The following is a 53,585-nucleotide window of genomic DNA, read 5'->3' on the forward strand; positions in this document are numbered from 1 at the left end:
CCCAGCGCGGCGTTCGATCTCGCTCCACAAACGACAAGTCGATCCACGTGATACGTTCGCTGAGGCGTTCGATTTCGGCCATAAGCACTCTGAAGTCGAGCGCCTCATCCTCTAAGTTAACGCGACCTTTCTAACCTCATTGAAGCCCACATTGCGGCATTACTATTAGAGGGGTATTTTGTCATTTGAGTGATGACTGAAATGTCCGGACGTGGATCCAATTATAAGTAGAGTAGTATATAGTGGCGAGGATGAACCAGTTAGTAGGCGGGCTCAAAGACGTAAATAGTCAGACGAACCTGCGTTCGCTACTCCCCACCATCCGTGTACGCCCAGTCGTCGAGCACACGTTCGGCGACGGCGTTCGCCTCCGCCGGCGACGGACAGGAGCCGGCGACGACCTCCTCGGAGAGCTCACCCGCGAGGTCGTACACCGCGCTCCCGTCCGCGCGCTCGGCCACGCGCTCGAAGGTGGGTCGGTAGCCGGCGGCGGCGCGCTGACCGATCTCGTCGAGCGAGGCGTCGATGGTGTACTCGAGCTGACGGACCGCTTCCTCTGGTTCCATATGCGATCCACCGGCCGCGACCTAGTTAAAGGTACTCGGATTCGGAACTGAGTTAATTCTGCGGCGTCGCCCGCGCCGAACCGACGTTTATACGCCGCCGGAGGGTCGACCGGGGCCATGACCGACGCAGACGAGCACGACGCCGACGCGACCGGACGCGGCGACGAGTCCGTCCCCCCCGTCGCGGAGCGCGCGGACGACGTCGCCGAGCGCGCGGCCGTCGCGAAGCGCGCCGCGGAGGCGGGCGCCGCGGTCGCGCACGAGCACTTCCGGAGCGACATCGCGGTGGAGACGAAAGGCGAGGACGACGTGGTGACGGAGGCCGACCGCGCCGCCCAGCGCGCCGTCATCGCGTCGATCCGCGAGTCGTACCCCGACGACGCGGTCGTCGGCGAGGAGGAGGACGAGCGCAAGACCGTGCCCGACGAGGGTCCCGCGTGGGTGATCGACCCCATCGACGGGACGAACAACTACGTCCGCGGCGTGCGCGTGTGGGCCACCGCGGTCGCCGCCGTCGTCGACGGCGAGCCGGTGGCGGCGGCGATCGTCGCGCCCGCGCTCGGCGACACCTACACCGCCGACGCCACGGGCGCGTACCGCAACGGCGAGCCGATCGCGGTGAGCGACGTGGCCGACCCCCGCGGCGCCGCCGTCGACCCGACTATCTGGTGGGACTACGACGCCCGCGACGAGTACGCGGCCGCCTGCGAGGCGATCGTCACCCGCTTCGGCGACATGCGCCGGTTCGGCGCCGCGCAGGTGGTGCTCCCGACCGTCGCCGCCGGCGGGCTTGAGGGGACGATCACGAACGTCGCCGCGAACCCCTGGGACACGGTGGCCGGGGTGTTCGTGATCCGGCAGGCCGGGGGGCGCGTGACGGACCTGAACGGAGAGCGGTGGCGCCACGACTCGACGGGCCTCGTCGCCTCGAACGGCGCCCTTCACGACGAGGTCCTCGCGGCCGCGAACGAGATCGAATCGGACTGATACGTGGGTTTCGAGGTGGTTTCCGACCGATTCTCGGGCGGCCGTCAATGAGGCGAGACCACAGATCACTCTGGGTGGAACACCGTCAAAGCCCCAGCTGCTCGGTTCTGCGTCGTCGCTGACGGATCGCCGGAGAACACCGTCAAAGCCCCAGCCGCGAGGACTCGATGGGCTCGCTGCGGTCCTCGTCGCTCGCTTCGCTCACTCCTGCGGTCCTTACGTCGCCCGTCTTCGCCCTCGCGGCTGCCCCTTTGAGTCCCGCCCCGCACCGTCCCGCACCTCACGCCTCCCCAGCCTCGTCAGTCGCCTCCGCTTCGCTCCGGCGACTGACTCTCTCGCGCGTGCTCCTCGCGGCCGCCTTCGGCGGCCACTCGGAGGCACGCGCCACGGCAGTGATGGTGTAGTCGACGACGGCGTCGTATTCTGGGACCGAGGGTTCAACTTCGGGGCCGTCGAATCCGGGGACATGTACGCGGTCGTCGGCTGCAACGAGTGCGCCAACATGTGGCTGGTCACGGACCCCGAGACGAGCGAGACCGCGCAGTGCTCGCGGTGCGGCAAGACCCACCGTACCGCCAAGCTCAAGCGCTTCTTCGAGTCCGAGGACCGCGCGGCCGCGCGGGAGGCGCGGTCGGCACTGCTCGCGAAGAAGCGCGGCGACAGCGCGGCGTTCGCGGAGGTCGACCACGTCTCGGAGCTGGAGGCCGCGGTCGAGGACGCGGGGATCGATGACCGCGAGTACCTCGAAGCGTCGGGGCTCGACGCCGACGCGGTCGACGCGGCCGGCGAGCGAGCCGAGGGCGGCGGGGGCGGGTCGCGGAACCGAACCGAGGTCGTCCGCGACGCGGTCGACGCCGTCGACGATCCCACCGAGGCGGCGGTCGTGGAGCGCGCCGAGCGGGACGGCGTCCCCGCCGACGCGGCCCGCGAGGTCCTGACCCGTCTCACGCGCCGCGGCGAGGTCACCGAGTCGAACGGGCGGTATCGCGTCCTCTGACCCCGGTTTCGCCCGGCGGCCGTCGGCGGCTGGACAAAGCACTTATATCAGGCTCGTAACCGGTCGCACATGGACACCCGCACGGCCCTCCTGGCGGCGGCCGCCGCGCTCCTCGTCGCGGGCGCGGTCGGCGCGGTCGCCGCGCCCGACGCCCTCACCGACCCCCGAGCGACGGACGAGCCGCCCGGGCGGATCGACGTCGCCGGCGCGACGGTCGCCCCCGGCGAGGTGCGCGGCGAGACCGCTGAGCTCCGGCTCGGCACCGACCTCCGCCACCGCGGCGGGCCCGTCGAGAACGTCACCGTCCGCCACCGCGCGATCGGTTCCGAGTCCGGCCTCCTCGTCGACGAGACGACCGTCGAGGTCGGCGACGTCGACGCCGAGGGGGAACGCACCGTCAACGGCACCGTCACCGTCGAGCGCGAGGGCGGTTACCGCATCGAGACGGTCGTCTTCGCGGACGGGCAGCGCCGCGAGCAGCAGACCACGCGCGTCGCCGGCGTCGCGGCGCTCACGCCCGACTACGCCGACACGCAGGTCGGGTTCACCGACGGGAGCGTCTGGCCGACCGTCGCCGTGAGCGTGGCCGAGGCCGGCGACGGGACCGCGACGCTGTCGGCGTCGGTGTCGGTGACGAACCGCGGCGACGAGGCGAGCGATGACGTCGACCTCCGGCTGTACCTCCGGCAGGCGGAGTCGAACGTCATCGCCGCGGAGGCGACGGAGACGGTCGGCACCGTCCGCCCCGGCCGCACCGACACCGTGACGGCGACCGTCGAGGTGCCCGACGGCTACAACTACTACATCGACGCCGCGCTGTTCGACGACGACGTCCTCGTCGACGAGACGCAGGGCGTCGCGAACCTGAACCCGCGGGAGACCATCACCGCGAACGAGACGGTCCGCGACGTGGCGTTCTCCGTCGAGGACTTCGAGCGCGACGACGTCGGCGGCGACGGCGCCGACGGCGCCCGCCGAGAGGGCGGCGACGGTGCCAGCGCCGACGCGACGCCCGGCTTCGGTCCGCTCGCGGCGCTCGTCGCGCTCGTCGTCGCGGCGCTGGCGGCGCGGAGGCGACGATGACGGACGACCCGCCGCGCGGGGAGCCGAGCGACGAGGAGGCGGCCAGCGACCGCGACCACACGAGCGACCCACCACAGCCCATGACCGACGACACCGACGCGACCGAGCGCACGGCGACGGACGCCGACCGCACCGACCGCGAGGAACCGGACCCCGACCGCGACGAGGGGAGCTACTGGACGGACCCGGTCGACTCCCCGGGAGGCGGCGGTCTCTCGACGGGCGGCCTCCGCGGCCTGCTAGACCGGGTCGGGCTGGCGGCGCTGTCGCTGCTCGCGGTCGTCGCCGGCTGGGGGTTCTACACCCAGTCCGGGGACGCGATCCGCACGTGGCTGGACCCGGCCTACGAGCCGATCGCGCTCGCCGTGTTCAACCTCGCGGTCCTGTTCGTCGCGCTCGCCGGCGTCGCTCACCAGCTCCGCCGGATCCGCGCGACCGAGTCCTGACTCGACCCGCGGCCGGCGTCACTCGTCGGGGAGCTGATCGGTGCTGGCCGGGATCTGCTCCACCTGCCCCGCGAGCGTCGCGGCGTCGCCGGCGACGGTGGAGGGCTCGACGCCGGCCTCGCCCGCGACCAGCCTGACGTGCGCGGCGAGCAGCGCGAGCGCGCGGAGGCCGGCGCCGTCGGGGTCGTCGTCGGTGCGCTGGGCGAACGTGGTGTCGACCTCGCCGTCGCGGACGACGCCGACGTGGACCGCGTCGATGTCGTCGCCGTCGAGGAGGTCGCGGGCGCGGGCGATCTCCGTCTCGAAGTCGTCGCCGTCGGCCGCGTCGGAAGCCGCGGATCGGTCGTCGCGGGCAGCCTCGTCGGAAGCGGAGTCGTCGGAAGCGGGGTCGTCGCTCATGTCGTCCTCTCGGGCGAGCGACGTGAAAAGCGCGGCGGGACTCTCGGTCGCGGAGCGGGAGACGGAAGGAAGGCTGGAACGCGGAGACGGCGTTACTCCTCGGGGCGAGGCCGGGCGATGAACAGCGCCTCCTCGATGGTGAACGGGTCGTACGTCGACTGGTGGCAGACGCAGTAGGTCCCGTCGGCGGCGTCGTAGCGGGCGGACTCCTCCAGCACCTTGTACCCCGGGATACAGCAGAAGTGGGTACAGACGTTGAGGTACGCCATGAACCCCTGGTCGGTGGAGGCCTGGAGCCACTCGTCGTTCTGGGCCGCCTCCTCGATCTCGGGCGATCGGAGCACGATCGCGTTGAGGTTCGTGTCGGCGTCCTCGGAGCGCCACGTGACCGACGCGGGCTTGCCGACGCCCGCGCTGCCGATCCCGTTGCCCCACTCCTCGTAGTCGGAGAAGTCGTCGACGTGGATCCGGTCGCCGCCCGAGTAGGTGTTCGACTGCCAGTCGTACGGCGGGCCGCTCGCCGCGCGGAACAGGTTGTCCGACTCGAAGTTCGGCTGGACGTTCTCCTGCGACTCGACGCCGCAGTACTGGAACCACGCGCCGGAGTAGGTCACGCCGCCGAGCTCTTCCTGGGCGACCTCGATCTCCTGTCCCTCCTGGGTGACGGTAGTCGTCTCGGGCCAGATGCCCTCGATGTACCCCTCGTCGGTGACCCGAACGGGGATCTGCGGGAGCCCCCGGGGCGCCGGGCCGCCGGTGTGCGCGATGGTCCTCGCGACCGTCGACCCGCCGCCGACCCCCCCGGCGGTCGTCAGGGTGTTCACGGTCGCCGACCCCATCGCACCGACCCCCGCGAGGGCCGCGCCGCCGACGACGCCCTTCACGAAGCGTCGCCGCCCGGACTCGGACGGATACTTGTCGGACGCACTCATACCCGCACCTGAGGTTGGATCGGTAAAAAGGGTGACGAACCCTCCACCGGCGCGAGAATCGCCGCCGTCGCCGGTCGTCGCCGGCGCTCCGGACGTGGACTCCGCCGACCACGCCCCCGCGACCGCCGTCGAACAGGAACGTTCGTGATCGAATTAACTCGGAACCGAGGCAAGCATTCGTCCAGACCGCGGTTTTAACCGACCGCGACCGCAGTATGTGTGGTATGAAGTTGCACAATCGGGACGTGCGGACGGACGTTCGGGAACTCGGGGCGCTGGTGGGAGACGTCCTGGCCGCGCAGGCGTCGACGGAGGCGTACGAGACGGTCGAGACGCTTCGGAACGCGGCGATCGACTACCGGCGCGGCGACGCCGAGGACCGGGCGGCCCTCCACGAGGCGGTCGGCGACCTCTCGACGACGCGGGAGGAGGTGGTCGCCCGCGCGTTCACGACCTACTTCGAACTGATCAACCTCGCCGAGGAGCGCGAGCGGGTCCGCGCGGTCCGGAACGCCGACGACGGGAGCGCCCTCCACGACTCCTTCGACGCGACGATCGCCGAGTTCGCCGAGGCCGGCGTCGACGCCGACGAGCTGGAGGAGCTGCTCGCCGACGTGCTCATCGAGCCGACGTTCACCGCCCACCCGACGGAGGCCCGGCGCTCGACGGTGAAGTCCAAGCTCCGCTCGATCGCGAACCACCTCGGCGAGCTCGACGAGCGCAACCTCACCGAGCGCGAGCGCCGCGCCGTCTGGCGCGACGTCACCGCCGAGGTGACCAGCCTGTGGGGCACGCGACAGGTCCGCCAGCGCGCGCCCGAGCCGGAAGACGAGGCGCGAAACGTCCAGTGGTACCTCGAGAACACCCTCTTCGACGTGGTCGGCGACGCATACGAGGAGTTCGAGGAAACCATCTCGAAGGAGTACGACGACGTCGACTGCCCGAAGCTCTTCGAGTTCCGCTCGTGGGCCGGCTCCGACCGCGACGGCAACCCGTTCGTCACGCCGGAGGTGACCGACGAGACGCTCGAACGCCAGCGCGAGGTCGCCGTCGAGAAGTACCGCGACCGGTGTAAGCGGCTCTCCGCCGTGCTGAGCCAGGACGGCGAGCGCTACGCCGCGGGCGACGCGCTGGCGCGGTCGCTCGCCGCCGACGCCGAGCGGTTCCCCACCGTCGTCAAGGAGGCGCGCGAGCGCTACCCCGACGAGCCGTACCGGCAGAAGCTCAGGCTGATGCGCGAGCGGCTGGACCGCGTCAACGACGTGCGCCCGGGCGAGTACCCCGACGGCGACGCGTTCCTGGACGACCTCGACGTCATCGCCGAGTCGCTGCGCGAGGACGGCCAGGAGTCGGTCCTGGAGTCCTTCGTCGAGCCGTTCCGCAGGCAGGTGGACACGTTTGGGCTCACGCTGGCGTCGCTCGACCTCCGCGACCACCGCGAGAACCACACCGAGGCCGTCGCCGAGGCGGTCGCGGTCGAGGGCGTCGACTACGAGGGGATGAGCGAGGACGAGCGCGTCGACTTCCTCACCGAGGCGATCCTTCAAGGCGAGCCGGTCGTCGACGTCGACGAGCCCGGCGACGTCTCCGAGACGACGGAGCGCGTCCTGCGGCGCTTCGCGTCGTTCGCGGAGTGGCAGGAGGAGTACGGCCAGCAGGCGATCGACACCTACTGCATCTCGATGACCGAGGAGCCGAGCCACGTGCTGGAGGTGCTCTTCTTAGCCGACCAAGTCGGCGTCGTCTCCCTGCCCGACCACTGCGCGGTCGACGTGGTCCCGCTCCTGGAGACCGAGTCCGCGCTCAACGGCGCCGAGCGCATCCTCGGCACCCTCTTCGAGAACGAGGCGTACGCGGCCGCGCTCGAAGCGCGCGGCGAGGTCCAGGAGGTCATGCTCGGCTACTCCGACTCCAACAAGGAGAACGGGTTCCTCGCGGCGAACTGGGACCTCTACGAGAACCAGCGCCGGATCGCCCGGTTCTGCCGCGAGGAGGACGTGACGCTCCGGCTGTTCCACGGCCGCGGCGGCTCCATCTCGCGCGGCGGCGGCCCGATGAACGAGGCGCTGCTCGCGCTCCCGAACGAGACCGTCACCGGGCAGGTGAAGTTCACCGAGCAGGGCGAGGCCATCGCCGAAAAGTACGCCAACCCGCGGATCGCCGAGCGCGAGCTGGAGCAGATGCTCGACGCGCAGATCCGCGCCCGGAAGGAGGCGAACGAGGAGCCGGTCGAGGACGTGCCCGACCGCTGGGTCGAGGCGATGGAGACCATGGCGCCCGCGGCGCGGGAGACGTACCGCGACCTGCTGAACACGGACGGGTTCGTCTCCTACTTCGAACAGGCGACGCCCATCAGCGTCGTCGAGGACCTCAACCTCGGCTCCCGGCCCGCCTCGCGGTCGGGCGAGCGCAGCGTCGAGGACCTGCGCGCCATCCCGTGGGTGTTCTCGTGGACCCAGACCCGGCTCATCCTCCCCGGCTGGTACGCGATCGCCTCCGGCATCGACGCCTACCTCGACGAGGTCGGCGAGGAGGAGGGGATGGAGACGCTCCGCGAGATGTTCGACGAGTGGCCGTTCTTCCGGACGACGCTCGACAACGCCTCGCTGGCGCTCGCGCGCACCGAGCCGGAGATCGCGGCCGAGTACGCCGACCTGGCCGACGACGAGCTCCGCGAGCGCTTCTTCCCCGACCTGGTCGCCGAGTACGAGCGCGGGCGCGAACTGGTCTTGGCGATCAGCGGCCGCGACCAGCTGCTCCGCCGCGAGTGGCTCGAAGAGAGCCTCGACCGGCGGAACCCCTACGTCGACCCGCTGAACCTCCTCCAGGCGAACCTCCTCGGGCGCACCCACCGCACCGACGAGGAGGAGCGCACCCTGCGGCTCACGGTCAACGGCATCGCCGCCGGGATGAAGAACACGGGATAGCTCGGGTCGCGACGCCGCACCGCCCTCGTTTCTTTCCCGCCGCTGTCGAGTGCCTATCGGACGATCTCGTCGCCGACCGCGATCGTCCCCGACTCGACGATCCGGGCGTCGAGCCCGCCGCGGCCGTCGAGGGCGGTCGCCGCGTCCGCTTGCTCCGCGAGGTCCGCCATGTAGCCGCACGGCTCGCAGTGGCCCGTCCCCTCGACGACCGCCTCGCCGACCCGGAACCGCTCGCCGATCAGTTCGTCGAGGGCGACGCCGCGCGTCGTGACGTTGCGCCGGTGGGCGCCCGCGTCGAGGTCGACGCCGTACTCCTCGGCCGCGGCCGCGAGCGTCTCCGCCGCGATGAACGTCACGTCGCTCGGCTCCAGGTCCGCCTGCTCGTTGTAGATCCCGTCGCCGTCGAAGTAGCGGTCGCCCCTGAGGCCGCGGTCCGCGACCGCCTCGACCGCCTCCCGCGACTCCGGCTCGCCGCCCGTCCCCGAGGCGACGTGAATCCGTTCGACCGTGCCGACGCCTGATCCCGTCATTCGCGACTCACAAACGGACTCTGACGCGCGGGATCAAGAAGGCAGCGGCGGGATGAGAGTTAGAAAGAGCGGCGGAGTGATAGTCGGCGAGAGCGATGGGATGAGAGTCGCGAACGCGTCGGCGGATGGCGCCCGCCCGCGACGACGCGACCGGCGCGACTGCGCGTCGGGTGTGGGCCCGCCCGATCGCAATTCGATATAGCGGTATCGAGTGTATGGCGCGTATCGGGGGCGAACCGGACGGTCGGAGCGATCGCTCGCGGGGTCGGCGCAGCGTACCCGAAATTGAGCGAAAAGCGGTGGCTAAGGGAGTTACGCGGGCGGAAACGAGAAAAACTGCTTACGCGTAGCGTTCGAGTTCCGGCCGGTCGAGGTCCTCGAAGACGTCGGTCGCGACCTCCGAGAGGAACGCCTCACCCTCGTCGGAGAGGCGGCGGCCCTCGCCGGAAGCGGTGGTGACGAGCCCCTCCTCTTCGAGCGCCTGCAGGGCCGTTCGGATGAGGTTCCGGGAGCCGCCCTCGTGTTCCGGGGGGCGGACGACGTAGCGGTTCGAACCGCGCTTCTTCGAGCCGTACTCGGTCGCGAGCCGCTCGATGCCGATCGGTTCGTTCTGGGCGACCTTCCGCAGGAGGCTCGCGGAGCGGACGTACCAGAAGTCGTCCTGCTCCGGCGGGAGCTCCTTGCCGGCGCCGGTCTTGGCGAACTCCACCCAGTCGGGCTCGTCGATGCGGTCCTCGAGTCGCGCGGCGACGGCCTCGATGAGGTCGTCGGCCGGCACGTCGTAGATGGTTACCATTGGGTCTCGATTCACGCCAGTGTCGTTTAAAACCATCGTATCGCGTACGGCCCGTGTGAGCCGTTTTCACGGTGCTGCGGGCCGCTGCGGAGGACTCGCGGATCGGAACGAGGCCGAGTGCGGAGCCGCGCGCCGCTACTCGACGTACTCGTACTGCCGCTCGTTCATCCGACCCCAGCCGGTGAAGACGAACTCCCCGTCGGGCTGGGTGAACTCCTCGATCTCGCGGCCGAGGTCGGCGTCGTACTCGTGGACGTCGTGGACGTCCTCGTACTCGTCCCACGTCAGGTCGTAGCGGGCGTCGAGCTGGGCGTCGATGTCGAGCGCCTCGACCTCCGCGCGCCACCCCTCGCGGATCGTCTCGGCGTGGATCTCGGCCTGCGCGCCGGAGCCGTAGGAGGCGACGAGCAGCGTCTCGTCGACGAACTCGCGGTCGCGGCTCAGGGCGTCCCGCAGGGCGCTCACGCGGGCGATGTGGACGGAGCTGGTGTACCAGTTGCCGACCTCCCGAGAGAGCCCGAGCGTCGGCTCGACGGCCGCGTCGTACCACGACTGGTACTGCTCGGTCGTCTTCAGGTCGTCCATGTAGCCGCGGATCGCCTCCTCGTAGGCCTCGCGGTCGTCGTACTCGTCCTCGCGCGGCTGACGGCCGATCTCGGCGGCCAGCGCGTCCTCGTGGTCGGTGTCGCGGATGACGTGCCGGTAGGCTAACAGCGCCGCCTTCCGGACCATCCCGGGGAACGGCGTGTGGAACGGGGCGTACGCGAAGTCCTCCAGTTCGATGTCGTCGGTGACGGACTCGTAGTCCTCTAGGGCCTCGCGCATCCGGGAGAGGTACACCTGGACCGAGCGCTTCCCGTCGACGCTGGGGAACTGCTGGTTCGGCTTGAGGAAGTCCGTCTCGTCTTTCGACCCGTACCCCTGGTCGGCCGAGAGTTCGACGATCGAGGGGTCCTCGTCGATCAGCATCGCGACGGCGCCCGCGCCCTGCGTCGCCTCGCCGGGGTCGCCGCGGGCGTACAGCGCCGTGTCGGTCGTGATGACGATCGCCGGTCGGTCGCGGTTCCGACCCGCTCGGATCCAGTTGTACGCGTCGTCTATCGCCTGCGTGCCGGCGAGGCAGGCGAACTTGCGCTCGCCCTTGTTGGCGTGGGTGAAGTCGCCGTCGTACACCTGTTCGAGACAGCCCGCGATGTACGTCGACACCGGCTTCGAGTGGTCGAACGCCGACTCCGTGGCGACGTCGATCCGGCCGACGTCCTCGGGTTCGAGCCCCTTCCGGTCCATCAGCCCCTTGGCGGCGTTCGCGCCCATCGTGACGATGTCCTCGTACACGTCGGGGAACGAGGAGTTGTTGAGCCCGAGCCCCTTCGTGTACTTCTCGGGGTCGTCGCCCTGCTCCGGCGCGAACGTCCCCGGCAGGTCGAGCTTGAGCTTCCCGGTCCAGATCTCGACGCCGTCGATCCCGACTGCGGTCATACACGGTCGTTCACGGGACTGGCATATGGCTTTGTCGATGGGAAATACGTCGATCGTGGAAATAATAAAATCTGTTTCCAGAGCAGAATAATAGATACTGTCCAACTAATATAACCTAAGATTATATATTTACGTACAGGTAAAGTCCCCATCTTCGGTATCTAGAGGGGAGTTTGAGATGGTTAGTTGGCTATTGCTCTCACAGTTCTCTACCACGTTTCCATTATCGTCTATAAGATCAACAGTCACATTGACTTGATTTGGGTTGCCTGGGGAGTCTACCGTTATAGAGAAGGGGTCAGTCATTTGTATTGAGTTTGTATTTGTATTTCTACCGTTGCCTTTTATTTCGACCTGGATCTGGTAGTTGGGATCGACGTTTAATGTCGTTCCATCAATAGTAATATCCTCAATCTTATTATTATTCGATTCGGCAGCAGACGCAGAAAACTCGCCGAATGCCGGCTGACTCGGTGTGGGATCAGTGCTATCACCGTCCTCATTGCTACTGGGTCCGACGTTATCTTTCGCCGTTTCTCCAGTTGGTTCTTGCTGAATACCAACAGAGTTCACGCTGATGTTGTCAGGGCTATCGACGCGAAGCAGCAACGCCGAGACCTCGCTTGAATTATACGCGGTGTCGTTCATCCCCTGATACGTGACCGAACCGTTCTCGATCGACTCGTTCCAGTAGCCGTCTTCGCTGCCGAGCCGGGTCGGTATCCGGACGTCGAGTCCCCCTGACAGGCTCGACAGATTGGTCGCGTCACTCGTCGGGTACAGTTCCACGGCGACCTTCCGAGTTCCGGACGCGCTAAAGTCGTTCTGGACGGCGGTCAGCCTGAGCGTGTCGTTGTCGACCAAGATGTTCTGGTCTTCGACGATCACCGCGGGACGGTTCGAATCCGTCTCTTCAACGTAGAGAACGGAGTTATCGTACCACGTCGATCCCGATTCAATCTCGTTGTATCCCGGCCGATACTCGATGAACCGCGTCGAGACATTCACTGTGGTGCCAGAGTCGTCACTAATCGTAATGTTGTACGCGTCGCTCGTCCGTAGCGTTCCTGCCGGGTCAGGTGGGTTAATTGTGAACGTCCTAGTCCGGTAGCTTGTCCCGAGTTTCACGTCAACGAACTGCGGACGCTCGGAGCTCCCTGCCGATAAGATTCCGTTCCTGAGTTCAACGAGGTCGTTTTGTACCTCCTCGAAGTGTTCGAACTCCGTCTGTCCGTTCTGTTGCGGAACGACTTGGACCTGATACAGCGACAGTGCGACGATCAGGAACCCGAACAGGATCACCGTCCCGACCACGACCGACTGGCCCCGACGGTCGCGACTGAATCGCATTGTGAGAGGTCGACGCCGAGCGGGTATAAAATCCTCCGTCCGACCTCTCAGTCGCGATACTCGGGCGGGTGCGGCCGAGCGCCGGCGACGAAGGCGGCTAGTCGTCTCCCGCGCGCCGAGCCGTCAGCCACGCCGACGCGACGGCCACGGCGCCGGCGAACCCGCCGAGCAGCACCGCCTGCGTCCAGTTGAAGCCGAGGAGCGTCCCGGCGACGAGCGTGACGAGGACGAACGCGACCGCCAGCGCGCCGAGCGTCGAGCCGAGGTCCGCCGAGGCGTCGGGCATACGCGAACGTCGAGCCGTCGAGCGATAAAGCGGGCGGTTCGACCGGACCCGCCGCGCTCGTTCGGGGGCGAGCGGCGCCGGGATCGCGCACTGATAAATCACATAGCGCGATATCAAATCCGCACCGCGGCGCGATCCGGGGCCGCCGACCGGTCCGTTTTTGCGCGCGGCGGCTGTTGGCGCGCGTATGGCGAAACAGCCGCATCTGCTGGTCGAGGAGGGCGACGTACACGAGGTCGCGGTCATCCCGGGCGACCCGGGGCGCGTTGACCGGATCGCGGACCTCTGTGACGACAGCGAGGTCGTCGCGCAGAACCGCGAGTACAAGGTCGTCAACGCGACCTACGAGGGCGTCGACCTCACGATCTGCTCGACCGGGATCGGCTGTCCCTCCGCCGCCATCGCCGTCGAGGAGCTCTCGCGGGTCGGCGTCGAGACGTTCGTCCGCTGTGGCACCTGCGGGGCGCTCCAGCCCGACATGGAGGTCGGCGACATGGTCGTCGCGACCGGCGCGGCGAAGGAGGAGGGGACGAGCAAGCGCTACGAGTCGGCGAACTACCCGGCGGTCCCGGACTACGACGTGCTCACGGGGCTCGTCGGGGCGGCCGAGGAGAACGGCGAGGAGATCCACGTCGGCCCGATCGTCTCCGACGACGCGTTCTACAACGAGGACGACGAGTACGTGGCCGACTGGAACGACGCCAACCTGCTCGCGATCGAGATGGAGGCGGCGACCGTCTTCTCGCTCGCGCGGCGCAAGGGGCTCGCCGCCGGCGCCATCTGCACCGTCGACGGGAACCTCGTCGCGGGGTCACAGAAGGGCGCTGACTCCGACGACGAGCTGCCGGCGAAGGCGAAGGACAACGTCGAGCGCGCGATCCGGATCACGCTGAACGCGATCACGTCGCTGTAACGCTCCGGGCGGTCGGCCCGCCCCGGCTCCTCACTCCTCCGCGCGGAACTCCACGAGCGTCAGGTCGCGGTCGAGCGCGCACGTCTCGTGAGGCGGGTCGCCGAGCACCTGGTCGATGACGCGCTCCTCGTCGAAGTCGGCGCCGTCGGGGACGCAGTAGCCGTGGCTCGGGCACTCGGTGTGCGGGCAGGGGCCGGCGAGCGACGCCTTGCTCCCGGCGTACGCGCGCTTCGCGGGGACGTTCGCGGGGACGGAGGCGGGCTCGACCTCGACCGCGCGGACGCCCGCGTCGTGGACGGCGCAGTCGAGCGTCTGGGCGTTCTCGCGGATCCCGGTCACCCGGTAGCGGGTGCCCTCGGAGAGGTTGAGACACTGGCCGCGGTAGGGACACCCCTCGCAGTCGGCCGATTCCCCCTCGTAGACGAACTCGCGGCCCACGTCCGCGAGCCGGGTCCCGATGAGCGTGACCGTGGTCATGTCCGGAGCGACGCGCCGAGCGTCCGTAAGCCTCCCGCCTTCGCGGCCGTCGGCGGGTCGCCGGGTAGTCGGGGCGACGGCGGCGCGGAGAGTAAGACACATCCCCGCGCCTCGGCAACGACGAGCGGAGATGATCGCGGGAGTCGCGCGCGACCTGCGCGCCGAGGCCGAGCGGGCGAACGAGCGGCGCGTCCTCGTGCTCGCGGGCGACCGGGACCGCGGGGTCGACGCGGCCTACGACGCGGTCGAGTCGCTCGGGGTCGACGACGGGGCGGTGACGATGGTCTCGACGCGCGAGGGGTTCCGGTTCGAGGAGACGCGCCCGCGGAACGCCGACGAGCTCCTCGGCCGCACCCGCGAGGCGGTCGTGCTCGACTGCCACGAGCGGTTCGTCCCGAACGCGCTCGGCCGGGCGGTCGGCGCGGTCGACGGCGGCGGCCTCCTCGTCCTCCTGACGCCTCCGCTCGACGACTGGCCCGGGATCCGCGACCGGTTCGACGACTCGCTGGCGGTGCCCCCGTTCGGGATCGGCGACGTGACGGGGCGGTTCCGCGAGCGCCTCGTCGCGACGCTCCGCGCGCACCCCGGGGTCGCGGTCGTCGCGCTCGGCGACTCCGCGGCCGACGACGCGGTGGAGCGCGACGGGCTGACGGGCGCCGACGGGAGCGGGGACGACGACGCGCCCGACGGCCCCGACGCCGTCGGCGGACCCGACGAGCGAAGCGCACCGCCGGGCGCGAGGTTTCCCGCGGCCGCGTACGAGGCGTGCCTCACGGCCGACCAGGCGCGGGCGCTGCGCGCGTTCGAGTCCCTCGCCGACCCAGGGGCCGCGGTCGTGGTCGAGTCGGACCGGGGGCGCGGGAAGTCGAGCGCGGCCGGGCTCGCGGCCGGCGCGCTCGCCACCGCGGGCCGCGACGTGCTCGTCACCGCGCCCGCGTTCCGGAACGCAGCCGAGGTGTTCGCGCGAGCCCGGGATCTGATCGGGGGCGAGGCCGACGGCGACGGCGACGAGGCCGACCCGGGGAGCCGCGAGGGCGGCGCGAACGAGCGCGAGATCCGAACGCCGGCCGGCGGTCGCGTCCGGTTCCTCCCGCCCGCGACCGCGGCAGACGTCGCCGGCGAGGCGGACGCGGCGGTCGTCGACGAGGCGGCCGCGCTCCCGGTGCGGCTGCTGGAAGGGCTCCTCGACGCGCCGGCGGTCGCGTTCTGTACGACGGTCCACGGGTACGAGGGCGCTGGCCGCGGGTTCGCGGTCCGGTTCCGCGAGCGGCTGCTCGACTCTCGGTTCGCGGTCCGCGACGTGCGGCTCGACGAGCCGATCCGGTACGCGCGGGACGACCCCGTCGAGGCGTGGGCGTCGCGCGCGCTCCTGCTCGACGCCCGGCCCGCGGTCGACGCGGCGGTCGGCGATGCGGCGGTCGGAGACGCGACCTATCGCGCGCTGGACCCGGACGACCTCTGCGCCGACGAGACGCTGCTCGGCGAGGCGTTCGGCCTGCTCGTCGCCGCCCACTACCGGACGGAGCCGAACGACCTCGCGCGGCTGCTCGACGCGCCGAACCTCGTCGCCCGGGCGCTCGTCGCGGACGGGCGCGTGGTCGCCGTCGCGCTGCTCGCGCGCGAGGGCGGGCTCGACGCCGCGACGCGCCGCGGGATGTACGAGGGCGAGCGCGTCCGCGGCAACATGGTGCCGGACGTGCTCACGAGCCAGCTACGCGACGAGGGCGCGGCCGCGCCGCGGGGCCTGCGGACGGTCCGGATCGCGACCCACCACGCGCTCCGGGACGCGGGGTTCGGGGCGCGGCTGCTCGACGAGGTCCACGCGGAGTTCGCGGGCGACCTCGACTACTTCTCGGTCGGCTACGGCGCGACGCCGCGGCTGCTCCGCTTCTGGCGCCGGGCGGGCTACCGGACCGTCCACCTCTCGACGAGCCGCAACGACGCATCGGGCGAGTACTCTGCGTTCATGCTGCGTCCGGAGACCGCGGCCGGCCGCGACCTGCTGGACCGGCACGCGGTCGCCTTCCGGGACCGGGAGCGCGACGGGCTCTCGGACGCGCACCGCGACGTGGACCCGGACGTGGTCCGCGGGGCGCTGCGGGCGTGTCCGGCCGCCGCGCCCGTCGATCTCACCGAAACCGAGTGGCGCTCCGTCGTCGGCGCCTCGGTCGGCCCGGGGATGTACGACACCGCGCCCGGCGCGTTCCGGGACCTCGCGCTCGCGGCGCTGATCGACGGGGAACCGGCGCTGGACGACCGAGAGGAGCGCCTGCTCGTCCGGAAGGTGCTTCAGGGCCGACCGTGGGAGGACGTCGCCGAGGAACTCGGGTTCGTCTCCACGAGCGCGTGTATGCGCGCGCTCGGCGACGCCTACGTCCCCGTCGTCGAGCGGTACGGGACCGAGTTCGCGCGGAAGGAGCGGGAGCGATTTACGAGCGAGTGAGCGGGCAGGGGCGGCTATTCATAGAGAGGTTTGCGATGGCGCGTGCCGGCGAGCGGCCGGAGCGAAGCGACGACCGCGAGTCGCACGCGCGAGGTCGCCGGCGCTACGCGCCGGCTGCCAGAGAATCTCCGATTCTCGCTGGAGTCGCGACCGAAGGGAGCGACGAGGCTGGGGAGGCGTGAGGTGCGGTCACGGTGCGGGGTGGGACTCAAAGGGGCAGCCGTGAGGCCGCCGTAGGCGTTCACGAGAGCAAAGCTCTCGTGAGCCAATCAGAACGCTTCGCGTTCTGATGACGACGCAAGCACTGAAACGAGGGAGCACGGAGTGAGCGACCGAGTGTAGCGCACAGCGAGCGTACGGCGGCCTCACGGCTGGGGCTTTGGCGGTGTTCGCCGTCGATTAGTATTCACCGACGTATGGCCGAGCGGCTGGGGCTTTGGCGGCGTTTGCCGTCGACCGGAAAGTAAGTGAGCGAGCGAGACGCGAGCAACTCACCGTGCCATCACCGCCGACACCGACCGATTAGATCCGGTTCTCGCGCCCGGGGTCGACGTCGATGGCGTCCACGGGACAGACGTCGACGCAGAGCATACAGTCGATACACTGGTCCTCGTCGGCGGGGTTCGCCTTCCGCTCGGACTCGGGGTGACCAGGCGTGTCGACCCACTCGAACACGTCGACCGGGCAGTCCTCCAGACACGCGCCGTCCGCGAGACAGATGTCGAAGTCGACGGCGACGTGAGTGCCGCGGATCCCCTGCTTCTCCGGCGGTTCGACGGGGCCCCACACGGCGACGCCGTCCTCCTCGCCGACCCGCTCGCGGTTCACTTCGAAGTTCGAGTCGATAGCCATCGTTGCCCTCGCTTCGCCGCTCGCGGGTTTAAACTCCCCGACGAAGGGATTCGGGAGGCGGTCCCGCGGTCAGGGCTCCGCGACCTACGGGTGCGCGTAGTACGCCAGCGCGTCCTCGGTGCCGTCCGGGCCGTCGTCCTCGTCGGTCGCCGCGGGCTCGAACGCGTCGATCCGGGCGAAGCCGACGCGCACGAACTGGACGACTGTGTCGGGGTCGACGTCGGTGAGGGCGGGCTCTGCGACGCCTCGAACGTCGCCGTCGACCGTGCGGAGGAGCGTGTCGAGGCCCTCGTCGGCCGGCGCCCAGTGGATCACGTCCACGTCGCCCTCGCGGACGACGTCGATGTCGGCGTCGAGGAAGGCCAGTTCGTCGCCCTCGTAGCGGACGCAGCCGTACCCCTTCAGCCAGACGCGCTCGCCCTCGCTCGGGAGGTCCGGGGACTCGACGACGACCCGCCCGGCGGGCACCTCGCGGTCGCCGCGGTCCGGGTGGTCGGGGTGGAGCGGCGGGCGTCCGGCGTCGGGCGCGGGCGCGTCGCCGTCGACGACCGGGAGCTCGACCGCGGGCGCGTCCTCGCGGTCGCGGACGAAGAAGTAGCGGTTCGCCGCGTCGTCGACCAGGTCGCGGTTGTTCGCGTAGACGGAGGACATCGCGAGGTCGACGTCGGAGGTGGACATGCCGAGCTCCGTCATCGAGTCGACGAGCGCCTGGCCCTGGATCCCGCGGCGGCGCATCGACCGGATGGTCGGGGCGCGCGGGTCGTCCCAGCCCGTCAGTTCGCCGTCCGCGATGAGTTCTTTGATCGTCGACGTGGACAGCTTCACGTCGTACTCGTCGACCTGGACGTGGCCCCAGTGGAGCACCTCGGGGTACTCCCAGCCGAAGTAGTCGTAGACGAACCGCTGGCGCTTCGCGGAGTCCTGGAGGTCGATGCCGCGGATGATGTGGGTGACGCCCGTGAGGTGGTCGTCGACGCCGGACTGGAAGTCGAGCATGGGCCAGCAGCGGTAGTCGCTGGCCGCCTCGCGCGGGTGCGGCGTGTCGATCATCCGGAAGGCGACCCAATCGCGGAGCGCGGGGTTCTTGTGCCCGATGTCGGTCTTCACGCGGAGCACCATGTCGCCGGAGCCGTACTCGCCGTCGACCATGGCGTCGAACTCCTCGTGAACCGTCTCGGCGTCCTTCTCGCGGTGCGGACACGCCTCGCCGGCGTTCTTCAGTTCCGAGAAGTCGTCGCCGGAGCACGAGCAGGTGTAGGCGCCGCCGGCGTCGATCAGGTCGCGGGCGTGGTCGTAGTACGTCTTCAGCCGGTCGGACGCGCGGAGCACGCGGTCCGGCTCGAAGCCGAGGTACTCGATGTCGTCGAGGATGGCGTCGTACGCGTCGAGGTCGGGGCGCTTCGTCTCCGGGTCGGTGTCGTCGAACCGGCAGATGAAGTCGCCGTCGTAACGCTCCTTGTACGTCCCGATGACGGCGGGCATCCGCGCGTGACCGACGTGCCACGGGCCGTTCGGGTTCGGCGCGGCGCGCATCACGACCTCGCCGTCCTCGGCGTTCAGGAGGTCGGGGAGGACGTGCTCGTCCTCCTCCTCGTCCGCCTCTAACTCCGCGAGCTTCTCGGGGGCGAGCTCGCCGAGCCGCTCCCGGCGCGCCGCCTCGTCCATCTCGCCGACCTCGTCGACGACCGGCGCGAGGACGCCCGGTATCTCGTCGCCGTGCGGGCGGAACTCGGGGTTCTCGCCCATGATCGGGCCCATGATCGCGCCCACGTCCGGGTCGCTGCCGTGCTTGAGCGCGTTGTAGAGCGCCGCGGCCTCGCCGGCCGCCGCGACGCGCTCGCGGAGTTCGTCGTCCATGGGCGTCGCTTGTCGGGGTCGGGTCAAAAACGCCGCGAAACGGCGGGGAGGGGCGGATCCCGAGTGACCGCCGGGGCGGCGGGCGCCGGTGGCGGCCCGGGAGCGGGTAGGGGCGCTCGACACCAGCGGTCGGACGGGCTTAAACGGTCCAGACCGTTCACGCCCGCGACGGTCCGCGACCGGCGTGAACGGTCGAGACGCTTTTTACCGATCGGGTCCGATCGGCGTGGTCGGTCGCCGCGTCGACCGGGCGTCGCGCCGACGGACCGAACGGGTTCGTCGCCTTGATAGTCGCCGGGAGCGTGGGTGGCGCATGAGCGTCGCGTCGGTCGCCGTCGGAACGCGGGGGGGATCGCGGTGGTAGGACCAATCTCCGAGGCGGAGCGAGACGCCGGCAACCGGAAGATCAGGCTCGTGCTGCTCGCGATCGTCACGGCCACGCCGCCGCTTATCGCCCTCCAGTTGGACCCTACGCCGGTCGAGCTGCTGGCGGCCGCCGGGGGCGGGTTCGGCCTCGGCCTCGTGGTCGTGTGGTACCTCGGGCGCCTCGCGGCGGAGTTCGCCGGCAGCGGGCGTCGACGCCCGCGGCGCTGAGGTCGGGGAGTCGTCCGTTTCTGCCGCGTCGGCCTCTCGCCCGAGCGGCGCGACCGGTCAGTCGGCGCCCGTCTCGGCGCCCGGAGCGGGGTCGACGAGCTCTCCCGTCCGCTCGCCCGCGACGGACCGGGAGCTCGACAGCGGCGAGATGCTCACCTCGCCCTCGACGGCCGCGCGGCGGTCCGAACCGGGGTCGTCCGGGACGTTCCCCCGCAGGAACTCCCGCCAGAAGCGGTCGCGGAGCTCCATCCCCATCTCGCCGCGGCGCTCGCCGAACTCCCACCCTTCCGGGACGTCCTCCTCTTCGGGCCCCTCCTCGCCCGGACGGAACTCGATGACGTCGAAGCCGCGCGCGGGCTCGGTCAGCCGGTAGGTCGGGTTCTCCGCCGCCTCGTCGTCGGCGGCCGGGACGTTCACGTTCAGCACGTCGGCGCCGAACGGGAGTTCGAGGCCCCCGTCGCTGCCGACCGCGGCGCGGTCGATCAGGTCGGCGACGACCGATCCGGCGACGGCGAAGTCGCCGTTGTCGAGCGTCGGCGGCACGGGGAGGTTGCCGCGGTCGTACAGCGAGACCGCGACGGCGGGCGTGCCGAGGAACGACGCCTCCATCGCGGCGCCGACCGTCCCGGACTGGCCGAGGATGTGCGCGCCGATGTTCGGCCCGTGGTTACAGCCGGAGACGACGACGTCGGGGTCGAGTTCGAGCGCCACGTCCGCGACCGCGACGCAGTCCGCGGGGGTCCCCTCGACCGCGTAGCCGCGGTCGGTCTCGGTGTAGTCGACCGTCGTGTCCCACCACGAGCGCGCGCCGCCGACGCCGGACTGGTTCGTCGCGGGCGCGACGACCGTCACGTCGTAGTCGCGGGAGAGCGCGTCCGCCAGCGCCCGGAGGCCGACGGCGTCGATCCCGTCGTCGTTGGTGAGCAGGATCTCGGTTGGCATACGACACCGTGCGCGGGGACGGGAGAAAACGTCGCCGGTCCGAGGCGAGGAGCGTGACGGGCGCGGAGGACGAGGCGAGAGGAAACGAGGAACGATCGCGAGGGGAGAGCGGGCGCGAGGGGGGACGAACGTCGCGGGCGTCGGCCGGGTGGTACTCCGTGTGGTCAGCGGAGGGCGTCGGAACCGCGGAGAACGGGGTCGGACCGCCGGGTCAGTCGGCTGCCACGCGACGCGACGAGGACGCGAGGTCCAGCACCTCGTCGAAGAAGCCGAGCGAGTCGTGCGGGCCGGGGTTCGCCTCGGGGTGGTACTGGCGGGTGATGACGTCGAGCTCCTCGCTGTCGAGCCCCTCGACGGTGTCGTCGTTGACGTTCACCTGCGTCACCTCCAGCGGGCCGGTGTCGTCGACCGTGTAGCCGTGGTTCTGCGTGGTCATCACGACCTTGTCGGTGCGGAGGTCCTTGACGGGCTGGTTGACGCCGCGGTGGCCGAACGCCATCTTCTCCGTCGAGCCGCCGAGCGCGCTCGTGATCACCTGCTGGCCGAGGCAGATGCCCGCGAGGGGGAGCTCGCCCGCGAACTCGTCGACCACGTCCTGCGCGGCGACGAAGTTCTCCGGGTCGCCCGGGCCGTTCGAGACGAAGAGCACGTCGGGCTCGACGGCGGCCACGTCCTCGGGGGTCGCGTCGTACGGGAGGACGTGGACGTCCGCGCCGCGGTCGGTGAGCGAGGAGATGATAGAGCCCTTCGCGCCGCAGTCGAGCATCGCGACGTCGACGTCGCCGCCGCCCTCGTGGACGGTCGGCTCGGTCACGGACACCTGCGCGCCGATGTCGACGTGATCGCTCATCGGCTCACACGCCTCCATCTCGTCGACCGCGTCCTCGGGGGTCGCGTCCGGGCCGGCGGCGATCCCGCAGGCCATCGCGCCCTCCTCGCGGACGGTGGTGACGACCTCGCGGGTGTCGACGTGGTCGACGGCCGGCACGCCCTCGTCGGCGAGCCAGTCGGCGACGTCGTCGGTCAGCTCGCGGGCGATCGCCGCGCGGGGCTGGACCGACTCGGACTCGAACCGCTCGGTTCGGACGCCGTAGTTGCCGATGAGGGGGTACGAGAAGGTGAGGATCTGTTCGGCGTAGGAGGGGTCGGTGAGCGACTCCTCGTAGCCGGTGTACGCGGTCGTGAACACCAGTTCGCCGCGAGTGCGCCCCGGCGCACGGGCGCGCGCTTCGAGCACGCGTCCGTCGGCCAGCGCGATGTAGGCGTCCGACATTACGAGAAACGTACGCGCAGTGGATAATAAATGCGTCGTTCGTAGGTTCGTTACGATATTCGTAACGGGTAAGGCGACGGGGAGAAAGGCAGTGGTATGGACGACCTCGACCGACGGATCCTCTCGATCCTGCGACGGGACGCGCGGACCCCGTACACGGAGATCGCGGACCGGGTGGGGACCTCTGAGGGCACCGTGCGCAACCGCGTCGACCGCATGACCGAGGAGGGCGTGATCGAGCGGTTCACCGTCACGACCCGCACCGGGAACGTGAAGGCGATGATCGAGATATCGGTGGAGATGAACGTCAACACCGACGCGGTCGGCCAGCGGATGGTCGAGTGGGAGGAGGTCGACTTCGTCTGGCAGGTGTCGGGCGAGGAGGACGTCGTCCTCGTCGTCGACGCGGTCGACACGCGCGCGGTCAACGAACTGATCACGAAGGCCCGGGAGATGGACGAGGTCAAGTCGACGAAGACGCGGCTCATCCTCGACGAGCGGTTGGGGTAGGCGGGCGACGCGGCGGCGATTGATAGATGAATCCGCGGCGGCGCGCCTGCGAGCGGCCGCGAGCCCGCCCGCGAGGGAGTCGGTGGTCCGGAGCGGAGCGACGGACCACCGACGAGGCTGGGGAGGCCTGCGGTGCGGTGCTGTACAGGGTGGGACTCAAAGGGGCAGCCGGGAGGCGGGCGCAGGCGAGGTAAGGACCGCAACGAGGGAGCACGCAGTGAGCGACCGAGTGAGGACCGCAGCGAGCGTGCGCCCGCCTCCCGGCCGGGGCTTTGGCGGTGTTCGCCGGCGATCCATCGACAACAGCCGTTTATAAGTAAAGACGCCGCTCACGCTCGCGGGCAGAGAGAGATAGAAAACGGGAGTCGTCGGCCGCGAGGTCGACGACGCCGAACCGGCCTACGCCAGCTCGTCGATCTTGTCGACGACGGCGTCGGCGAACTCGCTGGTGGCGAGCTTCTCGCCGCCCTCGATCTGCCGGTGGAGGTCGTACGTGACCTTCCCGGAGGCGATGGTCTCCTCGACGGCGTCGCGCACGAGGTCGGCGGCGTCGGACCAGCCGAGGTAATCGAGCATCTCGCGGCCGGAGAGGATCATCGCGGTGGGGTTCACCTTGTCCTCGCCGGCGTACTTGGGCGCGGAGCCGTGGACGGGCTCGGCGAGACAGCGGCCGTGGCCGAAGTTGGCGCCGGGCGCGATGCCGAGGCCGCCGATCTGCGCGCCGGCGGCGTCGGACATGTAGTCGCCGTTGAGGTTCATCGTCGCGATGACCCCGTACTCCTCGGTGCGGGTCAGGAGCTGCTGGAGCATGTTGTCCGCGATGCGGTCCTTGACGACGAGGGTGCCCTCGGGCTGCTCGCCGTCGTGGTCCTCCCACAGCTCGTCCTCGGTGATCACGTCGTCGCCGTACTCCTCCTCGGCGACCTCGTAGCCCCAGTCGCGGAAGGCGCCCTCGGTGAACTTCATGATGTTCCCCTTGTGGACGAGGGTGACCGAGTCGCGGTCGTTGGCGAGCGCGTAGTCGATGGCCTCGCGGACGAGGCGCTTCGAGCCGAACTCGGAGATGGGCTTGACGCCGATGCCGACCGGGCCGTCGTGGATGACGTCCGCGATGTCCATGTCGTCTTCGAGGAAGTCGCGTACCTCCTCGACCTCGTCGGTGCCGGCCTCCCACTCGACGCCGGCGTACACGTCCTCGGTGTTCTCGCGGAACGTGACCATGTCCATCTTCTCGGGGCTCTTGACGGGCGACGGGACGCCTTCGAGGTGATAGGTGGGACGGACGTTCGCGTACAGGTCGAGCGTCTGGCGAAGCGCGACGTTCAGCGAGCGGAACCCGGCGCCGACGGGGGTCGTCAGCGGGCCCTTGATCGCGACGCGGTGGTCGCGGATGGCCGAGACGGTGTCCTCGGGGAGGTTCTCGTCGTACTTCTCGCGGGCGCTGGCGCCGGCGTAGACGCGCATCCAGGCGATGGAGCGGCCCGTCGCCTCGGCGGCGGCGTCGAGCACCTGCTGTGCGGCCGGTCCGACGTCGGTGCCGATCCCGTCACCGTGAATGATCGGGATGATCGGGTTCGAGGGAACGTTCAGCTCGCCGGTCTCCTCGTCGGCGAGCGTGATGGCTTCGCCGTCGTCGGGGACGTCGACCTTGTCGTAGCTCATGAACGTTCGAGGATTTTTGTGCCCCCCTAAAGTGCCTGCCGTTTTCGGCGTGAGCGTCGCGCTCGCAGCGTTTGCCGGTTTTCGCTCACGGCGCCGCGCGCGGCGTTCTGCCGGCGCCCCGCGGCCGTTCGGGGGTCAGACCGGCTCGACCTCGACGTCGAACAGCGACCGCCACCGGTAGCGGCGACCGCCCCATACGAAGGTCCGCCGGGCGAACGCGTACGCCATCAGCGGCGGCGCGATCAGCACGCCGGGCGCCGCGAGCAGGAACGTCGCGCGAGCGATTCCGAAGCGGGCGTACGCGGCCCCCGCGAGCGCGGTGACGACCCCTACCCCAATGAACGGCGCAAACAGGCAGAGCGCGGCCATCGCGACGCCGAAAGCCGCGTTGAACGCGGTCGCCCTCGGCGCGTGGTAGCGGGTGATCGTCAGGAAGCGGACGAACCGCTCCAGCGAGCCCCGGAGCGACCCGCCGGCGCGGACGTACCGCGTTCGGTCGACCGCCGACACGTCGAGGTGCGCCGTGAGCGTCCCGTCGTCGCTGACGGTCCGCCGGAGGTCCCGGAGGAACGCCGCCTCGCCGTCGCGGAGGTCGTCGCGCTCGAAGATCACCGCGCCGCCCCACGCGACGCCGGCCGCGAACACCGCGAGCGTTCCGCCGATGACGTACGCGGGCTCGAACAGCCGACCGAGCGGGTCATCGCCGACGAACACCGGCACCTCCGTGGTCGGTCCGCGCCGCTCGTAGTCGGCGTCGAGCGTCGCCAGCCAGTCCGGCGGGTGCCGGAAGTCGTCGTCGGTCCACGCGATCCGGTCGTTCGCCGCCGCCTCCATCCCGGCCGCGATGGCGTTCGCCTTCCCGGAGCACCCCTCCGGCTCGCCGGCGACGAGGACCCGGACGCGGTCCGGGAGGTCGCCGCGGCGCGCCGCGACGGGGTCGTCCGGCGAGTCGCAGATCACGAGGAGCTCGTCGGCGGCGCGGTCGCCCCCGCGCCCGCCCCCGTCCCCGCCGGCGAACGCCGCCGGGCCGCGGAGCTGGTCCGCCACCTCGTCGCACGCCTCGGTCCAGCGGACGGTCGGGAGCAGGACCGACACCGGCGTCGGACGCTCCGGCCCCGCGGTCGGGTCCGAATCGGTCACGTCGGTCGCTTCGGGCGGCGGGGAGTAAACGCCGGCGGTCACGGGGTCGGGCGCGAGCGCGTCCCGCGCCCGTCGGCCTCGGCCTCCCGGTCCGCGGTGCGCGTGCGAACGCCCGAGCGGGCCGCCGCCTTCCGGGCGCTTATGTGGCCGCCGCGGGTGCCACCGGTATGCGAGTCATCGTTCACGGCGGCGCCGGCGGCGCCCCGGACGACCCGGAGCCCAGACAGGCGGTCCTCGACGAGGCGGCCGCGCGCGGCGCCGCGGGCGCGACGCCGCTCGACGCGGTCGAGTCGGCGGTCGGCGTCCTCGAATCGGACCCGCGGTTCAACGCCGGCGTCGGCGGCGCCGTCCAGTCCGACGGCGTCGTCCGCACCGACGCGGGCGTGATGACCGCGGACCGCGAGGTCGGCGCGGCCTGCTCGATGCCGGGCGTCGAGCACGCCGCGAGCGTCGCCCGCGTCGTCCACTCCGAGACGCCGCACGGCTTCGTCTCGGGCGAGCACGCCGTCGACCTCGCGGCCGACTTCGGGATCGAGACCGATGCCGACCTGCTCACCGACGAGACGCGCGAGCGGTACGAGGCCGAGGACCCGCCGCGGGGGTCGCCGCGCGACCACCTCGACTGGCTCGACTCGCGGTTCGGGTCGGGCGACGACCAGGCGGGCGGGGCGGGAGACGGCGAGGGCGACCGCGGGAAGGCGGCGGAGAGAGGCGGCGAGGAAGCGGGAGCGACCGAGTCGGGGCGCGCCCCCGATCACGACACCGTCGGCGCCGTCGCGACCGACGGCGAGCGCGTCGCCGCGGTCACCTCGACCGGCGGGCGGTCGTTCGCGCTCGCGGGGCGCGTCGGCGACGTGCCGCAGGTCGGCTCGGGCTTCTTCTGTACCGAGGCCGGCGGGGCGAGCGCGACCGGCGCCGGCGAGGACATCGCGCGCGTCACGCTCTCGCGGCGCGCGGTCGACCTCCTCGACGAGGGGCTCGGCGCGCAGGCCGCCGCCGACCGCGCGATCGCGGAGTTCGAGGCGGTCACCGGCTCGGGCGCGGGCGTCATCGTCCTCGACCCGACGGCGACCGGCGCCGACGCCGCCGGGAGCGCGTTCAACACCGAAGGGATGCAGACGAGCGTCGCGCTCGGCGAGTGAGGCGGGCGGGTCGGTCGCCGCCCGGCGCGGCTCACCGGCTCGGCCCGCCGGCGCCTACCCGCGGAAGAGGTTCAGCACCTCGTCGACGACGGATGGCTCGACGGCGACGAGGTACGACTCCCCCGCGTGAAGCACCGTCTCCGGACCCGCGAGGGTGTCGCCGGCGGCGTCGGAGACGATCAGGCTCCCGCGGGGCAGCGCCACCTCGTCGAGCGAGCGCCCGGCGACGGGCGCGCCGTCGGCGACGTGGACCTCCAGGATGTCGAGCGTCCCGGTGACGTCTTCGAGCGTGCTCACGTCGGGTTCGATCGCGTTCACCGCGGCGCGCGCGCCGGCGCGCTCCGGGAATATCACCTCGTCGACGAACCGGTCGAACTCCGCGCCCGGCTCGCTCTCGGTGCGGACGACCGTCTGCGTGTCGGGGGCGAGTTCGCGGGTCAGCAGGCAGACCGCCAGGTTCGTCCCGGTCTGACTCGTCAGCGCGGCGACCACGTCGGCGCGCTCTAACCCCGCCTGTTCGAGGACGCCCGGGCGCGTGGCGTCGCCCTCGATCACCGTGGCGACGTAGTCGTCCGAGAGCGCCTCCGCCCGCTCTGGGTCCCGCTCGACGACGGTAACGTCGTGGCCCCTGTCGTCGAGGATGTGGGCGACCCGGTTCCCGACGCGGCCGCCGCCGGCGATCACGATCCGGAAGTTCCCGTCCATGGGTCAGCCGTCGCCGGCCTCTGCATTAGAACTGTCCGTGCTCGCCGGCGCCGCGCCCTCGCCGCGGCCGCGCAGGGCGTAGTACGCGGCGACGCCCGCGAGGATCCAGCCGACGCTCAGCGCCAGCGCGAGGGGGTCGGTCCGGACGAGGTACACCACGAGGACGCCGGTGAGCAGGAGGTTCAACGCGATCCCGAGCACCGCCGGGATGGGGTAGTACGGCATCTCGTACGGGCGGCGCATGTTCGGGCGGTCGCGGCGGAGCTTGATCACGGCCGCGTTGACGACGATGAACGAGAGCAGGAAGAAGAGGCTGGAGACGTTGCCGACGCTCTCGGTCGGCAGGACGACGGACCCGAGCATCACGACCGCGCTGAGGAGGATCGCGAAGAACGGGGTTCCGTACCGGTGGTGGATGCGACCGATCCGCGGGAGCAGCTGCCCCTCCCGCCCCATCGAGAAGGCGACCCGCGAGGAGGCGATGACGACCGCGTTCAGCGCCGTCAGCGTCGAGAAGACCGCGCCGAAGACGATGAGCGCGCCGCCGTTCCGGATGATCGGGAGCCCCGTCGGCATGAACGAGGTGGCGGCCTGCGCGATCCCCGCCTCGCCGGCGTCGGCGAGCCCCTGTGCGCCGAGGGTGCCGATGGCGACGACGACCACCAGCGCGTAGACGAGCACGGTCGCCCCGAGGCTGTAGAAGATCGCTCGCGGGATGTTCTCGCGCGGGTTCTCGACCTCCTCGGTGACGGTCGTGATGAGGTCGTACCCCTCGAAGGCGATGAACGTCAGGCCCATCGCCGGGAGGATCGAGAACGCGGAGTTCCCGGCGGGGAACAGCGGGTCGAACTGCTGGAAGGTGAAGCTCGTCTCCCCGCCGCCGCCGGCCGAGAGGAACCCGAAGACGACGAAGACCACGAGGATAGCGACCTTGACGGCCGTGAACAGCGTCTCCGCGCTGCCGCTCGCGGCCGTCGAGAGGGCGTTGACGGTCACGAGGAGCGCGACCGCGACGAGCGCGAGCCCGACCGCGGCCGGAACCGACACCGGGAGGAGCGGCACGGCGACCGCGCCGACCTGTCCCGGGGCGGCCGCGAACCCGTAGACGTGGAGCAGCTCCAGAAAGTTCGGCGCGAACCCGAGCGCGTAGAGTCCGCCCGCGATCATGTACGCGAACCAGAGCATCCACCCCATCAGGAACGAGGGGAGGTCGTCGAACGTCTCGCGGACGAAGGCGTACCCCCCGCCGGACTTCGGGATCGAGGCGGCGAGCTCGGCGTACGAGAGCCCCGTGAACGCCGTGACGATCCCGTTGAACACGAAGACGAGGATCGCGGCTGGCCCGGCGATCTCCGCCGCGAGCCCGGTCAACACGAATATCCCGGCGCCGATCATTGCCCCCATCCCGATCATCGTCGCGTCCAGCAGCCCGAGTTCGGCGGCTGGCGCGCGCTCACCGGCACTCATCGTCGTGTCCCACCGTCCCCACGCGAATAGTTGTTTGGCCGTCGGGGCCGCCGCGAGGCGAGGATACAAATCCGGGCGTCGCCTTGCGCCGGTATGGTAACCTTCCTCGCCGGGGGAACGGGCACGCCGAAGCTCCTCGACGGCGCGGCCCGGGTGTGGGAGCCCGCCGAGACGGCGGTCGTCGCCAACACCGGCGACGACGTCGAGCTGGGCGGCCACCTCGTCTGCCCGGACGTCGACACCGTGCTGTTCGCGGGCGGCGGCGTCCTCGACCGCGAGACGTGGTGGGGGATCGGCGGCGACACGACCGCGACCCACGCGGAGCTCGGCCGGCTCGCCGAGGCGGCCGGACTCGAAGCGGGCCCACGGTACCTCGACGCCGACGCGCAGACCGCGGGCCGGGAGATCGCCCGGTGGCGGCGGTTCTCGGCGGTCGCCGAGTTCATGGAGATCGGCGACCGCGACCGCGCGGTCCACCTCACGCGGACGGGCCTGCTCGACGAGGGGCACACGCTCACGGCCGCGGTCCGGACGCTCGCGGACGCCTTCGGCCTCGACGTCGACCTCCTCCCGATGTCCGACGACCCGGTCGCGACGCTGGTCCACACCGAGGCCGGCGAGACGCTCCACTTCCAGGAGTACTGGGTCGCGCGGCGCGGCGAGCCAGCGGTCGCCGACGTGGAGTTCCGGGGGGCGGACGACGCCGAGCCGACCGACGCCGTGCTGGCGGCGCTCGACGACCCGGTCGTGATCGGCCCCTCGAACCCGGTGACGAGCATCGGGCCGATGCTGGCGCTGCCCGGGTTCGAGCGCGCGCTCCGGGAGACGCCCGTCGTCGCCGTCTCGCCGTTCGTCGGCGACGAGGTGTTCTCCGGGCCCGCGGCGGACCTGATGGCCGGCGTCGGCCGCGACCCCTCGACCGCGGGCGTGGCCGCTGCGTACCCGTTCGCGGACGCGTTCGTCCTCGACGACGCGGATCCGACCGAACTCGACCGGCATGTCGAGCGCACCGACACCGAAATCGACGACGCGGACGACGCCGAGCGCATCGCCCGCGCCTGCGAGCGCGCGCTGGCGGCGGTCGACGACGACGCGGCGGACGCGTCGCCGCCGCGGGAGGGCGCCGAGTGACCCGGAGCGGGAGCGAGCGGGAGGCGTCCCGCGAGGGCGACGACGGCGACGCGCCCGTCGGCGAGAGCGAGGCCCCGTTCCTCGTCGCCGCGAGCCTCAGCGGCGCCGCCGACGCCGCGTGGGCCCGGGCCGCGGCCGAGCACGTCGACGCCGCGCTCCTCGGCGGGGTCGCGCTCGACCCGGCCAGCCGGGCGGCCGCCCGCGACCTCGTCGCGCGCGGCCGCTCCGAGTTCCTCCCCGCCGACCCGGTCGCGTTCGTCGCCGACCAGCTCGACGCGGTCGCCGACGCGCCGGTCCGCCCCGGGATCAACGTCCGGAGCGCGACTCCGGGACCGGTCCGGGAGGTCGCGAGGATCTGCGCCGACCGCGGCGCCGTCTGCGAGGTGAACGCCCACTGCCGGCAGCCGGAGCTGCGCGCGGTCGGCTGCGGCGAGTCGCTGCTCCGCGAGCCGGACCGCCTCGCGCGGTACGTCGCCGCCGCGGCCGAGACGGGCGCGACGACGAGCGTGAAGGTCCGCGCCGAGGTGCCGGGCGTCGGCCTCGTCGCGGTCGCAGAGCGGGTCGCGGCCGCGGGCGCGGACTGGCTCCACGTCGACGCGATGGACTCGGAGGCGGTGATCGCGGACCTGGCGGCCGCGGTCGACGCGGCGGCGCGCGGCGACGGGAGCGCGCTCGCCGACCTGACGCTCGTCGCCAACAACGGCGTCCGCGGCCGGGAGACGGTGGCCGAGTACGCGGGACACGGCGCCGACGCGGTGAGCGTCGGGCGCCCGACGGAGGACCCGCCGGTCCTCGCGCGCGTGGCGGACGCCGTCGAGGCGTGGCGGAGCGGGGGGCTCCCGCGCGAGGCCCGCGGGCCTGAGCCCGGGCCGGAGGCGTCGCCGTGACCGACCCCGTCGACGACGCGACGCTCGCGCTCCTCGTCGAGGTGGCCGGCACGCCGAAGCCCGGGAACGTCGACCGGCGCCGCGACCTCGACGACCTGCGGTTCGAGGCGTTCCTCGGCGGCGCCGTCGGCGCGCGTCCGGGGCTCGAACGGGCCGCGAGGGGGACCGCCGGGGGCGCGGGCCCCGCGGTCGGCGACGCCTTCGAGCGCGCCGTCCGGGGGATGGCCGACCGCGCCGGGACGAACACCCAGTTCGGCTGTCTGCTGCTCCTGGTCCCGCTGGTTCGGGCGGCCGCCGACCCGGACCGGGACCTCTCGCCCGCCGGCCTCGACGCGCTCTGTCGGGCGACGACGGTCGAGGACGCGGTCGCCTTCTACCGCGCGTTCGAGGTCGTCGACGTCGCGGTCGACGACCCGCCGCCGGGCGCGGACGACCTCGACGTGCGCCGCGGGAGCGACGCGGAGCCCGCGATCCGCGACCGCGGCGCGACCCTGCGGGACGTGCTGGCGCTCTCGGCCGACCCGACGGGCGGCGCCGGCGACGGCGATGGGGCCGCCGACCGCGTCCCCGACCGCAACGCCGCCGAGTGGGCCGAGGGGTTCCCCCGGACGTTCCGCGCGGCCGAGTGGATCCTGAGCGACGAGGGGCCGCTCGCGGACCGGGCGGCGCGGGCGTTCCTGGGGCTGCTCGCCGCCGAGCCGGACACGCTCGTCGCGTCGACGCAAGGAGCGGCGACGGCGCGCGAGGCGAGCGGGCGGGCGGCGGCGCTACTCGGCGTCGACTCGGCGGGGCCGGGAGGCGTCGGCGGCGTCGACGCGGTCCCGACCGACGCCGTCCACGGCGCCGACCTCGACGCCGCAGAGTCGCTGGCGGACGAGTTCGTCGCGGCGGGGATCAACCCCGGGACGACCGCCGACCTCACGTGCGCGGCGCTGTTCGTCGCGCTCCGGCGCGGCGCGGAGGTGGCGCCGTGAGCGACGCCGGTCGGCGGGGTCGGGACGGCGTCGCCCCCGACGGCTGGCCGGTCGCGCTCCGCGGCGTCACCGAGTCCGTGGTGACGACGCTGGGCCCGAACGACCGGTGGAACGTCGCGGCCCTGGGGCTCCACGCGCCGGACGAACCAGAGGATTCGGTCACCGCGCGCACCTACGGGCGCACCCGCACGTGGCGGAACTTCAGCGAGCGCGGCGGCGGCGTGGTCCAGTTCACGGTCGACCCGCGGACGTTCGTCGACGCGGCGCTCACGGTCCGCGAGGCCGACGACCCGGTCCTCCCGAGCGCCGACGCGTGGGTCGAAGTCGAGGCCGAGGCGGTCGCGGCCGAGAGCGAGGGCGACACGACGATACGGACCTGGGAGCTGTCGCCGGTCGAGTCGGCGGTCGTGAGCGAGCGCGTGCCGACGGTGAACCGCGGGTTCGGCGCGGTCGTCGACGCCACGGTGGCCGCCTCGCGGCTCGACGTGCCGGCGTTCGACACCGACGAACTGCTCGACAGGCTCCGGTACTTCGCCGACGTGGTCGAGCGCTGCGGCGGTCCCGCCGAGCGCGAGGCGTTCGCGCGGATCGACGAGGCGACCGGGTGGCGCGAGCGCGCGGGCAACGAGTGACCCGGAGGGGGCGCGACGAGACGAACCCCGCCGCGACTCCGGCTCGCGGCCGCTCGCGGCGGAACGAACCCTTTTAGTTCGCCCCTCCGGTACCGCTCGGTATGGCCATCAAACCCAAGTACATCAAACAGCTCGGGAACGCCCTCCTGGAGCGGTATCCCGACTCGTTCAACACGGACTTCGAGACGAACAAGGAGAGCGTCACGGCGCTGACGACCGTCGAGTCGAAGGGCGTCCGCAACCGGATCGCCGGCTACGTCACCCAGAAGAAGTCGCAGGCCGCGCAGAACGCGTAAGCGTTCGGTTCGAGTCGTCGCTGGTTCTCCCGACGGGATCGACTCACCAGTCCCATCGCCGGTTTTATTTTCGCCCCCTCGGCAGGGCGACGCCGATGGAGCGACTCACCACCCTCCTGCTCGCGACGAGTGTCCAGTTCACGCTGTTCGCGCTGTTCTTCAAACTGCCGCCGACGAGCGGCTCCCTCTCGGTGTGGTTCGGGATCCTCGCCGGACTCTGCCTGCTCGCCGGCTGGGTGTACGCGGTCGCGGTTCCGAAACCGAGCGAGTGACGTAGTTGAGTCCGGACCGCCAGAGGGCAGGGGCACCGTTTGTAACGGGCGCGCTCGGAGAGCGAGTCGGACGCACCGCGTCGCGCCGCCCCACATTTTAAGCCCGGAGCCGCGGCCATCCCGCCTCGATGGACGCGCTCGTGCGGCCGGTGGTCGACCCGACGTTCGCGGCGGGCGCGCTCGCGTTCCTGCTCGGCGGCGTCGCGCTCGGGACCGCGAGCGGGCTGGTTCCGGGGCTTCACGCCAACAACTTCGCGCTGCTCCTGGCCGGCTTCGCCCCGTCGGTGCCGGCCGATCCGCTGTTCGTCGGCGTCGCGATGCTCGGCGCGGGCGTCGTCCACTCCTTCCTCGACATCGTCCCCGCGCTCGCGCTCGGCGTGCCCGACGCCGCGACGGCGGTGGCGGCGCTGCCCGGCCACAGGCTGGTGATCGCGGGCCGGGGTCGGGAGGCGGTCCGGCTCTCCGCGCTCGGCTCCGGGCTGGCGGTCGCGCTCGCGGTGCCGCTGGCGGTCCCGGTCACGTGGCTGATGGTGCGGTGGTACCCGGCGCTGCGCGCGCACCTGCCGCTGCTGCTCGGGGGCGTCGTCGCGCTGCTCGTCCTCACCGAGTCGTCGCGGCGGGCGGCGGTCGGCGGGCTCGTCGCCTTCCTCGCGAGCGCCGCGCTCGGGTTCGCGACGCTCGACGCCGACCCCGCCGCGCCGCTGTCGACCGGCGGGGTCCTCGCGCCGCTTTTCGCCGGACTCTTCGGCGTCCCGGTCCTCGTGGAGGCGCTCGGCGGCGAGGGGGTCCCGCCGCAGGCGGACCCGCGGATCGCGATGCGAGCGCGCGACCTCGGCACGAGCGCGGGGGCGGGGTCGCTCGCCGGCGCGGTGGTGGGGTACGTCCCGGGCGTGTCGGCCGCCATCGCCGCCGTGGCCGCGATGCCCGCGGTGCCGCGCGCGTCGGCGGACCGCGGGTTCGTCGTGGCGACGAGCGGCGCGAACACAGCGAACACCGTCTTCGCGCTGTTCGCGCTGGTAGCGCTCGGGACGCCGCGCACGGGCGTGACCGTCGCCATCGATCGGGCCAGCGTGCCGTTCGCGCTGCCGATGCTGCTCGTCGCCGCCGCGACCGCCGCGTGCTTCGGGTTCGCGCTCGTCGTACTCGTCGGCGACCCGTACCTCCGGATCGTCGGCAACGCCGACTACACCCGGCTCTCGATCGGCGTGTTGGGACTCCTCGCCGTCGTCTCGTACGCGTTCGCCGGGGCGTACGGCGTCGGCGTTCTCCTCGTCGCCGGCGCGCTCGGACTTGTCCCGCCGCGGGTCGGCGCCCGGCGTGTCCACCTGATGGGCGTCCTCATCGGCCCGCTGATCGTCGGGTGACGGCCGGGTTCGGTCCCCGCGACCCGCCGCCCCCGCGCTCCGTCGAGCGGGACGGTACCGGTCCGCACGGTCCGTTCCGGCGAAAAGAACAACGGTTAAAAGTCGCCGTCGGTAGGTACGTGTATGAGCCAGAGCGACTCTCAATCGACTCCGCAGTGCGTCTCCTGTGGAATTCAGGTGTCCGGCATGAACGCCGCGCAGTTCTCCTGTCCGGACTGCGGCGCCACCATCTACCGGTGCGCCAAGTGCCGGAAGCAGAGCAACCTCTACGAGTGCCACGACTGCGGGTTCCGGGGGCCGTAAGATGGGCGACGTCGCCGCCAAGATCAAGGTCATGCCGAACAGCCCCGAAGTCGACCTCGACGACCTCCAGGACCGGCTGGAGGAGGAGCTCCCCGAGGGCGCGAAGATCCGCGGCTTCGAGCGCGACGACGTCGCGTTCGGGCTGGTCGCGCTCCTCCCGACCGTCATCGTCCCCGACGGCGCGGGCGGCACCGAGGCCGTCGAAGAGGCGTTCTCGCAGGTCGAGGACGTCGAGTCCGTCACGGTCGAGAACGTCGGTCGCCTGTAAGGCGCCGACCCGTCCGCCGCGATCGCCGACACCGGCGCTCGCGGTTCGATTCTGCGGCTCCGCTCGTCTCGGAGAGCGGCCGCTCCGCGGTTCGCGACCGGCGTGTCGGCACCCGCCGCCGCGGTCGGCCTATCGGCCCGACTCGTAGAACTCCTCGCGATACACCCGCCCGAAGGCGTTGCGTCGGAGGGTGCTGGCGGCCGCGTCCGGCTCCTCCTGGTACGTCGCCGCGATCACCGCGTCCGCGAAGGGGATCGGGTGCCAGACGACGTTGTCGACGTTGTCGGAGCCGATGTGCGTCACGGCCGCGTCGTCGAACTCGCTGTCCGCGAGCCACGCGTCGAACTCGTCGCGGTCGCCGACGTGGACCGCGAGCAGCTCGGCGAACGTCGCGTCGCGGGCGGTCCGGATCACCTCGGGCGTGACGCGCTCGTCGTACTCGTCGGCGTCGAACGACATCGCCTTGGTCGCCTCGCGGACGACGACCTGCGCGACGGGGCCGGCCTCCTCGTACCGTTCGAGCGCCTCGGCGCGCGTCTCGGGGGCGAACGTGCCTCTGGTCTCCATACGCGCGGTTGGCCGGGGGCGGGGAAGGGCGTTCCGCTACGCGTCGCTTTCGTCGTCGGTCGAGGGGTGGTCGTCCTCGTCGGCGTCGGCCGCGGCCTTCCGGGTCATCTCGCGCGCCTCGCGCAGCGCCTCGGCGACCTCGGGGTCGTCGACCTGCTCGGGGGCGGGCGCGCCGGCGTCCGCGGGAGCGCCGTGTTCGTGGCCGGCGTGATCGTGGCCGGACGCGCTCCCGCCCGACCCCATCCCGACGTCCGGGCGTCCGCGGGGGACCGTGTCCTCGAACACCTCGTCGTACTCGGCGTCCTCGGCGTGCGGGGTCACCTCGGCGGCGAGTTCGGCCGGTTCCCGGTCGCTCCAGTCGTCGACGCGCTCGTCGAGCCACGACTCGTGGTCGCCGCCGTGGAGCATCGCCGTGAACGCGAGGTGGTGCGCGAGGTGTTCGCCGTCGCGCTGCGGCGTGTCGCAGACGGGGCACGCGTATCCCATTACACGTCCGCATTACCGCGTGAGGCGTAAATCGGCGTCGAAGGACGCCGACGGCGCCCGTTCGCGACCCGGGTGTCGGGTCGCGTGGTAAGCGACGAGGCCGCGACCGCCGCGGCCCCGAACCGGACGGAGTCGGACGGTCGCCGTCGGCTCGCCCGCGGGCGTCTCTCGCACCTATAACAGCAACTTTATCACTCGCACGGGGCGAAATCCGCATAAGACTGCTCCGTTAGGAGGTCCAACAGTGACTGAAGCCAACACACAACCGGAGGTGAACATCGGTCTCGTCGGTCACGTCGACCACGGGAAGACGACGCTGGTACAGGCGTTGTCCGGCTCGTGGACCGACCAGCACAGCGAGGAGATGAAACGCGGTATCTCGATCCGGCTGGGGTACGCGGACGCGACGTTCCGACGCTGCCCCGGTGTCGACGAGCCCGAGTGTTACACCGTCGACGAGGAGTGCGAGGACGGCTCCGAGAGCGAGCCGATCCGGACGGTGTCGTTCGTCGACGCCCCGGGCCACGAGACGCTGATGGCGACGATGCTCTCCGGCGCCTCGATCATGGACGGGGCGGTCCTCGTCGTGAGCGCGACGGAGGACGTCCCGCAGGCCCAGACGGAAGAGCACCTGATGGCGCTCGATCTCATCGGGATCGAGAACATCGTCATCGCGCAGAACAAGGTCGACCTGGTCGGCCGCGACCGCGCCGTCGACAACTACGAGCAGATCCGGGAGTTCGTCGAGGGAACCGTCGCGGAGGACGCGCCGATCGTCCCCGTCTCGGCCCAGCAGGAGGTCAACCTCGACCTCCTGATCGACGCCATCGAGTCCGAGATCCCGACGCCGGAGCGTGACCCCGCCGAGCACGCCCGGATGTACGCGGCCCGCTCGTTCGACATCAACCGACCGGGGGCGAGCGCCGGGGACCTCAAGGGCGGCGTCGTCGGCGGCTCGCTCGTCAGCGGCGAGCTGTCCGTCGGCGACGGCCTGGAGATCCGCCCGGGACGCGAGGTCGACGAGGAGGGCCAGACCGAGTGGCGACCGCTGGAGACGACCGTCCGGTCGCTTCAGGCCGGCAACCGCGACGTCGAGACCGCCCGGCCCGGCGGTCTCCTCGGCGTCGGCACCGGGCTCGACCCGAGCCTCACGAAGGGCGACGCCCTCGCCGGGCAGGTCGCCGGCGAGCCGGGGACGCTCCCGCCGACCCGCGAGGAGTTCGAGATGACGGTCGACCTCCTCGACCGCGTCGTCGGCAAGGAGGACGACGAGAGCGGTGAGAGCGACATCGAGGAGATCAGCACCGGCGAGCCGCTGATGCTCACGGTCGGCACGGCGACGACGGTCGGCGCCGTGACGAGCGCGCGCGACGGCGAGTGCGAGGTGAGCCTCAAGCGGCCCGTCTGCGCCGAGGAGGGCGCCCAGATCGCGATCAACCGGCGCGTCGGCGCGCGCTGGCGGCTCATCGGCGTCGGGACGCTGGCGTAGCGTGGCCGACGACGCCCGCGCGGACGGTCCGGAGACCCCGGCCGCGGGCGACGCCCGAACCGAGGCCCTCGGCGGCGCGCCCGTCGTCGCGCTCGACACGAGCGCGCTGATGGCGCCGGTCGAGGCCGACCTCCGGCTGTTCGAGGAGCTGGACCGGATCCTCGGCGGCTACGAGGCCGTGGTGCCGACGGCGGTGCTCGCGGAGCTCGACGGCCTCCAGGGCGGCAACGGCGCGGAGGCGACCGCCGCGAGCGTCGGGGCGGACCTCGCGGAGCGGGCGGAGGCGGTGGAGACTGACGAATCGTACGCCGACGACGCGCTCGTCGCCCTGGCCGCGGCCGGCCGGGTCGACGCCGTCGTCACGGTCGACGGGCCCCTCGCGAACCGGGTGCTGGCCGCGGACGCACCAGTAATCGGTTTAAGGGGTCGGAACACACTGGCGATAACGGAACCCTAGCGGCCGCGGACAACCAACAACATGTACAAACGAGTTCGACTCAAGGACACGGTCGAGGTCCCGCCGAAGCACCTGGCGGACGTCACCGACGAGCGGGTGAAGGCCCTGCTCCAGGACAAGCTGGAAGGACGGATGGACGAGGACGTCGGCAGCGTCGTGAGCGTCATCGAGGTTCACGACATCGGCGAGGGCGCGGTGTTACACAACCGCCCCGGCGTCTACTACGAGGCGGAGTTCGACGCGCTCACCTACGACCCCGACATGCAGGAGGTCGCCGACGGCACCGTCGTGGAGACGGTCGAGTTCGGCGCCTTCGTCGGGATCGGCCCGGTGGACGGGCTGCTCCACGTCTCGCAGATCACCGACGAGTACCTCACGTTCGACGGCGCGAACCAGCAGCTCGCCTCGTCGGACTCCGACAAGACGCTCGGCGTCGACGACGCCGTCCGCGTCCGCGTCGTGACGAAGAGCATCGACGAGCGCAACCCCCGCGACTCGAAGATCGGGCTCACCGCGAAACAGCCCGGCCTCGGCAAACACGAGTGGCTGGAGGGCCGGCGGAAACACCGCGAACAGACCGGTGAGGAGGCCGACTGATGGCCGAGGACCGCCTGGCGTGCCGAGAGTGCCACCACGTCAACGACCCGGACGCCCAGACCTGCGCGCTCTGCGGGTCCTCGTCGCTGACGGAGGACTGGGCGGGCTACGTCATCGTCACCGACCCCGCGGACAGCCAGATCGCGGAGGAGATGAACGTCTCCGACGCGGGCGCGTACGCGCTGAAGGTCCGGTAACCACCCGATCCGAGGCCGAAGGCCGATGAGCGACGCATCCGACCCGCTTCTCACGCTGCCCGAATCGCTGCGCGACGCGTTCAAGGGGCCGCTGGGCCCGGTGACGACGGACGCGGACGCCCTGATCGAGGCCGCCGACGAGACCCGCGAGCGACACGCGTCGCCAGCCGAGGGTCCCCCGCGGCTGATCGCGGTCGGCGACGTGGTCACCTATCACCTCCGCGAGGCGGGCCGCGTCCCGGACGCCGCGCTTGTCGACGGGAAGACGGAGCGGGAGGCCGTCCGCGAGGAGATAGCGGCCGCGCTCGCGGCCACGGACGAGCGGCGCGTGCCCGTCGAGAACCCGGCCGCGACGCTGTCGGCGGCGCTACTCGACGCGCTCGCCGAGGCGCTCGCGGCGGAGGAACCGGTGACGATCGAGGTGACCGGCGAGGAGGACCTGGCGGCGCTGCCGGCGATGCTCGCGGCGCCGCTCGGGTCGACCGTCGTCTACGGCCAGCCCGGCGAGGGGATGGTCCGCGTCGCGGTCACGCCCGAGGCGCGGCGGCGGGCCCGGGGGCTGTTCGAGGGCCTGAGCGGCGATGTCGCGACCGCGTACGAGATTCTCGGCGTCGACCCGGACGAGGCCCGCGAGTTCGACGCGGAGTGAGTCTGCGCCGTTCGATCTCGGCGTCACTCGGAGTCGACGGCGACGGTGGCCGCGAGGACGGCGAGACCGACCGCCAGCGCGACGGCGGTCACCAGTCGCGGCGTGACCGGGACCGTCGAGAGCCGGAGGTACGGCTCGACGCCGTTGCGTCGGAGCCCGGCGAGCGCCTCGACGCCCCAGTGACCGCTCGCCAGCAGCGAGAGGCCCACGCCGACACCGAGCCCGCCGGTGACGAACCCGACCCCGGTGAGTGCGTCCTCGAACGCGAGGAACGACCAGACCGCGTCGTCCGTGGGTTCGGGACCGCGAGCGAGGCGCCGCTGGAGCGCGACCAGGCCGAGGCCGGCCCCGCCGGCGGCGATGGTACCGGCCAGCGCGACGGCCGCGACGCCGAGGGAGGTCGCGGCTGGCGGACCCGCGAAGTTCGCCTCCCGAACGGCCGCGGGGAGGGTCGCGACGAGGGGGGCGGCGAGCGAGCCGAGGAGCGCCAGCGCGCCGCAGATCCGGGCCTTTCGAAGGGGCGGCATCGGGACGATGATGTTGGCCGATCTGGTGAGTTCGTACTCGGAGCGCTCGGTCGGGTCGAATCCGTCGTCGTTGGGCATTCGAGTGGTAACGATATCCACGGCCCGCAGGACTGAAACCTTGACGCCGAACGGGGCGCTCGGTCGACGGTCGGCGGGGAGTTCGGCGGCGACACCCCCGCTTCGAAATCCTTTTACAGCTTTCGAGGGGATATACGCCCAACTGAACCATGGACGTCGATATCATCTCCGAGGAGGAGAACCCGATGCTGCACCGCACGGACATCCGTTTCGAGACGACCCACGAGGAGGCCACTCCCTCGCGGCTGTCGGTCCGCGACTCGCTGGCCGCCAAGCTCGACAAGGACTCCGAGGAGGTCGTCGTCCACGAACTCGACACCAAGTTCGGCATGCGCAAGACGATCGGCTACGCGAAGGTGTACGACTCCGCGGCCGACGCCCTGGAGGTCGAACAGGACCACATGCTCGAGCGCAACAAGATCGGCGGCGACGAGGCGGACGCCGAGGAAGCGTAACCCCGCCGGATGCGCGTTCTCGGCATCGAGGGTACCGCGTGGTGCGCGAGCGCCGCGCTGTACGACGCCGAGACCGACTCAGTTCTCATCGAGTCCGACCCCTACGAGCCCGACAGCGGCGGCATTCACCCGCGCGAGGCCGCCGAACACATGTCGGAGGCGATCCCCGAGGTCGTCGACCGGGTGTTGACCGCGGCCGAGGCGGAGTACGGTCCTGACGCGGTCGACGCCGTCGCCTTCTCTCGCGGGCCCGGGCTCGGTCCCTGCCTCCGGATCGTCGGGACCGCCGCGCGGTCGCTCGCCGGGACGCTCGGCGTGCCCCTCGTCGGCGCCAACCACATGGTGGCGCACCTGGAGATCGGTCGGCACCGCTCCGGGTTCGACAACCCCGTCTGTCTGAACGCCTCGGGCGCGAACGCGCACCTGCTCGGCTACCACGACGGGCGGTACCGGGTGCTCGGCGAGACGATGGACGCCGGCGTCGGCAACGCGATCGACAAGTTCACGCGCCACGTCGGCTGGAGCCATCCCGGCGGTCCGAAGGTGGAGGCGGCGGCCGCCGAGTTCGCGGCGGGCGCGGCGGGTGCGGGCGACGGAGAAGGGTCCGCGGGCGGCGAAGCGGCCGCCTCGGCCGCCGACCTCCTCGACCTGCCGTACGTCGTCAAGGGGATGGACTTCTCGTTTTCCGGGATCAGCTCGGCCGCCAACGACGCCGCCGACGGCGGGGTCCCGGTCGAGGAGATCTGCTTTTCGCTCCAGGAGCACGTGTTCGCGATGCTCACCGAGGTCTCCGAGCGCGCGCTGTCGCTGACCGGCGCCGACGAGCTCGTGCTGGGCGGCGGGGTCGCCCAGAACGACCGCCTCCGCGAGATGCTGGCCGCGATGTGCGAGGCGCGCGGCGCCGACTTCCACGCGCCCGAGCCCCGCTTCCTCCGCGACAACGCGGGGATGATCGCCGTGTTGGGCGCGAAGATGGCGGCCGCGGGTGACGCGATTCCCGTCCCGGAGTCCGCGGTCGACCCGAACTTCCGACCGGACCAGGTGCCGGTGACGTGGCGGGAGGGGGAGTCGGTCGCGCGGGGAGCCGCGGGCGGCGCGTCGGCCGAGACGGCGCGCGACCCGGACGCGGACCGCCGCGGCGCGGAGGCGACCGTCGCGGTCACCGGCGCGGGCGACGATCGTCGGGTCGTCAAGCGGCGGGTCGAGAAGTCGTACCGGCACCCCGACCTCGACCGGACGCTCAGGCGCGACCGGACCGTCGCGGAGGCGCGGCTGACGAGCGAGGCCCGCCGCGCGGGCGTCCCGACGCCGCTCGTGTACGACGTCGACCTCGCGGACGCGACGCTGACGCTCCAGTACGTCGGCGAGCGCGACCTCGCGACCGCCCTCGACGAGCGCTCGACAGAGGCGGTCGGGCGCCACCTCGCCCGGCTTCACGGTGCGGGGATCGTTCACGGCGACCCGACGACGCGGAACGTGCGCGTGTCGCCCGACGAGGCGGAGAGCGCGGCCGCGGACGACGAGCCCGCCCCGGCGCCGGCGACGTACCTCATCGACTTCGGGCTCGGCTTCCACACCGGCCACGTCGAGGACCACGCGATGGACCTCCACGTGTTCGAGGGGTCGATCCGGGCGACCGCGACCGATCCCGATCCGCTGATAGCGGCGTTCGAGGCGGGGTACGAGGCGGTCGGCGAGGGCGAGGTCCTCGACCGGCTCCGGGACGTGGCGGACCGCGGCCGTTACCGCTGAGCGTCGGGGCGCCGCCGCGGCGCCGCCGGCCGGCCCGCCGACCGATGGCGCCACGATTTATAGTGCCAGCGGACAGACGGACTGGTATGGGAGACAAACCGTCGTCGGGAGAGATTCTCGGGATTCCGTACAACTTCGAGCGTCCGAGCCTCGGACGCCTGCTGTCGTCGTACTGGCAACCGGAGAAGGGGATGCTCGTCGAGAAGCCGTTCGGCATCGGTTACACCCTGAACCTCGCCAACTGGCGGTCGTGGATCGTCCTCGCGGTCGCCGGCGGGCTCTACTACCAGCAGCAGCAGTCGGCCGGCGTCGACGCGTCCGGCGGGTCCGACGAGGACGCCGCGGACGACGGCGACGGACCGGTCGAAGTGATCGTCGACGACGACTGAGGCCGACCGCCGTCCCCGCCCGTGCGGCGTGGTACCGCGATCGGTGATTTTCACCGTTGATTCCGCATCGGTTTCATTTAAATATCAGAAGGACAGTGATACGGTAATGAAAGTCCAGTTCGAGTGCTCGTGTTCGGAGGAGATCTCCGAGTTCACCCGCGGCGAGGCCAGCCGCGGCGTCCACGTCGAGTGCGGGAACTGCGGCGCCGTCTACGCCGTGACGATCACCGAACTGGAGTAGGGGGCGTCGCCGCGGACTCGAACCGGAGCCGGACCGTGGTCCCGTCGTCCGTCGCGTCGAACCGGACGGTGCCGCCCTGCGTCTCGCACATCCACTTGACGAGCCACAGCCCGATGCTGCTCGCGTGCGAGAGCGGCGTCTCCTCTTCGGCCTGTAACACCGCCCGCTCTTCGGGAGGGATCCCCGGGCCGTTGTCGGTGACCTCCAGACAGGTTGTCGTTCCGTTCTCGCGGATCGTGGCCGCGACGCGGCGCGTGGCCCCGTCGTTGTGGGTGACCGCGTTCTCGAACACCTCGCGGATCGGGAACGCGACCGAGTCGTCGGCGCGGATCCACGCCTCGGAGGGCGTCTCGACGGTGACGGCGGCGCCGTCGGCGTCGACGACCTCGACCGCCTCGTGGACCGCGTCGACGAGGTCGACGCGACCGTCCGACGGCTCGGCGGACGCGTCCTCGACCACGCGGAGCTTCTCGCTGATGTCGACGACGTCGTCGGTCGTCTGTCGGATCGTCTCCAGGCACTCCCGGCTCCGCTCGTCGTCGATCCGGTTGGCGAGCAGGTCGGTGTACCCCTGGATCACGTTGAGGTCGTTGCGCACGTTGTGTCGGAACACGCGGCTCAGCACCTGTAGCTGCTGGTTGGAGGTTTCGAGGTCCCGGCGGGCGGTCTCCGCCCGGCGGCGGTGGTGCGTGACCGCGCCGTACAGGAGGCCGCCGGACCCGACGACGAGCAACAGGTCGCCGACGAGGTGCGCCGGCGTCCAGTCGGCGACGGATCCGACCGCGGACGCGGTCGCGAGGTCGACCGCGACCGCGAACGCCGCCGCGACGCAGAGGTACGCCGCCGTGAGCGCCGTCGCCGACCGCCCGTAGAGTAGTTCCGGATTATATTTCATTTATATTTAATTTTACTCTCAGTGAATTTTCCTCGCACGAGAGAACTCAACGGCCGGCGTCTTAAGCTTTGACGGCCCGGTAATCCCGTCACCAGGAGGCGCAGTCGGCACAGACGTAGGCGTCCGCTTCGCGCCACCGGCGTTCGACCCGCTCGCCGCACCGGTCGCACGCCGCGCCGTCGGCGTGCCACGTCGACGTGGCGACGGCGGGGTCGGCGTCGGTCGAGTCGGGCGCGTCGTCGGCGTCGGACGTGTCAGCGGAATCTGACACGTCGCCGGCGTCGGCGTCCGTATCGGCGAAGTCGTCGAGCGAGCGGTCCTCGGCCATCTACGCCTCCCGTCGGAGTCGGTCGACGACGTAGTCGCGCTCCAGTTCGCCGAGGAACTCGCCGAGCCGCGGCCCCTGCGTGTCGTCGAAGAAGAGGCGGTAGCCCGCCGCGAAGAACTCGCTGACCTCGACGCCGTGGTCGCGTGCGGTCTCGTACATCGCCCCCTGGATCGCCTCGCCGTCGTGGCCGGCGGCGACGAAGTCGGCGAGGTCGTCGAGCGCGGCCGCCACGTCCTCGTCGAACTCGACCGCGGGGAGGTCTGTCTGGAGCCGGTAGTCGTACTCGTTTCCGGTCCGTTCGGCCCAGTTCCGCGCCTGCTCCACGCGGGCGAGCGCGGCGTCGACCGCGTCGTCGTCGGCGTCGTCCGGGATGTGCCCCTCGTCGCGGGCGAGGCGCTCGCGGAAGTCCGGGTCGTCGACCATCCCGAGGACGGCCGCGAAGGTGTAGGGGAGCCGGATCGGCCGCTCCGCCGGTGGGTCGTCGGGTCGCCCGACGACGAACGGGTAGGCGCGCTCGGCGAAGGCGGTGAGGTCCTCGTCGTCCACCTCGCCGAAGTAGGCGCGCTCGAACCGGTCGAAGCGGTCGACCAGCTGGTCGAGCCGCTCGACGTCGAGGTCGCGGGCCTTCTTCGGGTGGAGCGCGAAGAAGAACCGGAGCACCTCGGGCTCGATCAGGTCGAGCAGCTCCTGGACCGTGACGACGTTCCCCTCCGAGGAGGAGAACGCCTCGCCGTTGAGCGTGAACCACTCGTACACCATCGGGACGGGCGGCTCCTCGCCGAAGACGTTCCGCGCGACGTCGACGCCGGAGGGCCACGACCCCTCCGCGTGGTCCTTCCCGAACGGCTCGAAGTCGGCGCCGAGGACGCCCCACTGGGCGGGCCACTCCAGCCGCCACGGGAGCTTCCCCTCGCGGAACGTCGCGGTGCCCTCGTGGCCGCACCCCTCGATGGTGTTGCCCCCGGCGTCCATGTCGGTACAGGCGTACTCGACGGTCTCCGCTTCGAGGTCGATTCCCGTCACCGTCTCCGTGACCTTCCCGCACGCCTCGCAGACGGGGTTGAACGGGACGTACTCGTCGTCGACCTTGTCCTGGTACGCCGAGAGCACCTCGCGGACGCGCTCGACGTCGCCGAGGACCGTCCGGACCGCGTCGTCGAACGTCCCGTCGGCGTACAGGTCGGTGTTCGACAGCATCTCGACGGGGACGTTCAGCCGGTCGGCGTCGGCCTTCAGCAGGCCCGCGAAGTGGGCCGCGTACGACTCGGCCTCCCCGAACGGGTCGGGGATCGAGGTGTACGGCTTCCCGAGGTTGCGGCCGAGCGCGCCCGCGTCGACCTCGCCGAGCCCGACGATGTCGCCGTCCGCGTTCGCCAGCTTGCGCGGCACCTTCCGCAGCGGGTCCTTGTCGTCGGACGTGAACACCTGCCGGACCTCGTGGCCGCGGTCGCGCAGCACCTCGGCGACGAAGTAGCCACGCATGATCTCGTTGAAGTTGCCGAGGTGCGCGACGCCCGACGGCGAGACGCCGCCCTTGATCACGATGGGCTCGTCGGGGTCGCGCGCCTCGACCTCGTCGGCGACCACGTCGGCCCAGAACGCGTGGAAGACCTCGCCGTCCCCCTCCACCGCACCCTCGCCCTCGTCGGCGGCCCCCTCGTCGAGCGCGGCCCGCTCAGAGAGGATGTGCGGGGAGTCGTCGGGCGCGGAGCTCCCCGCGTCCGCCGCTCCGTCCGCTGCGTCGTCCCCGCTCATCGCTCCTCCGTCCAGGAGCTCGGTTCCTCGCCGCCGACGGGGACCACGTCGGTCCCGGTGTGGTCGCCGTACAGCGCGGCGTCGACGACGGCGCTCGGGTCGGTGCCGTCGAGCACAATCGACCGGATGCCGGCCCGGTCGATCAGCTTCGCGGCGAGCAGGTCGACGGGCGCGGAGGCGCCGGCGTCTCGGCTCATCGGGAGGACGACCTCCACGAGCTCCGCGGGCGACAGCTCCGCGAACTGGGCCGCGTCGGGGTCGGCGTTGGGGTCGGCGTCGTACACGCCGTCGGCGCTCGTGGCGTACACGAGCAGGTCGGCGTCGACCGACTCGGCGAAGGCGGCGGCGACCGCGTCGGTGGTCTGTCCCGGGGTGACGCCGCCCATCACCGCGACCTCGTCGCGGCGGAGGGCCGCGCCCGCCTCCTCGTAGTCGGTCGCGGGCGCGAGGCTCGCGCGGTCGCCGAGCGCGGCGATCAGCAGCCGGGCGTTGAGCCGGGTCGTCCCGATCCCGAGCCGGTCGAGCTCGACCTCGTTGGCCCCGATATCGCGGGCCGTCTCGATGTACTCGCGGGCGACGCCGCCTCCGCCGACGACGACCCCGACCTCGCAGCCGTCGGCCACCAGCCGTTCGATCGCCTCGGCGTACGCGGCGACGCGCTCGGGGTCGAGGTCCGGCGCGAGCACGCTCCCGCCGACAGAAACGACGACTCTCATTGGCGACGAGTATCCCTGTCGCGGTCTTAAGGATTGCCAAGCCCGGACGCGTCGGAGGCGCCCCGCGGTCGGGGCTCCGGGCCGCCCGGGAAACGCCTAAGCCGGTCGCGGCCCGCTCTCGGGTATGCGACCGATATCGATCGTCGGCAACGGGGCCCCGGCGCTGGCGCGGCGGCTCGCGGCGCGGCTCGACGGACGGGTGGCCCTCGTGGAGCGCGACGACCCCGACGGAGACCGGCCGCACGAACCGGGCCCGAGCGACCGGGCGGCCGACGGCGGAGCGGTCGAGGGCGAGGTCGTCGACCCCGCCGGGCGCCCCGACGCCGACACCGAGATCGCGCTCGACGCGGACGGGAACTGGAGCGGCCGGGGGCGCGTCGAGGGGTTCGACGACCTGCTCGACGGGCTCGCCCCCGACCACGACTACCTCGTGGCGGTCGGCGAGTCGCGGCTGCGCGTGCCCGCGGTCCTGCTCGGCGCCGACGCCGACCCCGAGGGCGTGCCGGGGACGGTCCTCGCGACCGCGGCGACGGCCGAGGGCGTCGACCTCGACGGGCTCGTGGCCGCCCTCGACGAGGCCGAGCCGTGGATCACCCGCGAGACGCTGGTGAACCGCGTCGAGGCGTCCGCGGACGCCGAGCTGTCGGGCGCGATCGCCACGTTCACCGGCCGCGTGCGGGCCCGCGACGCCCCGGGCGACGACCGGACGACGCACCTCGCGTTCGAGAAGTACGAGGGGGTCGCCGCGGAGCGGATGGACGCCATCGCGGCGGAGCTCGCGGAGCGGGACGGGGTCTTCGACGTGCGGATGCACCACCGAACCGGAGTGATCGAGGCGGGCGAGGACATCGTGTTCGTCGTCGTCCTCGCCGGGCACCGCCGGGAGGCGTTCCGGACGGTCGAGGACGGGATCGACCGCCTGAAAGACGAGGTGCCGATATTCAAGAAGGAGGCGACGGAGGCGGAGACGTTCTGGGTCCACCGGCGGGACTGAACGGCCCGCGAAGGGAGTTCGAGTCGGCGCGCCGAGGAGATCCGGGCCCGGATCGCGGCCGCGGACGGCCCGATCGAGGGGCGCGCAGAGGCCGCACGGAGGGCGCGCGAGGGTCGCGTCCGTGCTCCGAGGCGGCGTTAATCGGCCCATTTTGCCGCTTATTCGTCCGACGAACGCGGAGGCAGGGGAGAATCGCTTACCGAGCGGCCGGCGGTCGAAACGCCCTCAAAATCGATTATAAAATTTCTACTGCGTTCTGGAACCGTTGTAAAGAGTCCGTCAGACACGTTTTACCTCGGGCCGAGCGGTGAAACGCCCTGAAACCCCCTGAACGTCGCCCAACGGTGTCACCTTTATAACACCCTCCGGCGGCAAGCGTGGGATGTACCATGAGCGCGACAGCGAACCCCTCCACGAACGCGAGCGCAGACGACGACCGCAGCAAGGAAGAGCGGCTGAAACAGTACCTGCTCGACCGCGCCCAGGACGGCGAGATGTACTTCAAGGGGAAGTTCATCTCCGAGGACGTCGACCTCTCCCCGAAGGAGATCGGCGCCCTGATGGTGAAGCTCCGCGACTCGGCGACAGAGCTCACCGTCGAGAAGTGGTCGTACACGGGCGCGACGACCTGGCGCGTCGAGCCCGCCTGACGCCCCCGGTCCGCCGACCGACGCTCGCAGCACCGCCCCTGACGCACACCGCCGCACCGGATCCCGCGGCTCGGTCCCCGACTCGCGCTTTCTGACCCCGCACGCGTCCGCCGCCCCGGCGAGCGGACGACCGGCCCTGCTTCCGACTCGTTCGCCGACGCGGGGTTTATACTCGCAGACCAGTTACGACGTGACGATGCCAGAACACGAGGACGCGGCGGCGACCGGCGACGGCGCCCCGCGTCCGGAGCCCCTCCGGACGTTCTTTCGGATCGACGAGGTCCGCCGCGAGGACGGCCGCGTGCGGTACCGCGGCGAGTCGTACGTCCCGGAGCGGACGCTGTTGCGGAAGCTGACTCCCCACTTCCGGGAGGCGGGCTACGAGGTCGACGTGGAGGCCGTCGACGACGGGCACGTCGTCGTGGCGACCCCGTTCGACCGCGGCCGCGACGGGATACCCTGGGTGAACGTCGCCATGTTCGCGGCCACCGTGCTGTCGACGCTGTTCGTCGGCGCCTACGGCTGGTACTACGTCCCGCTCGCCGAGATACAGTCGAACCCCCTCACCCTGCTCCAGGCGTGGCCGTTCACCGCCGCCGTCCTCGGCGTCCTGATGACCCACGAGCTCGGCCACTACGCCGCCGGCCGATACCACGGCGTCCCCGTCTCGCTTCCGTACGTGATCCCCTTCATCTTCCCCTTCGGGACCCTCGGCGCGGTGATCCGGATCCGCGGGCGGATGCCCTCGCGGAAGGTCCTCTTCGACATCGGCGCCGCCGGACCGATCGCGGGGCTGGTCGCGACGGTCGCCGTGACCGCCGTCGGGCTTTCGCTCGACCCGATCGGGGTGCCGGCGGAGCTCGCGAACTCCTCGGGGCCGGTGATCCGATTCAACAACCCGCCACTTCTGGACCTCATCGCCGGCGTCCTCGGCCAGCCGACGAGCTACGGCGACCCGCGGCTGAGCGCCCACCCGGTCGTGATCGGCGGCTGGGTCGGGATGTTCTTCACGCTCCTGAACCTCCTCCCGGTGGGCCAGCTCGACGGCGGCCACATGGTCCGAGCGATGCTCGGGCCGCGACAGGAGACGGTGGCGGCGCTCGTCCCCGGCGCGCTGTTCGCCGTCGCCGCCTACCTCCACTTCTGGCGTGGCCTCGGACTGAACGAGTCGGTCGGGCTCTGGGCGTTCTGGGGAGTGTTCGCGGCCGTGATCGCGTTCAACGGTCCGGCAAACCCGGCCGACGAGGACGGCGTGGGACTGCCGCGGCTCGCGGTCGGCCTCGCCACGTTCGCCGTCGGCGCGCTCTGTTTCCTCCTCGTCCCGATCCAGGTCGTCGGGGCGTGACGCCGCGATGAGCCGGCCCCTCTCGTCGCTGCGCGCCCGGGTCGAGCGGCGCGGCTTCCGGACGCTGTACCGCCTCGCGGACCTCACCTACGCGCTCGGCGTCGCGACGCCGAAGCGCACGGTCGCGGGGCGGTACTGGAGCTACGAGCCGACGAACCCCCACGGCGACGACCCCGGGCTCGACGCGCTCGACCGACTGCCCGACGACGCGGTGGTCCTCGACGTGGGCGCGCACGTCGGCGAACACGCCGTCCCGCTGGCGCTGGGCACCGACCGCCGGGTGGTCGCGTTCGAACCGAACGGCGAGAGCGCGGACCGGCTGGCGCGGAACGCCGACCGGAACGGGCTGGGCGGCGGAGGCGGGGCCGGCGGCGTGATCGACCTCAGACGCGCCGGCCTCGGCGACGCGAACGCGACGCTCACCTTCTACCGCTCGACGTACTCGAAGTGCTCCGCGTTCGACCGCGAGTCGGCGACCAGGTGGGGCGCGAGCGTCGCGGGCACGGAGTCGGTCCCCGTCCGCCGGCTCGACGACCTCGTCGACGGCGTCGGCGGCGAGGGGACGGACGGGGTCGGCACCGTCCCCCCGCCGGACGCGATCAAGGTCGACGTCGAGGGGCACGAGGCCGCGGTCCTCCGGGGCGCGACGGCGACGCTCGCGACCCACCGCCCGCTGCTCGTCGTGGAGGTCCACGAGGCCGCCGAGGCGGCGGCCGAGGACGCGAAGGGGGGTTCGGAGGAGACCGCGGCCGGGTCCGGCTCCGCCGCCCTCCGCGAGTGGCTAGCGGCGCGGGACTACGCGGTCGAGGAAGCGGAAGACGTGTGGATCTGTCGGCCGGAAGAGGCCTGAAGCGGCCCGTTTCCGGGAGGGAGCGGGTCAGTCGTCGCGCCGCTGCTTCATCCCTTGACGGGTGAACTGCGGGGTGGCACGGAGCCCGCGCTGCTTGCGGAACGAGCGGTACAGGGCGATCGCGAGCGGCGCCGCCAGCGCGAGGACGACGGCGGCGAGCCGCCAGTTCTCGGCGAACGAGTAGAGGATCGTCGCGGAGAGGACGCCGACGGCGAGCAGCACGGAGTAGGCGATCCGCATCGCCAGCTTCTCTAACACCTTCGTGTCGTCCTCCAACACGACGTTAACAGTCAGGTCGTCGCGGTTGGCGCGGTCGAGGAACTCGTCGGCCTTCGGGGGCACCGTGAACAGCGCCTCGGTGGTGCGCTGGACCTGCCGCCCGGCGTCCTCGGCGAGGTCGCGGGCGGTCTGCTCGTAGTACCCCTCCTCGCGGAGGTAGTCGGTCGCCGTCGAGATGAAGTCGAACTCGGGGTCGAGCGTGACGCAGACGCCCTCGACGACGGTGGCGACCCGGAGGACCAAAGCGAGGTTCGGCGGGAGCCGCAGCGGGAACTCGTAGATGGTCGACTCCACCTGCTCGATGATCTGGTTCACCTGGTACTGCTCGATGTCCTCGCCGCTGGCGTCCGCGATGGCTAACTCCATCACGTTGCCCATCACCTCGCGGTCGGCCTCCGGCGAGAGCGTCCCCATCGAGATGAGCGTGTCGAGGATGGCGTCGATGTCCTGTCGCGCGACCGCGACGTAGAAATCGACGATCTTCTCCTGGATGAACGGGTCGACCCGGCCGGCCATTCCGAAGTCGTAGAAGATCACGGCGCCGTCGTCCGCGACCGCGAGGTTCCCAGGGTGCGGGTCGGCGTGGAACACCCCGTCCTCGATGATCATCTGGAGGTACACCTCCTGAAGCGTCTCCGCGACCTCCGTCCGGTCGTGTCCCGCCTCGTCGAGCGCGTCGATGTCGCTGATCTTCGTGCCCGGGACGTACTCCATCGTGAGCACGCGCGGGCCGGAGACCGGCTCGTACGTCTCCGGGATCCGGATCCGGTCCTCGTCGGCGAAGTTGCTCCGGATCTCTTCGAGCATCGTCCGCTCGCGGGCGTAGTCCATCTCCTCGCGGATCGTCTTGGCGAACTCGTCGGCGAGGTTCTCCAAGGAGAACGCCCGGCCGGCGCCGGTGAACCGCTTGATCAGGGGGATCGACCAGCGGATAGTCCGGAGGTCGGCCTCGACGAGGGACTCGATACCCGGTCGGCGGACCTTCACGGCGACGTCGTCGCCGTCGTAGGTGGCGGTGTACACCTGTCCGAGGCTGGCGCCGCTTATCGGGTCGCGGTCGAACTCGTCGAAGACGTCGTCGACCGGGCCGAACTCGTCTTCGAGGACGACCTTCGACTCCTCCCACGGCGCGGGCGGCACGTCGTCCTGGAGCCCCTCCAGCACCTCGATGTACGCCGGCGGGAGGATGTCCGGCCGCGTCGAGAGGATCTGGCCGAGCTTGATGAACGTCGGGCCGAGGGTGAGCAGGATGTCGAGCAGCACCGCGGCGCGCTCGCGCTGGATCTCGGCGTCGACCTCGCGGCTCCCGCCGAACAGGAAGTATCGGCGGCGGTCACGCCAGTAGGCGATGATGAGCGGCGAGAACTGCCGCAGAACGACGACGAACCGCCAGTAGGCGCGAAGGTTGACCAGCGTGACCACCCGTCAGGCGTCGCCCTCGTCGTCGGCGTCGTCGACGGGGATGGTCCGGGAGACGTCCCGCTCCCGCTTGGGGACCGATATTTCGAGGACGCCGCGGTCGATCTCGGCGTCGGCGCCGGCGCCGTCGGCGTCGGTCGGGAGGGGGAGTTCCGCGTCGAGGAACAGCGGGCGGTCCTCGCGGACGTACTCGAACCCGTCGGGGACGGTCTTCTCGCGCCGGCCCTCGATCTCGATGCGCCCGTCCTCGACGAGCACCTCTGTCGTCTCGGCGGCCGCGCCTGGGAGGTCGACGACGAGGACGTACCCGTCGTCCGACTCGAGTAGGTCCGCAAACACCGCGTCCGGGAGGTCCCGGAGCGCGTCGCGTAGCGCTGACATGAACGCGGGTAGGGTCGCCGCGGCGAAAAAGCTGTGGAAAACCGGGAGTCCCCGGACCGGATCGGGCAGACCGCTCGGATCGCGTGCGGCGACCGCGGACCGCTCCGGCGCGATCGACCGCGTCGAGTCACTCGGTGTCGCCGATGTCGAGGTCGAACTTCCCGAGGTCCTCGCCGTGGGACTCGCCGGGGAGGATGTCGCCGAGCCCCGCGCCGAACGCGGCGGCGGCCCAGACGACGGCGATCCGCCCGGCCCGTTCGAGCGCGGTCGGGTCGCCCTCGTGGAGCCGGCCCCAGAACAGCAGCATGCTGGCCGACGTGGCCAGCGAGACGACGAGGACGCCGGCGTACCGGCGGGGGACGAGTCCGAAGATCGGGTGCCGGATCGCGATCTGCCGGAAGTCGGCGAAGTAGAGGAGGCCGGCGACCGCGACGAGGATGAACCCCACGTGACCGATCAGGAGGACCGGGACGCCCGCGACGGTCGTCGCCGCGAACCAGGCCGCGATCTCGAAGACGCCGCCCTCGACGAGCAGGGGGAGCGCGAAGAGCACCGCGCCAACGAACGACTCGGCGAGGTCGCGGGAGGTGTACTTGGTGATCCGCCCGGCGAGCGCGCCGGTCCCGGGCATCCGCTCGACGAGCGAGATGGTCTGCCTGACCTTCTCGCGCTCGTGGCCCTCGTCGACGGTGTCGCTCAGGGCGTCGAGCTTCGCGAGCAGGTCCTCGATGTCGGGCTCGGCGGGGGCGCCCGCGGCGTCCGCCCGGTCCCCGGATCCGTCCGCGCGACCCGTGTCCGGCTCCCGTTCGTCGCTGTCAACCATGTGGCCCCGCGACGCGCGGGCGACCTAAAAGGGTGCCTCCGAGCCTCGGGCGTGGAGGGTGCCTCCGAGCTACGGACGGCGCGCGGTGACCGGTGACTGCGGTCCGCACGGCCGCGGCAACTACAGTCGGCCGAGGAACTCCGCGAGCGCGTCGTTGAACGCCGTCGGCCGTTCGAGCATCGCGAGGTGGGCGGCGTCGGGAATCTCGGTCCGCTCCCCCTCGGGGAGCTCCGCCGCGAGGTACTCGTGGTACGCCGGCGGGGTGAGCCCGTCGTGCGCGCCGACGACCGCGAGCGCCGGGACCGCGACCTCGCCGAGCCGGTCCCGAACGTCGAACCGGTGGCACGTCAGGAAGTCCCGTTCGGTGACGGCGCGCCCGCAGGC

Annotated in this window: 60 protein-coding genes (1 of these 60 running past the window's edge); 32 read left to right on the forward strand and 28 right to left on the reverse strand. The window is 71.5% G+C overall.

Annotation, left to right across the window (positions count from 1 at the left end):
- Positions 1–308: 308 nt before the first annotated feature.
- On the reverse strand, positions 309–566 hold the full coding sequence (locus EXE50_RS11720) for a hypothetical protein (protein WP_137705161.1): 258 nt from the start codon (positions 564–566) through the stop codon (positions 309–311).
- A gap of 117 nt (positions 567–683) precedes the next feature.
- On the opposite strand from EXE50_RS11720, the gene EXE50_RS11725 reads away from it, so the two are divergent.
- From EXE50_RS11725 to EXE50_RS11740, 4 genes are all read left to right on the forward strand, one after another.
- Positions 684–1,553 (forward strand): inositol monophosphatase, encoded by an 870-nt coding sequence (locus EXE50_RS11725; protein ID WP_137705162.1) that lies wholly within the window; start codon positions 684–686, stop codon positions 1,551–1,553.
- 466 nt (positions 1,554–2,019) lie between these two features.
- Positions 2,020–2,550, forward strand: coding sequence for a DUF5817 domain-containing protein (locus tag EXE50_RS11730; RefSeq protein WP_137705163.1), 531 nt, complete (start codon positions 2,020–2,022; stop codon positions 2,548–2,550).
- A gap of 69 nt (positions 2,551–2,619) precedes the next feature.
- Positions 2,620–3,633, forward strand: a complete 1,014-nt coding sequence (locus EXE50_RS11735) for a PGF-CTERM sorting domain-containing protein (protein WP_137705164.1) — start codon at positions 2,620–2,622, stop codon at positions 3,631–3,633.
- Positions 3,630–4,079 carry a hypothetical protein gene (locus tag EXE50_RS11740; RefSeq protein ID WP_053770603.1) on the forward strand — a complete coding sequence of 150 codons (450 nt, stop codon included), beginning with the start codon at positions 3,630–3,632 and terminating at the stop codon, positions 4,077–4,079. Before EXE50_RS11735 ends, EXE50_RS11740 begins: the two co-directional genes overlap by 4 nt.
- Before the next feature lie 18 nt (positions 4,080–4,097).
- Here the strand turns inward: EXE50_RS11740 and EXE50_RS11745 are convergent, their stop codons facing one another.
- Together EXE50_RS11745 and EXE50_RS11750 are read right to left on the reverse strand one after the other, a co-directional pair.
- A complete protein-coding gene (locus EXE50_RS11745; RefSeq protein WP_137705165.1) occupies positions 4,098–4,478 on the reverse strand; it encodes a hypothetical protein in 381 nt (126 codons plus the stop codon).
- A gap of 92 nt (positions 4,479–4,570) precedes the next feature.
- Positions 4,571–5,410 (reverse strand): cytochrome b, encoded by an 840-nt coding sequence (locus EXE50_RS11750; RefSeq protein ID WP_053770601.1) that lies wholly within the window; start codon positions 5,408–5,410, stop codon positions 4,571–4,573.
- 224 nt (positions 5,411–5,634) lie between these two features.
- Here EXE50_RS11750 and ppc point away from each other — a divergent pair, with 224 nt between their 5' ends.
- On the forward strand, positions 5,635–8,337 hold the full coding sequence (gene ppc / locus EXE50_RS11755; RefSeq protein WP_053770600.1) for a phosphoenolpyruvate carboxylase: 2,703 nt from the start codon (positions 5,635–5,637) through the stop codon (positions 8,335–8,337).
- A gap of 53 nt (positions 8,338–8,390) precedes the next feature.
- Here the strand turns inward: ppc and EXE50_RS11760 are convergent, their stop codons facing one another.
- The 5 genes from EXE50_RS11760 to EXE50_RS11780 form a co-directional block, all read right to left on the reverse strand.
- A complete protein-coding gene (locus EXE50_RS11760; RefSeq protein WP_137705166.1) occupies positions 8,391–8,867 on the reverse strand; it encodes an MOSC domain-containing protein in 477 nt (158 codons plus the stop codon).
- 340 nt (positions 8,868–9,207) lie between these two features.
- Positions 9,208–9,663, reverse strand: coding sequence for a 30S ribosomal protein S19e (locus tag EXE50_RS11765; RefSeq protein ID WP_053770598.1), 456 nt, complete (start codon positions 9,661–9,663; stop codon positions 9,208–9,210).
- Between the two features lie 135 nt (positions 9,664–9,798).
- Positions 9,799–11,142: a hydroxymethylglutaryl-CoA synthase gene (gene hmgB / locus EXE50_RS11770; RefSeq protein ID WP_137705167.1), complete on the reverse strand. Its 1,344-nt coding sequence runs from the start codon at positions 11,140–11,142 to the stop codon at positions 9,799–9,801.
- A 129-nt stretch (positions 11,143–11,271) separates the two neighbouring features.
- Positions 11,272–12,492 (reverse strand): hypothetical protein, encoded by a 1,221-nt coding sequence (locus EXE50_RS11775; protein ID WP_121600094.1) that lies wholly within the window; start codon positions 12,490–12,492, stop codon positions 11,272–11,274.
- 97 nt (positions 12,493–12,589) lie between these two features.
- Positions 12,590–12,778, reverse strand: coding sequence for a hypothetical protein (locus tag EXE50_RS11780; RefSeq protein ID WP_053770594.1), 189 nt, complete (start codon positions 12,776–12,778; stop codon positions 12,590–12,592).
- Positions 12,779–12,965: 187 nt separating this feature from the next.
- Here EXE50_RS11780 and EXE50_RS11785 point away from each other — a divergent pair, with 187 nt between their 5' ends.
- Positions 12,966–13,691 (forward strand): nucleoside phosphorylase, encoded by a 726-nt coding sequence (locus tag EXE50_RS11785; protein ID WP_137705168.1) that lies wholly within the window; start codon positions 12,966–12,968, stop codon positions 13,689–13,691.
- A 30-nt stretch (positions 13,692–13,721) separates the two neighbouring features.
- Here EXE50_RS11785 and EXE50_RS11790 read toward each other — a convergent pair whose 3' ends face one another.
- A complete protein-coding gene (locus tag EXE50_RS11790; protein WP_053770592.1) occupies positions 13,722–14,168 on the reverse strand; it encodes a UPF0179 family protein in 447 nt (148 codons plus the stop codon).
- Between the two features lie 130 nt (positions 14,169–14,298).
- Here EXE50_RS11790 and tmcA point away from each other — a divergent pair, with 130 nt between their 5' ends.
- On the forward strand, positions 14,299–16,611 hold the full coding sequence (gene tmcA, locus EXE50_RS11795) for a tRNA(Met) cytidine acetyltransferase TmcA (protein WP_137705169.1): 2,313 nt from the start codon (positions 14,299–14,301) through the stop codon (positions 16,609–16,611).
- A gap of 522 nt (positions 16,612–17,133) precedes the next feature.
- Here tmcA and EXE50_RS11800 read toward each other — a convergent pair.
- Positions 17,134–17,463, reverse strand: coding sequence for a ferredoxin family protein (locus EXE50_RS11800; protein ID WP_053770590.1), 330 nt, complete (start codon positions 17,461–17,463; stop codon positions 17,134–17,136).
- A gap of 84 nt (positions 17,464–17,547) precedes the next feature.
- Positions 17,548–19,320 carry a glutamate--tRNA ligase gene (locus EXE50_RS11805; protein WP_137705170.1) on the reverse strand — a complete coding sequence of 591 codons (1,773 nt, stop codon included), beginning with the start codon at positions 19,318–19,320 and terminating at the stop codon, positions 17,548–17,550.
- Positions 19,321–19,677: 357 nt separating this feature from the next.
- Here EXE50_RS11805 and EXE50_RS11810 point away from each other — a divergent pair, with 357 nt between their 5' ends.
- Entirely contained in the window at positions 19,678–19,914 is a 237-nt protein-coding gene (locus EXE50_RS11810; protein ID WP_082356852.1) for a hypothetical protein, read from the forward strand.
- A gap of 57 nt (positions 19,915–19,971) precedes the next feature.
- Here EXE50_RS11810 and surE read toward each other — a convergent pair whose 3' ends face one another.
- Together surE and carA are read right to left on the reverse strand one after the other, a co-directional pair.
- Entirely contained in the window at positions 19,972–20,856 is an 885-nt protein-coding gene (surE, locus tag EXE50_RS11815) for a 5'/3'-nucleotidase SurE (protein ID WP_053770588.1), read from the reverse strand.
- A 211-nt stretch (positions 20,857–21,067) separates the two neighbouring features.
- Complete coding sequence (gene carA / locus EXE50_RS11820; RefSeq protein ID WP_137705171.1) at positions 21,068–22,129, reverse strand: glutamine-hydrolyzing carbamoyl-phosphate synthase small subunit; 1,062 nt, start codon at positions 22,127–22,129, stop codon at positions 21,068–21,070.
- 96 nt (positions 22,130–22,225) lie between these two features.
- Between carA and EXE50_RS11825 the strand changes: the two genes are divergently transcribed.
- Complete coding sequence (locus tag EXE50_RS11825; RefSeq protein ID WP_053770586.1) at positions 22,226–22,639, forward strand: Lrp/AsnC family transcriptional regulator; 414 nt, start codon at positions 22,226–22,228, stop codon at positions 22,637–22,639.
- A 399-nt stretch (positions 22,640–23,038) separates the two neighbouring features.
- Here the strand turns inward: EXE50_RS11825 and icd are convergent, their stop codons facing one another.
- Both icd and EXE50_RS11835 read right to left on the reverse strand, forming a co-directional pair.
- Positions 23,039–24,301 (reverse strand): isocitrate dehydrogenase (NADP(+)), encoded by a 1,263-nt coding sequence (gene icd, locus EXE50_RS11830; RefSeq protein WP_053770585.1) that lies wholly within the window; start codon positions 24,299–24,301, stop codon positions 23,039–23,041.
- A 135-nt stretch (positions 24,302–24,436) separates the two neighbouring features.
- Positions 24,437–25,441: a glycosyltransferase gene (locus EXE50_RS11835; RefSeq protein WP_137705172.1), complete on the reverse strand. Its 1,005-nt coding sequence runs from the start codon at positions 25,439–25,441 to the stop codon at positions 24,437–24,439.
- Positions 25,442–25,608: 167 nt separating this feature from the next.
- Here EXE50_RS11835 and EXE50_RS11840 point away from each other — a divergent pair, with 167 nt between their 5' ends.
- Positions 25,609–26,583 (forward strand): isoaspartyl peptidase/L-asparaginase, encoded by a 975-nt coding sequence (locus tag EXE50_RS11840; RefSeq protein WP_137705173.1) that lies wholly within the window; start codon positions 25,609–25,611, stop codon positions 26,581–26,583.
- Between the two features lie 54 nt (positions 26,584–26,637).
- On the opposite strand, the gene EXE50_RS11845 is transcribed toward EXE50_RS11840, so the two are convergent.
- Together EXE50_RS11845 and EXE50_RS11850 are read right to left on the reverse strand one after the other, a co-directional pair.
- Positions 26,638–27,288, reverse strand: a complete 651-nt coding sequence (locus EXE50_RS11845; RefSeq protein WP_053770582.1) for a TrkA family potassium uptake protein — start codon at positions 27,286–27,288, stop codon at positions 26,638–26,640.
- A gap of 3 nt (positions 27,289–27,291) precedes the next feature.
- Positions 27,292–28,755, reverse strand: coding sequence for an APC family permease (locus EXE50_RS11850; RefSeq protein WP_137705174.1), 1,464 nt, complete (start codon positions 28,753–28,755; stop codon positions 27,292–27,294).
- Positions 28,756–28,848: 93 nt separating this feature from the next.
- Between EXE50_RS11850 and cofD the strand changes: the two genes are divergently transcribed.
- From cofD to EXE50_RS11890, 9 genes are all read left to right on the forward strand, one after another.
- Complete coding sequence (cofD, locus tag EXE50_RS11855) at positions 28,849–29,886, forward strand: 2-phospho-L-lactate transferase (protein ID WP_053770580.1); 1,038 nt, start codon at positions 28,849–28,851, stop codon at positions 29,884–29,886.
- Complete coding sequence (locus EXE50_RS11860) at positions 29,883–30,773, forward strand: tRNA-dihydrouridine synthase (protein ID WP_053770579.1); 891 nt, start codon at positions 29,883–29,885, stop codon at positions 30,771–30,773. The genes cofD and EXE50_RS11860 overlap by 4 nt, the downstream gene beginning before the upstream one ends.
- Positions 30,770–31,747: a triphosphoribosyl-dephospho-CoA synthase gene (locus EXE50_RS11865; protein ID WP_137705175.1), complete on the forward strand. Its 978-nt coding sequence runs from the start codon at positions 30,770–30,772 to the stop codon at positions 31,745–31,747. The genes EXE50_RS11860 and EXE50_RS11865 overlap by 4 nt, the downstream gene beginning before the upstream one ends.
- The gene (locus EXE50_RS11870) at positions 31,744–32,379 is read left to right on the forward strand and encodes a DUF447 domain-containing protein (RefSeq protein WP_137705176.1); all 636 of its coding nucleotides are present in this window, start codon (positions 31,744–31,746) and stop codon (positions 32,377–32,379) included. The genes EXE50_RS11865 and EXE50_RS11870 overlap by 4 nt, the downstream gene beginning before the upstream one ends.
- A 101-nt stretch (positions 32,380–32,480) precedes the next feature.
- On the forward strand, positions 32,481–32,675 hold the full coding sequence (locus EXE50_RS11875; protein WP_053770576.1) for a 30S ribosomal protein S17e: 195 nt from the start codon (positions 32,481–32,483) through the stop codon (positions 32,673–32,675).
- A gap of 95 nt (positions 32,676–32,770) precedes the next feature.
- A complete protein-coding gene (locus EXE50_RS17195) occupies positions 32,771–32,947 on the forward strand; it encodes a hypothetical protein (protein WP_158293538.1) in 177 nt (58 codons plus the stop codon).
- Between the two features lie 128 nt (positions 32,948–33,075).
- Positions 33,076–34,311, forward strand: a complete 1,236-nt coding sequence (locus EXE50_RS11880; RefSeq protein ID WP_137705177.1) for a tripartite tricarboxylate transporter permease — start codon at positions 33,076–33,078, stop codon at positions 34,309–34,311.
- A 123-nt stretch (positions 34,312–34,434) separates the two neighbouring features.
- Entirely contained in the window at positions 34,435–34,614 is a 180-nt protein-coding gene (locus tag EXE50_RS11885) for an HVO_2753 family zinc finger protein (protein ID WP_053770574.1), read from the forward strand.
- A 1-nt stretch (position 34,615) separates the two neighbouring features.
- Positions 34,616–34,882, forward strand: coding sequence for an elongation factor 1-beta (locus EXE50_RS11890; RefSeq protein WP_053770573.1), 267 nt, complete (start codon positions 34,616–34,618; stop codon positions 34,880–34,882).
- 129 nt (positions 34,883–35,011) lie between these two features.
- Here EXE50_RS11890 and EXE50_RS11895 read toward each other — a convergent pair whose 3' ends face one another.
- Both EXE50_RS11895 and EXE50_RS11900 read right to left on the reverse strand, forming a co-directional pair.
- Complete coding sequence (locus EXE50_RS11895) at positions 35,012–35,449, reverse strand: DUF5809 family protein (protein WP_137705178.1); 438 nt, start codon at positions 35,447–35,449, stop codon at positions 35,012–35,014.
- Positions 35,450–35,485: 36 nt separating this feature from the next.
- Positions 35,486–35,935, reverse strand: coding sequence for a DUF5810 domain-containing protein (locus tag EXE50_RS11900; RefSeq protein WP_137705179.1), 450 nt, complete (start codon positions 35,933–35,935; stop codon positions 35,486–35,488).
- Positions 35,936–36,179: 244 nt separating this feature from the next.
- Here EXE50_RS11900 and EXE50_RS11905 point away from each other — a divergent pair, with 244 nt between their 5' ends.
- Genes EXE50_RS11905 through EXE50_RS11925 form a run of 5 tightly spaced genes read left to right on the forward strand, consistent with a single transcriptional unit; the run spans position 36,180 to position 39,324 of the window.
- Positions 36,180–37,424 carry a translation initiation factor IF-2 subunit gamma gene (locus EXE50_RS11905; RefSeq protein ID WP_121600080.1) on the forward strand — a complete coding sequence of 415 codons (1,245 nt, stop codon included), beginning with the start codon at positions 36,180–36,182 and terminating at the stop codon, positions 37,422–37,424.
- Position 37,425: 1 nt separating this feature from the next.
- The gene (locus tag EXE50_RS11910) at positions 37,426–37,881 is read left to right on the forward strand and encodes a PIN domain-containing protein (protein WP_053770569.1); all 456 of its coding nucleotides are present in this window, start codon (positions 37,426–37,428) and stop codon (positions 37,879–37,881) included.
- A 21-nt stretch (positions 37,882–37,902) separates the two neighbouring features.
- Positions 37,903–38,478 (forward strand): DNA-directed RNA polymerase, encoded by a 576-nt coding sequence (locus tag EXE50_RS11915; protein ID WP_121600078.1) that lies wholly within the window; start codon positions 37,903–37,905, stop codon positions 38,476–38,478.
- Positions 38,478–38,675 (forward strand): transcription elongation factor subunit Spt4, encoded by a 198-nt coding sequence (gene spt4 / locus EXE50_RS11920; protein ID WP_053770568.1) that lies wholly within the window; start codon positions 38,478–38,480, stop codon positions 38,673–38,675. The genes EXE50_RS11915 and spt4 overlap by 1 nt, the downstream gene beginning before the upstream one ends.
- A 25-nt stretch (positions 38,676–38,700) precedes the next feature.
- A complete protein-coding gene (locus EXE50_RS11925) occupies positions 38,701–39,324 on the forward strand; it encodes a GTP-dependent dephospho-CoA kinase family protein (protein WP_137705180.1) in 624 nt (207 codons plus the stop codon).
- Positions 39,325–39,347: 23 nt separating this feature from the next.
- Here the strand turns inward: EXE50_RS11925 and EXE50_RS11930 are convergent, their stop codons facing one another.
- Positions 39,348–39,929 carry a hypothetical protein gene (locus tag EXE50_RS11930; RefSeq protein ID WP_121600076.1) on the reverse strand — a complete coding sequence of 194 codons (582 nt, stop codon included), beginning with the start codon at positions 39,927–39,929 and terminating at the stop codon, positions 39,348–39,350.
- Between the two features lie 149 nt (positions 39,930–40,078).
- Between EXE50_RS11930 and EXE50_RS11935 the strand changes: the two genes are divergently transcribed.
- From EXE50_RS11935 to EXE50_RS17885, 4 genes are all read left to right on the forward strand, one after another.
- The gene (locus EXE50_RS11935) at positions 40,079–40,384 is read left to right on the forward strand and encodes a 30S ribosomal protein S24e (protein WP_004597313.1); all 306 of its coding nucleotides are present in this window, start codon (positions 40,079–40,081) and stop codon (positions 40,382–40,384) included.
- A 9-nt stretch (positions 40,385–40,393) separates the two neighbouring features.
- Complete coding sequence (locus EXE50_RS11940; protein ID WP_137705181.1) at positions 40,394–42,136, forward strand: bifunctional N(6)-L-threonylcarbamoyladenine synthase/serine/threonine protein kinase; 1,743 nt, start codon at positions 40,394–40,396, stop codon at positions 42,134–42,136.
- An 86-nt stretch (positions 42,137–42,222) separates the two neighbouring features.
- On the forward strand, positions 42,223–42,525 hold the full coding sequence (locus EXE50_RS11945; RefSeq protein ID WP_053770564.1) for a DUF5808 domain-containing protein: 303 nt from the start codon (positions 42,223–42,225) through the stop codon (positions 42,523–42,525).
- A 106-nt stretch (positions 42,526–42,631) separates the two neighbouring features.
- Positions 42,632–42,766, forward strand: a complete 135-nt coding sequence (locus EXE50_RS17885) for a hypothetical protein (protein WP_017343858.1) — start codon at positions 42,632–42,634, stop codon at positions 42,764–42,766.
- Here the strand turns inward: EXE50_RS17885 and EXE50_RS11950 are convergent.
- From EXE50_RS11950 to pyrH, 4 genes are all read right to left on the reverse strand, one after another.
- Positions 42,750–43,661, reverse strand: a complete 912-nt coding sequence (locus EXE50_RS11950; RefSeq protein WP_137705182.1) for a sensor histidine kinase KdpD — start codon at positions 43,659–43,661, stop codon at positions 42,750–42,752. The two genes, EXE50_RS17885 and EXE50_RS11950, sit on opposite strands and share 17 nt — an antisense overlap.
- A gap of 88 nt (positions 43,662–43,749) precedes the next feature.
- The gene (locus tag EXE50_RS11955; RefSeq protein WP_053770562.1) at positions 43,750–43,989 is read right to left on the reverse strand and encodes a hypothetical protein; all 240 of its coding nucleotides are present in this window, start codon (positions 43,987–43,989) and stop codon (positions 43,750–43,752) included.
- Complete coding sequence (lysS, locus tag EXE50_RS11960) at positions 43,990–45,744, reverse strand: lysine--tRNA ligase (protein WP_137705183.1); 1,755 nt, start codon at positions 45,742–45,744, stop codon at positions 43,990–43,992.
- Positions 45,741–46,460 carry a UMP kinase gene (gene pyrH, locus EXE50_RS11965; RefSeq protein WP_137705184.1) on the reverse strand — a complete coding sequence of 240 codons (720 nt, stop codon included), beginning with the start codon at positions 46,458–46,460 and terminating at the stop codon, positions 45,741–45,743. The genes lysS and pyrH overlap by 4 nt, the downstream gene beginning before the upstream one ends.
- Before the next feature lie 124 nt (positions 46,461–46,584).
- Between pyrH and EXE50_RS11970 the strand changes: the two genes are divergently transcribed.
- From EXE50_RS11970 to EXE50_RS11985, 4 genes are all read left to right on the forward strand, one after another.
- Positions 46,585–47,454 carry a molybdopterin synthase gene (locus EXE50_RS11970; protein ID WP_137705185.1) on the forward strand — a complete coding sequence of 290 codons (870 nt, stop codon included), beginning with the start codon at positions 46,585–46,587 and terminating at the stop codon, positions 47,452–47,454.
- Positions 47,455–47,843: 389 nt separating this feature from the next.
- On the forward strand, positions 47,844–48,104 hold the full coding sequence (locus tag EXE50_RS11975) for a hypothetical protein (RefSeq protein WP_053770558.1): 261 nt from the start codon (positions 47,844–47,846) through the stop codon (positions 48,102–48,104).
- A gap of 196 nt (positions 48,105–48,300) precedes the next feature.
- Complete coding sequence (locus tag EXE50_RS11980; RefSeq protein WP_053770557.1) at positions 48,301–49,449, forward strand: site-2 protease family protein; 1,149 nt, start codon at positions 48,301–48,303, stop codon at positions 49,447–49,449.
- 7 nt (positions 49,450–49,456) lie between these two features.
- Complete coding sequence (locus EXE50_RS11985) at positions 49,457–50,299, forward strand: FkbM family methyltransferase (protein ID WP_053770556.1); 843 nt, start codon at positions 49,457–49,459, stop codon at positions 50,297–50,299.
- A 27-nt stretch (positions 50,300–50,326) separates the two neighbouring features.
- Here the strand turns inward: EXE50_RS11985 and EXE50_RS11990 are convergent, their stop codons facing one another.
- The 4 genes from EXE50_RS11990 to EXE50_RS12005 all read right to left on the reverse strand — a co-directional run.
- Positions 50,327–52,000, reverse strand: coding sequence for an AarF/ABC1/UbiB kinase family protein (locus tag EXE50_RS11990; RefSeq protein ID WP_053770555.1), 1,674 nt, complete (start codon positions 51,998–52,000; stop codon positions 50,327–50,329).
- Positions 52,001–52,003: 3 nt separating this feature from the next.
- Positions 52,004–52,378 (reverse strand): Hsp20/alpha crystallin family protein, encoded by a 375-nt coding sequence (locus EXE50_RS11995; protein WP_053770554.1) that lies wholly within the window; start codon positions 52,376–52,378, stop codon positions 52,004–52,006.
- A 127-nt stretch (positions 52,379–52,505) separates the two neighbouring features.
- Positions 52,506–53,201, reverse strand: a complete 696-nt coding sequence (locus EXE50_RS12000) for a hypothetical protein (RefSeq protein ID WP_053770553.1) — start codon at positions 53,199–53,201, stop codon at positions 52,506–52,508.
- 120 nt (positions 53,202–53,321) lie between these two features.
- Positions 53,322–53,585, reverse strand: partial view of an alpha/beta fold hydrolase gene (locus tag EXE50_RS12005; protein ID WP_137705186.1) — the end only. Its footprint extends 507 nt past the window's final position; only the last 264 of its 771 coding nucleotides appear in the window; its start codon lies beyond the right edge, outside the window — the gene reads right to left on this strand; it ends in the stop codon at positions 53,322–53,324.

Origin of the sequence: Halorubrum sp. ARQ200 (assembly GCF_005435115.1) — an archaeon.
GTDB classification, from domain to species: Archaea; Halobacteriota; Halobacteria; order Halobacteriales; family Haloferacaceae; genus Halorubrum; species Halorubrum tropicale.

Coding starts and splice junctions, on each gene's coding strand:
- EXE50_RS11765 (WP_053770598.1), bottom strand. CDS start 9,663: ATGGTAACCATCTACGACGTGCCGGCCGACGACCTCATCGAGGCCGTC.
- EXE50_RS11930 (WP_121600076.1), bottom strand. CDS start 39,929: ATGCCCAACGACGACGGATTCGACCCGACCGAGCGCTCCGAGTACGAA.
- EXE50_RS11805 (WP_137705170.1), bottom strand. CDS start 19,320: ATGGACGACGAACTCCGCGAGCGCGTCGCGGCGGCCGGCGAGGCCGCG.
- EXE50_RS12000 (WP_053770553.1), bottom strand. CDS start 53,201: ATGGTTGACAGCGACGAACGGGAGCCGGACACGGGTCGCGCGGACGGA.
- EXE50_RS11885 (WP_053770574.1), top strand. CDS start 34,435: ATGAGCCAGAGCGACTCTCAATCGACTCCGCAGTGCGTCTCCTGTGGA.
- EXE50_RS11875 (WP_053770576.1), top strand. CDS start 32,481: ATGGCCATCAAACCCAAGTACATCAAACAGCTCGGGAACGCCCTCCTG.
- EXE50_RS11845 (WP_053770582.1), bottom strand. CDS start 27,288: ATGGACGGGAACTTCCGGATCGTGATCGCCGGCGGCGGCCGCGTCGGG.
- EXE50_RS11735 (WP_137705164.1), top strand. CDS start 2,620: ATGGACACCCGCACGGCCCTCCTGGCGGCGGCCGCCGCGCTCCTCGTC.
- EXE50_RS11840 (WP_137705173.1), top strand. CDS start 25,609: ATGCGAGTCATCGTTCACGGCGGCGCCGGCGGCGCCCCGGACGACCCG.
- EXE50_RS11915 (WP_121600078.1), top strand. CDS start 37,903: ATGTACAAACGAGTTCGACTCAAGGACACGGTCGAGGTCCCGCCGAAG.
- carA (WP_137705171.1), bottom strand. CDS start 22,129: ATGTCGGACGCCTACATCGCGCTGGCCGACGGACGCGTGCTCGAAGCG.
- EXE50_RS11730 (WP_137705163.1), top strand. CDS start 2,020: ATGTACGCGGTCGTCGGCTGCAACGAGTGCGCCAACATGTGGCTGGTC.
- EXE50_RS11980 (WP_053770557.1), top strand. CDS start 48,301: ATGCCAGAACACGAGGACGCGGCGGCGACCGGCGACGGCGCCCCGCGT.
- surE (WP_053770588.1), bottom strand. CDS start 20,856: ATGCCAACCGAGATCCTGCTCACCAACGACGACGGGATCGACGCCGTC.
- cofD (WP_053770580.1), top strand. CDS start 28,849: ATGGTAACCTTCCTCGCCGGGGGAACGGGCACGCCGAAGCTCCTCGAC.
- EXE50_RS11940 (WP_137705181.1), top strand. CDS start 40,394: ATGCGCGTTCTCGGCATCGAGGGTACCGCGTGGTGCGCGAGCGCCGCG.
- EXE50_RS11740 (WP_053770603.1), top strand. CDS start 3,630: ATGACGGACGACCCGCCGCGCGGGGAGCCGAGCGACGAGGAGGCGGCC.
- EXE50_RS11955 (WP_053770562.1), bottom strand. CDS start 43,989: ATGGCCGAGGACCGCTCGCTCGACGACTTCGCCGATACGGACGCCGAC.
- EXE50_RS11750 (WP_053770601.1), bottom strand. CDS start 5,410: ATGAGTGCGTCCGACAAGTATCCGTCCGAGTCCGGGCGGCGACGCTTC.
- EXE50_RS11900 (WP_137705179.1), bottom strand. CDS start 35,935: ATGGGATACGCGTGCCCCGTCTGCGACACGCCGCAGCGCGACGGCGAA.
- EXE50_RS11925 (WP_137705180.1), top strand. CDS start 38,701: ATGAGCGACGCATCCGACCCGCTTCTCACGCTGCCCGAATCGCTGCGC.
- spt4 (WP_053770568.1), top strand. CDS start 38,478: ATGGCCGAGGACCGCCTGGCGTGCCGAGAGTGCCACCACGTCAACGAC.
- hmgB (WP_137705167.1), bottom strand. CDS start 11,142: ATGACCGCAGTCGGGATCGACGGCGTCGAGATCTGGACCGGGAAGCTC.
- tmcA (WP_137705169.1), top strand. CDS start 14,299: ATGATCGCGGGAGTCGCGCGCGACCTGCGCGCCGAGGCCGAGCGGGCG.
- lysS (WP_137705183.1), bottom strand. CDS start 45,744: ATGAGCGGGGACGACGCAGCGGACGGAGCGGCGGACGCGGGGAGCTCC.
- EXE50_RS11725 (WP_137705162.1), top strand. CDS start 684: ATGACCGACGCAGACGAGCACGACGCCGACGCGACCGGACGCGGCGAC.
- icd (WP_053770585.1), bottom strand. CDS start 24,301: ATGAGCTACGACAAGGTCGACGTCCCCGACGACGGCGAAGCCATCACG.
- EXE50_RS11850 (WP_137705174.1), bottom strand. CDS start 28,755: ATGAGTGCCGGTGAGCGCGCGCCAGCCGCCGAACTCGGGCTGCTGGAC.
- EXE50_RS11890 (WP_053770573.1), top strand. CDS start 34,616: ATGGGCGACGTCGCCGCCAAGATCAAGGTCATGCCGAACAGCCCCGAA.
- EXE50_RS11780 (WP_053770594.1), bottom strand. CDS start 12,778: ATGCCCGACGCCTCGGCGGACCTCGGCTCGACGCTCGGCGCGCTGGCG.
- EXE50_RS11945 (WP_053770564.1), top strand. CDS start 42,223: ATGGGAGACAAACCGTCGTCGGGAGAGATTCTCGGGATTCCGTACAAC.
- EXE50_RS11720 (WP_137705161.1), bottom strand. CDS start 566: ATGGAACCAGAGGAAGCGGTCCGTCAGCTCGAGTACACCATCGACGCC.
- EXE50_RS11995 (WP_053770554.1), bottom strand. CDS start 52,378: ATGTCAGCGCTACGCGACGCGCTCCGGGACCTCCCGGACGCGGTGTTT.
- EXE50_RS11985 (WP_053770556.1), top strand. CDS start 49,457: ATGAGCCGGCCCCTCTCGTCGCTGCGCGCCCGGGTCGAGCGGCGCGGC.
- EXE50_RS11825 (WP_053770586.1), top strand. CDS start 22,226: ATGGACGACCTCGACCGACGGATCCTCTCGATCCTGCGACGGGACGCG.
- EXE50_RS11935 (WP_004597313.1), top strand. CDS start 40,079: ATGGACGTCGATATCATCTCCGAGGAGGAGAACCCGATGCTGCACCGC.
- EXE50_RS11790 (WP_053770592.1), bottom strand. CDS start 14,168: ATGACCACGGTCACGCTCATCGGGACCCGGCTCGCGGACGTGGGCCGC.
- EXE50_RS11760 (WP_137705166.1), bottom strand. CDS start 8,867: ATGACGGGATCAGGCGTCGGCACGGTCGAACGGATTCACGTCGCCTCG.
- EXE50_RS11775 (WP_121600094.1), bottom strand. CDS start 12,492: ATGCGATTCAGTCGCGACCGTCGGGGCCAGTCGGTCGTGGTCGGGACG.
- EXE50_RS17195 (WP_158293538.1), top strand. CDS start 32,771: ATGGAGCGACTCACCACCCTCCTGCTCGCGACGAGTGTCCAGTTCACG.
- EXE50_RS11800 (WP_053770590.1), bottom strand. CDS start 17,463: ATGGCTATCGACTCGAACTTCGAAGTGAACCGCGAGCGGGTCGGCGAG.
- EXE50_RS11785 (WP_137705168.1), top strand. CDS start 12,966: ATGGCGAAACAGCCGCATCTGCTGGTCGAGGAGGGCGACGTACACGAG.
- EXE50_RS11880 (WP_137705177.1), top strand. CDS start 33,076: ATGGACGCGCTCGTGCGGCCGGTGGTCGACCCGACGTTCGCGGCGGGC.
- EXE50_RS11975 (WP_053770558.1), top strand. CDS start 47,844: ATGAGCGCGACAGCGAACCCCTCCACGAACGCGAGCGCAGACGACGAC.
- pyrH (WP_137705184.1), bottom strand. CDS start 46,460: ATGAGAGTCGTCGTTTCTGTCGGCGGGAGCGTGCTCGCGCCGGACCTC.
- ppc (WP_053770600.1), top strand. CDS start 5,635: ATGAAGTTGCACAATCGGGACGTGCGGACGGACGTTCGGGAACTCGGG.
- EXE50_RS17885 (WP_017343858.1), top strand. CDS start 42,632: ATGAAAGTCCAGTTCGAGTGCTCGTGTTCGGAGGAGATCTCCGAGTTC.
- EXE50_RS11745 (WP_137705165.1), bottom strand. CDS start 4,478: ATGAGCGACGACCCCGCTTCCGACGACTCCGCTTCCGACGAGGCTGCC.
- EXE50_RS11970 (WP_137705185.1), top strand. CDS start 46,585: ATGCGACCGATATCGATCGTCGGCAACGGGGCCCCGGCGCTGGCGCGG.
- EXE50_RS11950 (WP_137705182.1), bottom strand. CDS start 43,661: ATGAAATATAATCCGGAACTACTCTACGGGCGGTCGGCGACGGCGCTC.
- EXE50_RS11895 (WP_137705178.1), bottom strand. CDS start 35,449: ATGGAGACCAGAGGCACGTTCGCCCCCGAGACGCGCGCCGAGGCGCTC.